The sequence below is a fragment of the Pedobacter psychrodurus genome (assembly GCF_004331735.1).
Lineage (GTDB): Bacteria > Bacteroidota > Bacteroidia > Sphingobacteriales > Sphingobacteriaceae > Pedobacter > Pedobacter psychrodurus.
Genome location: NZ_SJSO01000030.1, coordinates 1 through 57671, shown reverse-complemented (window position 1 = coordinate 57671; position 57671 = coordinate 1). Strand labels below are relative to the sequence as shown.

Here is a 57671-nt window from a genome sequence, read left to right as displayed (position 1 = left end):
GTAGATTTACGCACGGATTTATTTGTTAATGATTGTGTTGTTGTTGAAATAAAAGCAATCTCCAATCTTTTGCCTGTACACCAGGCACAGTTACTAACCTATATGAAACTTCTAAGTGCTCCTCAAGGATTGTTGATCAATTTTTTCACGGATAACATTACCAAAAGTATTATTCCTATGGTTAACGAATACTTCAAAATCTTGCCCGATAGATAAAATTCTTAGGCCTTAATGATCTTCATTTCTTAATGGTAAAAAAACTTATGAAACCATAAATAATCCCATATTCTTTCAATTATTTCCGAATATGCTTTAGAATGTTTCTAAATAAATGTTTTATCGTTGTTTTGTCATATTCGTTTATAAATTAAACGCTTAATTAGATACTTTTGCAAGAAATTTAGATATAAATCCTAATCAAATGAGTGGTTTCGGAAATGCATTTTCTTCATCAATAGGGAAGAAATTCATCATGGGTATTACAGGTTTGTTCCTGATACTTTTTTTAATTGTACACTGCGGTATTAACGCTTTAATTTTTATTAGCGATGGTGGTTTGACATTTAACGTAGGCGCACATTTTATGGCCACTAACTGGATTATCCGGGCTGGCGAGATTGTGTTGTTTATTGGTTTGCTTGCGCACATTTTTCAGGCGTTACGTTTAACGTTGCAAAATCAAAAGGCAAGGCCAGTTAAATATGCCGTAAACGATGGAAAGGCAAACAGTAAATGGTACAGCCGTTCTATGGGTTTACTGGGTACGCTTTTGCTGATCTTCCTGGTCGTTCACCTGAAAGATTTTTGGGTAGTTTCTCGTTTTACAGGAATCCCAACGGTTGATGCCAACGGACATGAAGATCTTTACGCGGTAATGAAAGAAAAATTTCAGGATCCGGTAAGGGTTGTCGTATATGTTTTGGCTATGTTTTCTTTATGCTACCACTTATTGCATGGTTTTGCTTCGGCATTCCAAACATTAGGATGGAACCACTCAAAATATAATGGTATAATTAAAGGTGCTGGCGTTTGGTATTCGGTTATTATATCGATCCTTTTCGCGGCCATGCCGATTGCAGTTTATTTCGGTCTTATTCAATAATTTTTAGCACAAAAGATATGTCAGATATTAATTCAAATATTCCAGAAGGCGAATTAACCAGCAAATGGACAAAATATAAGTCTTCTGTGCCTTTGGTTAACCCATCGAACAAAAGAACTATTGAAGTAATCATTGTAGGTTCGGGTTTAGCAGGTGCTTCGGCAGCGGCTACTTTGGCCGAGATGGGTTACAAAGTTAAATGTTTTTGTTTTCAGGATTCACCACGTAGAGCACACTCAATCGCTGCTCAGGGTGGTATCAATGCAGCAAAAAACTATCAAAATGATGGCGATAGCACTTATCGTTTATTTTACGATACCATTAAAGGTGGCGATTACCGTGCCCGCGAAGCCAATGTGCATCGTTTGGCCGAAGTAAGTGCCAACATTATAGATCAGTGTGTAGCACAAGGAGTGCCTTTGGCCCGCGAATATGGTGGTTTGTTAGATAACCGTTCATTTGGTGGTACACAGGTACAACGTACTTTTTATGCTGCAGGTCAAACTGGTCAACAATTATTATTAGGTGCTTATTCTGCTTTAGAGCGCCAGATTGGTATGGGTAAAGTAGAAATGTATACCCGTCACGAAATGCTTGAGGTTGTTAAAATCGATGGCAAAGCACGTGGTATTATTGCCCGTAACTTAATTACAGGAGAAATCGAGCGTCACTTCGGTCATGCGGTGGTACTAGGAACAGGTGGTTATGGTAACGTATTCTATCTTTCTACCAATGCTATGGGAAGTAATGTTACAGCAGCTTGGAAAGCGCACAAACAAGGTGCTTATTTTGCAAACCCTTGTTATACGCAGATCCACCCAACTTGTATCCCGGTTTCTGGCGATCACCAATCTAAATTAACCCTGATGTCGGAGTCGTTGCGTAATGATGGACGTATCTGGGTACCTAAAAAGAAAGATGATAACCGTAAAGCTTCAGACATTCCTGAAGATGAAAGAGATTATTACTTGGAGCGCCGTTACCCTGCTTTCGGTAACCTTGTTCCCCGTGATGTAGCCTCTCGTGCTGCGAAAGAGCGTTGTGATGCAGGTTATGGAGTTGGTGCTTCTAAATTAGCCGTATACTTGGATTTTAAAGCCAATACAGAACGTTACGGTAAAATCGAAGCTTCTAAAGCGGGTAACCACAATCCTGATAAAGAAACCTGTATGCGTTTAGGTACTGCGGTAATTAAGGAAAAATATGGTAACCTGTTCGATATGTATGCGCAGATTACTGGCGAAAATCCTTACGAAACGCCAATGCGTATCTATCCTGCGGTTCACTATACCATGGGTGGTTTATGGGTTGATTATAACCTAATGACATCTGTACCTGGTTTATACTGTACTGGTGAGGCTAACTTCTCAGATCACGGTGCTAACCGTTTAGGTGCGTCTGCTTTGATGCAAGGTTTGGCTGATGGTTATTTTGTTCTTCCTTACACGATAGGATCTTACTTATCGAAAGAGATTTCAGTAAAAGCTATTCCAACCGATCACCCTGCATTTGCAGAGGCTGAAGAAAGAGCAGTTGGTATTTTAAATACTTTAATCAATATTAAAGGAACCAAGTCGGTAGATCATTTCCACAAACGTTTAGGCCACATTATGTGGGAAAAATGTGGTATGGCCCGTAACGAAAAAGGTTTAAACGAAGCAATTCAAGAAATCAGAGCTTTACGTGCTGAATTCTGGAGCGATGTTCGTGTACCTGGAACGGCTGATGAGTTAAACACCGAACTAGAAAAAGCTGGCCGAGTTGCTGATTTTATCGAACTGGGGGAGTTAATGTGTATTGATGCTTTAAACCGTAACGAAAGTTGTGGTGGTCACTTCCGTGAAGAGTATCAAACAGAAGAAGGTGAAGCACTACGTGATGATGAGAACTATGCTTACGTAGCCGCTTGGGAATTTAAAGAAGGTGTAAACTTCGAACTTCACAAAGAAGAATTGAAGTTTGAAAATATTAAAGTAGCACAAAGAAGTTATAAATAGTGACGCGCACAGCGTTAAGCGTTAAAGCGGTTATTCGCCAAACGCCAAACGCTAACCGCTTACCTAAAACCTCAATATCATGAGTACAGGAAATATGAACTTAACGCTAAAAGTTTGGCGTCAAAAAAATAACAATGCCAAAGGTGCTTTGGTAGATTATAAATTGGCCGATATTTCACCGGATATGTCTTTCTTAGAGATGTTCGATGTATTAAACGAACAATTAATTAACAAAGGTGATGAGCCGGTTGTATTCGACCACGATTGCCGCGAAGGGATTTGCGGAATGTGCTCGATGTTTATCAACGGTCGTCCGCACGGACCAAAAGATTTGGTTACTACCTGTCAGTTGCACATGCGTTCTTTCAAAGATGGCGATACCATTGTTGTTGAGCCTTGGAGAGCTGCAGCTTTTCCGGTAGTGAAAGATTTAACGGTAGATCGTTCTGCATTTGATAGGGTTATTGCTGCTGGTGGTTTTATTTCGGTAAACACAGGTAATGCTCAGGATGCAAACAATTTGCCAATTCCTAAAATGCAGGCAGATGCGGCTTTCGAAGCTGCAGCTTGTATCGGTTGTGGCGCTTGTGTGGCAACTTGTAAAAATGCTTCAGCAATGTTATTCGTGTCGGCTAAGATTTCTCAATTGGCATTGCTGCCACAGGGTCAGCCAGAGCGTTACCGCAGGGTACAAAGCATGGTTGCGCAAATGGATGCTGAAGGTTTTGGTAACTGTACCAATACTGGTGCTTGCGAAGCCGAATGTCCTAAAGGAATCTCTTTAGAAAACATTGCTCGTATGAACCGTGATTTTGCATCTGCAAAATTCATTTCAGAAGAAACTGTTTAAAAAATATACTGTGCACTCAGCTTAACCGCTGGGTTCTTGAGCCTCCACGTTGTGGGGGCTTTTTAGTTTTATCGGAGCTTACGTAGAGATAGCCATCCATTAACCAACCTATGATCGTTATGCTAAGTGTGTATTAATAGTTTAATTCCTGTTAATGAACTAAGAATAATAGTGAATAAATTTTAATGATTTGTTAGCAGGCTGAAGATTAAAACTGATACACATTTAACATTTGCCAGCTGTTTTGAAAACATATGAAACTTGAGATCTTAAAATCGAAACCTTGCACAACAAAGTTGTCTCGAAATAAAAGTTTGCGAAAGTTGCAATAATCTTATGTTTGCATATTAAAATTTTGCATAATTAGAAATTTTATTCTGTAATATTTGCATATACATTAAAGTTTTTCTAAATTTAGTCCTCCGAGACAGGAGAGAAAACATAAAACCCCGGCAATTTTGCTGGGGTTTTGTGCTTGGAGAGAATTAATACAATGGATTTTACTTCATGGCGAAATTAATAGCGATGTTATATTTTACCCTTACAGGCTTTCCATCTATCAAACCCGGATTCCACCTTGGCGACTTGTTTAATACTCTTAGTGCTTCTTTATCTGTTTCTGTTGAAAGGCTTCTGATCACTTGAAGGTCAGTTAAAGCACCATTTTTCTCAACCACAAAAGATGCGAATACCTTGCCTTGAGTTTTGTTTTTCTTTGCTGCTTCTGGATATTTAATTTCATGGCTTAAGTATTTATAGAAATTTGAAATGCCCCCTGGAAACCCCGGTTGTTTTTCAACAGATACAAAATCATAAACTTTATCCGGGTTATTCTGTGCTTTAGCGGAATTATAATACATAGCAATGCCCATTAGGGCTAAAAAGATTAGCTTTCTCATTGTTTTTTATTAAGGTGTCGATTATTTAGTTTTTCTTAGGCGTTGCTTTTGATTTTTTGGTGGTAATAATCACCACGCCGTTTTTCCCCTTATCACCATGTAAGGTTCTTGCAGATGAATCTTTAAGCACTTCTATTGATTCAATAGATTCCCTGTTCAAACTTTTTATCTCTGAAACTTCTTTTCCGTCAATGATATAAAGCGGTTCTGCCTTCTGGTCAAAATCTCTATTCAATAGATACCTTAATGTTGTAGAGGTATTTCCATCAGGAGCACTCGGGCGCACACTAAATCCTGATACTTTTCCTTTTAATTTGGGCTCGCCAATTTTTATTGGAGCGGTTTTAAACCCGTTATCGTTTAAAGAACCATTTTTAGTTTTAACTTCTATTACCCCTGCAAAACCGTTAGCCCCATATTTAGCTGTTGCTGAACTATCTTTTAAGATGCTTACAGACTCAATATTGTTGGGATCAACCTCGTTAAGTGATGATGAACCCCTAATGTACTGTATATTCCCATCAATAACAATCAAGGGTTCTATTGCATTAGTACCATGTACGCCTCTTAGCGTAATTTTACTTGTTTTAGTGCTATCTACTTTTTGTGCAAAACCAGCTTGACTAAAACCCATTATCATGGTAAAGACGATTATTTTTTTCATATTGTGTATTGGTTAGAATTTCCTTTTAAGATCGAAAAAATTAGTGTTTTTGTCTATTGCCAGCTCTTTTGCATCAAGATTTAGGAAAAGGTTATTTTTTGTTTTGCTCGTAATTACAATTGCACCAGCTTTAGCCCTGGGGCCATATAAATCAGTTGCTGCCTGATCTTTTAAAACAGAAATTGATTCGATGTTATTTGGATTTATAGTGTTTATTTGGCTATTGTTTGATAACCTCACGCCATCTAAAATGATCAATGCTTCTTGATTTATACCATCTTTAATAGTGATCCGGTTTGTTGGTATACTACTTGTTTTAGTTTCTTTTGTAGGGTCACTGAGTGTGAAATTAACATTGATATTGTATTTTACCCTCACAGCTAAACCATTCTGGATGCCTGGGTTCCATTTTGGCGATTCTTTTATAACCCTCATAGCTTCTTCATCAGTACCACTTCCTAAACCCCTTGTGATTTGAACATCTGATAAAGAACCATCTTTTTCAACAACAAAGCTGAGAAAAACTTTACCTTGTACATTATATTCCTGTGCCATTTTTGGGTACTTAATGCTGCCACTAAGATATTTATAGAACTTGGTTATACCGCCCGGAAATTCTGGTTGTTTCTCAATCGAAACGAAATCATATACTTTATCTGTAGTTTCAGATTTAATAACTTTGGCTTCTGCTTCAGCGGTTTTAGGAAGATAAGATATGATGTTAATCTTGTTCAGATTTACATATCCACCCGATTTTGGCAATAATTTATTCTTAAACTCTTCTGAAGATTCTGGAATTTTAAAACTTACCGTTAAGGCATATTTGCCATCAGTTACCGTTTTAAATCCTTTATAAGATAAAATTGCTTTCATCACTTCTTCATCGCAGCCTGCCCCTAGTTCTACATTCGATGTAATATTGGTAACTCTGCCGCCTTTTAGATTAAATTTTATCTGCGCATTACCCTGTACCTCATCGCTGCTGGCTGTGCTTGGATATTTAATATTTCTCAATAAAAATTGATAAAATCCTTTCCAGTTTGCATCTGTCTTGCCATCAACTGAAATTTTAGGTGCTACAATTATCTTCCCCGGTGTTGTAACCATGTTTTCAACGATCTCTATTGGCTTTTCTAAAGGGATTTGATCGGTAATGGATATCAGTTTCTCGTTTTTGCGAACGGTGGCCGATGAAAACATAATTAAAAGCGCAAACAAGGGGATAAAAATTCCATACTTCATAATAGCGATCTTTTTAGACCGCTCTTTATGAAGCATGAAAATTCTTTTTTTGATCAATGATTTTTCTAAAAAGCCATTCGTTAAGGCATTTGGCGAAATGCCAAAGGACTTACTAAGCAATAACATGGCATATTCAGCTTTGTCGCCCTGAAATTCGGCAGCAAGTTCATCAGCTAAAAATTCGTGGATATTTTTAATCGCTTTTTTATAAAGATAAATCACTGGATTTAACCAGGTGATAATCCCAATAATTTCGAAAAATAAAATATCAACTGTATGCCACTGTTTGATGTGAGCTTCTTCATGAATATCAATCACATCCATTTGTGGTAATTCCTGGTCAATTACTTTTTTGCCAAAGAAAGAGAAAGCCGAGCCAGCCTTACTAACTGTGATGAGTTTTTTAACTGCCAATAAGTTAAAAACCAATCTACCTAAGAAGAACAAAATACCTGCGCAATAGACATAAACGAATGCATTTCCCCAGTTAAAACCAGTATTATGCTCCGTTACAATTGTTGCTTGTGCTAATACGGCTTCCCAATTAACTGAAGTATAAACCTGTTGCGCCGCCCTCTGCTCCGTTAGCCATTCTAAACGGATAAACGGTATGCATAACGACAAAACGCCCGCAGAGACTAAATAAATGCGGTTTAAAGTGAAGTAGGTCTCCTTATCTAACAGTAATTTGTAAAAACCGAAAAAAACAATTAAGTATAAGTTCACCTGTAATAGGTAGTGGGCAAAACTCATTTTGGCTTATGTTTAATTTTATTAATCATTTTTAAAATTTCATCAACATCACTTAAATCCAGTTTTTCTTCTTTAACGAAGAAAGAGAACATACTCTCTACCGAATTTTCGAAGTAATTGCCTAACAGTTTTTCTGTTGCATGGCGTTTATATTCTTCTCTACTGATTAGAGGATGATATTGGTGGGCTTTACCGAAGGCTTCGTGACCAATAAAACCTTTGGTTTCTAAAATTCTAATAATGGTTGATACCGTATTGTACGCAGGTTTAGGGAGGGGCAGCTCATCAATAACTTCTTTGACGAATGCTTTTTCCAATTGCCATAAAACCTGCATAATCTGTTCTTCGGCTTTGGTTAAATCTTTAATTTCCATAATAGTTAATAATAATAAGGATGATAGCAAATTACTTTGCCTTAACTAAAGTTAAAACTAATTAGTTAGTTATCCAAATTTTATTTAATAAATTATCCGAAAAATTAAAGATATTGAGCTTTTGATCTACTTTAGGATTTTTCTTTGCGAAAAGTAATTGGAATTAAATGTTTATTTTACTTTAGGTCAGTATTTTATGTTGATTTTGCTGTAATGGAGGCTAGATAATGATCAGGTTATTTTTAATGCCATATACCACTAATCCTGTGCGCGATTTAATATTTAGTTTGGCAAAAAGAGATTCCCTATAGTTGTCTACTGTGCGCGGACTAACATACATGAGATCTGCAATTTCCTTATAAGTAAGTTCGGTACTGCAATATTGTAAAAATGTAAGTTCTCTTGCAGAGAATACTGGCTTTTGATCGTCTTTCAATGCTACTAAAAGTCTGCCAGATACCAACTCATTTACATAAAATCCTTTATCTACAATTACTTTAATTGCAGTTAGCAGATCTGATGGTGTTGATTCTTTAAGCATATATCCTCCGGCACCGGCTTTAAGCATCCCAATAATCGCTTTTTCATCCTCAAGCATACTTAACGCCAGTACATGTACATTCGGATGATTGGTTTTAACCCATTTGGTAGCGGCAAAACCGTCCATTACAGGCATATTAATATCCATTAATACGAGTTGAACCTGCTGGTGATTGTTCATTTTGGCCTGGAGATCTAATCCGTTTACCGCCTCAAACGTTATATTTATATCATCAAATTCTTCCAATAGGCTTGCCAATCCGGAACGGAAAAGCGTGTGATCATCAACAATAGCGATAGAAATACTTTGTTCTTGCATACAATTAAGGGTATGGAACTTCTATTGAAATGGAAGTGCCCTCACCTGGTGCCGAATTTAATATTAATTTTCCATTGATCATCTCAATTCTTTTATAAATAGAATTTAGCCCCATCCCCGATTTTTTTGATTTAATTTCTTCAGGGTTAAAACCAACTCCATTTTCTGCAACCCTTAAATGTAAAACATTGCCTGTTAGGTATGAATCGATCTGGATATGGGTTGCCTGGGCATGTTTTATAATGTTATTGATAACTTCCTGTAATAAACGAAGAAGGATCAAGTCTTTGTTCGGCGATGCAATTTGTAGATCAATAAGCTGGTTGTTGATTTTTAATTCATAAGTGCCAGCCTTATTAAGCCAGTTAATTTCTTGATCTATTGCATGGCCAATGCCATTTTCTACCAGTTGCTCTCCATGTAATAGCTTGGCCAACTCCCTTAATTCTTTAATGGATTTGTTAACAAGGGCTAATGAATTGTCGATTTTCTTCTTGGCCTTTTCTCCATCGTTTAAATTTACAGAGTTTAAGGTAAGTGTAGTGAGGCTGAGCAATTGGCCAACATTATCATGTAATTCTGTAGCTATGCTTTGCATCGTCTGATCTTGTACTTCAACCCGGGTCTGAAGTATTTCGGACTCAAATTTTTGCTGCATATTCTGTTTTTCCAGAAAATGGTTCTTTTTATGCCGGTTGTAAGACCTGATATAAAGTAGTAGAAATATTGGCATCAAGAGAAAAACAAATGATGCCAGTAGAATTAAGGACATGTTTTCCGTTGACGAGCTCTGCATATAAATGAATAGGCCCAAAAGCCGTATAGAAAAAAGTTAAGTGTTGTGTAAATAATACCCCGTGTATTGTATTTTCCTAAAAATTTTTGCTGTATAATATCGTCAAAGAAATTAGCAAGTGTGCTGCCAAAATAAAATATTAACGTTCCACCTACCCACCAAAATGCAGGGTGAAATTTTAAATCAATATAATTTTCGTCTTTCAGGAGCAGATAAAAATACAATAAGCCATAAATAACAAAAACTACCGACATTACGCTTATGGTAAAAGCGTTGTACACATTTATGCCATATATGGAGGTGAATGTGATGTAAATTGATATTATTGCTCCATAGGTTGCGATTATCCATTTTTTGATATCAGCATACTGTTTTATAAAAGTATAAAATCCGTAGATAACGTATGATATTTCAAATAAAGTATAAATATTGTACACAAATAAATTTGTACGATAGGTTACAGCACAGTACCTTCCAATAATTTCTGTAGCCATTACTACTACAATGTACCACAAGGTTATCCGCCAAAATGGGCCTTTGTCTTTTGATAAAAAGTATATGGCAAAACCAAGGCAAAGCAGCTCGGCGTACGAGCTGCTTGTTGGTAGGATATACTTTAAAGTCCTGTATATATCAGGAGGAGCGTCTATTTTTCCTGTCATCAAAAGTGATGTTATAACATCAATATACTATTATCATCGCATTGTTGCGGACACAATGAAGATCTGTTTTCAGGATCGGTAGGTTGTTCTTCTCCATCTCCACACCCATAAGCCTTATCTACAAAATAATCAGTGCGGGGTTTGCCGTCGATTAATTTGGTAACCACAAGTAGTAAAGTGTTCATTTCTGCATAAGTTGATGGAATTTTATCACCGTAATCAAGCTTGTTGATCTGATCGATAATATCGCTCGTGTACCTCCCGAAATAGATTCTAATGCCGTCACCGCCAAGTTCAACCATCTTTTTGGTTAATGATGAAATCTGTGCAGCAGGGAACCAGGCTGCCTCGGTATATGTGCCCTTTTCTGTGTTCTGGCTCTTACGAAAGGCCTGCGTCATCTGTTGCGCAATGCTTACTGGGACGGTATTGTTTTTACCATCCTTAGTTAAAAGAACTTTTGTCATAAATTTATTTGGTTTTAACTCAAATATAGATAATAAGTCATAAGCTAATCAACGTTAAAAAATAAATTCTATAACCTCTCAACAAGTCACTAAGTAATACCGTAAAAATACCCTTTAATTTAGGGCGTTTTGCGCTAACGCTGAATTGCGGGGTACCACTACTTTTGGTATACAATAACAGCTCAATAATTTGCGGTTATAAGGTAATAATGCTATCTATCCTAGAAAAACAACTATTTTGAACCTATTTAGAAATAGGTCTACTTAAGGTGAAGATTGATTATAGAAATATTAAACCATTTAATTCTTTCAAAAATGACAAATAATATCCTGCTGCAGGAAAATCATAGTTCGATTAGCGAAAGGGAAGTCGAAATTGTACACCTACTATCAATGGGGTACAATAGTAAAGAAATTGGCGAAATGCTTTTTATCAGCGAGCATACCGTTAATACACACCGAAGAAATATGGTAAGAAAGCTTAATCTTAAAAATTCTTATCAATTAATTGTTTGGGCGTTTAAAGAAAGAATATTATCTCTTTAGAGATTTAAAGTATACCATAACCTCTCATTTTAAACAGCATAGCCTGCTATTTGATACTAAAGTCAAATCAGCAGGCTTTTGTTTGTGGTATGGTATTCTGTAATAACCTTAATTGTTAAATTCTGTTAGCGATTTTAAACGCCAATTACTTTATACTCTTTTTGGTTACGATAAAATATCCAATGATGAAAAGAGCGGAGGCATAAATCAAACTTGTCCATATTTCTTGAGTAAAGATTGGGAAATCTAATGGATCAGTACCTTTTTTTACTTTTGTAATCCTTAATGCCAACGTTGGTAGAGAATAAGGAATAAGATAAGCATATTTCCAGCCAACATTTGCCGTAATAATTCCCATTATGGTTCCAACAAAACCAATTCCCATCGGTTTAAGGAAATCGCTCCATAGCAAACTTAGTATAAACTGTAGCGATAAAATACCTAAAGAAGATAAGAATAATTTAAAATAAGAGGTAATTAAAATATTTGATGGGTTGTATTGATTAAAATTATACTTAGGAACTACTATCTGTAACAAATGGCCAAAGGCGTAGGTGAGTGTGGCAAATAAGAACAGGCAGATAAATATTAACAATACAGCATACAGGTATTTTGCCGCATAAATCGAAAATTTATTTAAGGGCTGGGCAAATAACATTTTCCATGTATCGTTTTTATGTTCGATATTATTGACTGAAAAGGCCATAAATATTACATAGAAAGGCATAATCAATAAACCCATTACACCAAGCGCCGCGCCGCAATACTGTGCCCAAAGTACCATAGGAGGGTAGTGAAATTTGAGGATTTTTTCGGAGCCTGAATAAAAACCAAAGGTGATTAATCCACATATGATAAGCGGTAACAAAATTGCTGCCCAGAAAGCCAGGGTTTTCCTTGATTTATAAAATTCTGATATTAAAGATATGTAAAGCGAGCGCATGTTAGTTTGTTTTAGTAATGTCCAGGAATAAATTTTCGAGATCTTTTCGTTGCTGATAAAGACTGCTTACTGTAAAACCATTTTGGATAAGTAATGTATTTAGTTCTCCGCTTTTTTGAGCTGAAGTAAATGGTATAGTAATTAACTTATCAGTTTTTGTCAAAATTTCATATCCCGACTTTGTTAAAAAGGAACTTGCACTTTCAATATTATCGACTTCGATTTCGAGCATAGGTTTGCTCAGTAAATGAAGTTCATTAATAGTGCCCTGAAATAATAATTGACCTTTATTTATAATGCCAACATGGGTTGCTGTTCTTTCTATTTCTGCCAATAAGTGGCTTGAAACCAATATTGTTTTTTGATGTTTTGTGGCTAAATCGATCATCAGGTTTCGAACCTCAATGATACCATTTGGATCTAAGCCATTGGTTGGCTCATCTAAAAGTAATAATTCTGGGTCTGAAATCAGTGCCTGCGCAATGCCTAGCCGTTGTTTCATACCTAAGGAATATTTATTGGCTTTTTTGTTAGCTGCATCTGCCAAACCTACAAGGGTCAACATTTCATCAGCCTTGGTTCTTTTAATACCCAGTAAGATACAACGGTTAATCAGGTTTTCTTTGCCTGTTAAATGGCCATAAATAGCTGGTTGTTCTACTAAAGCACCTATGCGTTTAAGGGTAGCTATACGGTTACTGTTTATTTCTTTACCAAATATAAAAACCTGGTCAGAAGGCGACTTCAGCAGGTTAAGCAAGATTTTTATCGTGGTTGTTTTTCCAGCTCCATTGGGACCTAAGAAACCATAAATGCTGCCTTTTGGTACTTGTAATGAAAGATCTTTTACAATAACCTGGTTGCCGAAGTTAAAGTTTAAACCTACAGTTTCGATAGCGTAATTACCCATTTTTTCTATTTGAAAATAGCAGTTACTTGTTTCACAATAGAACCAGATGTTTTTGTAGGTTTTACAACTATTTCTGCATCATTCTGATTGGTGTTAACTGTAAGTGTTAAGATAATCATCATAAATACAGGTAATAATAAAAGTAAAAATGGCGATGTGTTTGCTAACTTTTTCATGATCGATAGTTTTATTTGAGCGGTTGTGAAAATGCCATCAGTAATTACTGTTTGATTTTTTAAGTTGATTGCTGATGATGTTTTCATTTTGTTTTCGTTTTGATGATTCAAAGAAACTCAAGAAAAACAACCTGCTAAAATCTATTATACCAAGTGTTCAAGATTCTAGATCAACAGACATTTTTGGCGTTTGTCGATAAAATTTGCCTATTGGGCCGTTGGTAGAAAAAAAATGCCCGTTGGTAGATTGTGTAGGTAAATCGGTAAAACTTTATTTATTTTGGATGCATGAAGTTTATATGCGTTTATTAAACGGATATCGGCTTTATAACCATTTAATATATTTCTAATGAAACAGAGTAAAGGGCCTTTAATATTACATGCTATTTTTTGGACAATTATCTTAATGATTATCGTTGGTGGCAATATATTCGATACCACAAAGCATACGATGAAAGACTATTTTATCAGCTATGTTGTTTATGGTATAATCAATATTTCTATTTTTTACATTAACTATATCTTTTTAATTCCTGCGTTAATAAAAAAGAGAAAAAAATACCTCATCTATGTTTTAGCATTCTTATTGTTAATTGCCGTATCTGTTGTTGCTAAAACCGCCATTGCGGTATTGTACCCTGATGATGTATTGACTACGGTAAGTGCCAAAGGAAAACGAATGGAAATACCTGTTCATAATTTTGTGATCCTGGTTACTTTCCTATCGGGTTTTTTCTTAATCTGTAGCTGCATTATCAAATTTACTATCGATTGGTTTGCAAGTGAAAGGATCCAGCGGAATTTAGAAAGTGAACGCCGCGAAATGGAGCTTCAGTTTTTAAAATCGCAGTTAAACCCCCATTTTCTTTTCAATTCGCTTAATAATATCTATTCCCTGGCTTATCAGAAATCGGACAAAACAGCCGATGCCATTATGAAGCTTTCGGAGATTATGCGCTACATGATTTACGAGAGCAATACGCCAACAGTAGCGCTAAGCAAAGAAGTAGACTATTTAACCAGTTATATCGAACTGCAAAAAATAAGGTTTAAAGATGGTGCCTATATCGAGCTTACCTTAAACGGTGAAATTGATAATCAGAAAATTGTTCCCCTAATGTTGATTTCATTTGTAGAAAATGCATTTAAACATGGTGTGGTAACCGATCCCACAGAACCTGTTAAAATCAATATCATTGCCAACCAGAAGATTTTGCATTTTAGTGTAGTTAATAAAAAGAACCAACAGAATAAAGATGCGCAGGGAGGGGTTGGTTTAACCAATGTAGAACGACGATTACAATTGGTTTATCCTGACAGATATAAATTAAATGTTGTAAATTCGGCTACTCATTATACCTGCGAACTGATGATTGACATATAATCCGATAACCAATTATAAACCAGATATAAAAATCATTAATTAAAATAATAACCAAAAATGAACTTAAACTGTATTGTTGTTGATGATGAGCCTTTAGCGCTTGATATTTTACAGGATTATATTTCGAAAGTGCCTTTTTTAACCATGGTTAAGAGGTGCGAAAACCCTATTGAAGCCTTGCAGATTGTTCAAGGGGGGGGGATTGATCTTGTGTTTTTAGATATTCAAATGCCTGAGCTAACCGGAATCCAGTTTTTAAAAATTGCTGGCAATAAATGCCACTATATATTAACTACCGCTTATCCACAGTACGCCTTAGAAAGTTACGACCTGAATGTTTCGGATTACCTATTAAAGCCAATTGCATTCGACCGTTTTTATAAGGCAGTAGAAAAAGTACATAATCAGGTAAAACCAGTTGAAGCTCCTGCAAGTGTAGCACAGCCGATCGTTACACCTGCACCATTTTCTGGCTCATCAAATCCAGTTCAAGATTATATTTTCGTAAAAACAGAGCATAAGATTCAAAAAATCTATTTGCATAATATTTTATTCATCGAAGGTTTAAAAGATTACATTTCAATTTTTACGAAAGATGAACGTGTAATCACCTTGCAGAGTATGAAAAAAATGGAAGAAGCTTTGCCTCAAAGTCAGTTTATCAGGGTGCACAAATCTTATATTGTTGCTGTTGATAAGATAGAAAGTATCGAGCGTAGCCGCATTACCATCAACCAAAAAATCATCCCTGTTGGCGATACTTACCGCGATGAATTTTTCAGGGTGATCGGGAATAAGAACATTTAGAGCGGTTGGCGCTAAGTGTTTAGGGGTTAGCCATTTCAAACAGCTAGCCTTTTAGTTGCCACAGAGGCTTCGAAAATTAATTAGATTTGTCATCCTGAGAGGTTAGTTTTTAAACTGAAAAATATTCGAGTTGCAATGACAGGTTTTAGCGGTTCGTCATTCCCAACTTGATTGGGAATCGTAATGCAATAAGCTTTAAGATTCCCACCTGCGTGGGAATGACGCTCGATTTTTACAATCTGTCAATGGTAGAGGTTAGTTTTTGATAAAAAACATTGAAGTGGAAATGACATTTACATATCGTAGCGTCATTCCCAACTCGATTGGGAATCGTAATGCCTTGTTAGGGTTTGCCGGTCGCTTTAAGATTCCCGCATGCGCGAGAATGACGGCCTTCCTAAAGAAATCTGTCAATGGTAGCGGAGTCGAAGGATCTTTGAAGCGTAGTAATTGAAGATTATAAAGTCGCGGGCTGTGCCATTGGTTGACCTAAAACTTTCCTGATTTCGTTTTCTACTTCTAATGTAATATCATTTGGTGTTTTTACTCCTGGTTCTATCGGCTTTAAGACAGTCCATTTTAGCGCATTGCCCGCGGTTAGTGGAAACATGCCAAAGCGGACAATTTTCCACGAATTTTCTATAGCTACTGGAACTACCAAAGCATTAGGTACTACTTTTAATATGGTAGCGACCCCTCCAAATTGGAATGTTTTTAATTGACCGTCTTTTGCTCGGGTTCCCTCCGGAAAAATAACAGTGCTCCAATTATTTTCTTTCATTCTACGGCCAAGTTTGATGATTTCGGAAATGGCCTGTTTGTTGTCTTTCCGGTTGATGTTCGCCCCGCCGCCCAGGCGCAGGTTAATGGATATTGATGGAATGCCTTTGGTAAGCTCAATTTTCGAGATAAATTTTGCACTGTGTTTTCTTAAAAACCAAATTAATGAAGGGATATCATACATGCTTTGGTGGTTAGCGGCAAAAATAATGGGCCTGTCTGTCGGTAAATCGTATTCATTCTTAAAGCTGATCGAATTGAATAGAAAGATTTGGCAATAGCTTAGGAAAAAGTTAAGGATATCTACCGAAACTTTATGCGCTTTATAGCCAAAAAACCTAAAACAGATCCATTGGATAGGATGGAAAATGCAAAGCATTAATCCAAAGAAAATATAAAAAACGGGGGTTAAAATGTATCCGAAAAGCTTGCTCATCTGGGTGATTTAATAGGTGGCAAAGATAATAATAAATAATTATCGAGATTATAATTAGGTGTATGGCAGATTGAATAAACTTTAAAGCTTAATGTATTGCTTGATCGTCATTCCGACCGTAGCGGAGGAATCTTAAATATGATTTAATTCATATAAAATGAAAGATTTCTCGACTACGCTGCACTCCGCTCGAAATGACGGAATCTTTAAAGATGATTTTACAATTCACCATTCATCATCATCAGTTTTGCTTTTAAGATTGCAGCAACACTCATCGAATCAGTAATCTCCCCATTTAGAACCATTTGATAGGCTTCATCGAAAGGCAATTTTTTAACCACAAGTTCCTCTGTTTCTTCAGGCATGGAGATGCCTTGAATGAGATCGGTAGCGATGTAGATAATACTTAATTCGTCGCTTACAGAATTAGAAAGATACATTCTTTGGATCTCTTTCCAATTTCGGGCACTCATGCCTGTTTCTTCTAACAATTCACGTCGGGCACTTTCTAGTGGCGCATCATGAAATGGCCCACCACCTTCAGGAATTTCCCAACTGTAAGTGTTAATTGGATATCGGTATTGACCAACCAACCAGGTATTGTAATTTTCATCTAAGGGAAGGATTCCGATAGCGAGATTTTTAAAGTGAACGGTGCCATAAATCCCTTGTCCGCCAGACGGATTAATTACCTGATGTTCGGTTAAACGAATCCAGTTATTGTCGTATTTTACCTCACTCTCTAGCGTTTTCCAAGGGTTGATCTCTTCCATGCTGCAAGATAGCAATATGATTTATCTTACTGGGGTTTTATTGGTGGAGGTGGCGGAGGGATTTTATTTACAGTAATTTTGGTAAACCTATAATTCAAGCTAAAGGTGAAGTTTTGGGTGTTATTGGTCGAATAATTCTCCAGTCTAAAATTCTGACCTTCATTGTAAAAAGTATTGGTTCTGTTTCCTAAAATATCATTTATCGTTACACGGAGATTTAGCCGATTACCAAAAAAGACTTTCCGGGCCGAGAAATTAGAAGTCATAGAACCTTTGTTCCGGCCTTGTGCATTGGTATTATTGGCGTAGTTTAAATTCGATTCGAAGGCTGTTTTAAGTGGTAACTGCATCGATAAACCTATTGCTCCTCTAAAACTCAAGCCATCCCGATTTAGCGAACTATTTAACTGCGATTTATAATTGCTTTGGATCGCGCTAAAATTTCCATTGGCAGATATCTTATTGGTAGGGCGATAGTTTCCAATTAAGATAAGTGACAGCGAATTATTGGTGCCCACATTATCATAAGTGCTTTCAGATCTAGCTGAATTGGAGCCCGGAATTAAGGTAACTGTACGGTACCGCTCTATAACGCCTTGACTGGTTGAATAAGAAAGCCGTGGGTTAAATGACCATTTCTGGCCAAAAGCCCCAAAATTAAGATCAAACTGGTGTGTGTAGGCTGGCGATAGATTAGTATTCCCATAGGAGATATTAAGGGTATCGACATTATTTACCTGTGGGTTCAAGGTATTTTCTCTTGGTCGGTTTATGCGGATGCTATAGGTGGCGCCAATATTATATCGTTTGCGGTAAAACCGATTTAAAGATAGATTAGGGAAAACGCTCAAATAAGGTTTTACATTGTAATTCTGACCAGTTGATAAATCGAAAGCTACATCGGTAAGCTCGGCCCTAACTCCTGTTTTAACGCCCCAACCTACCTTACGGTAGTTATAAGAGGCATAAGCAGCACCAATATTTTCATTGTATAAAAACTGGTTTGATAATTTGTTATTACGCACAAACTGTTGTGTTGCAAAATTGAAATTCTCGATTAGCAGATCATTATCATTCTTCCTATAGTTAAAAGCCAGTCCTGCTTCAATGCGATCGCGTTTGTTGAATATTGGTTTTTCGTAATCTAAGGTTACGTTTAATCCCCTGTTTCCGGTATTGTTATTGTTTTGCTGTAAAGTTGGGGCCGATGTGTTGGGTTGGGCATAAGTAGTGCTATAATCTCTAAAATCGATGCTCTTATTGGTATTGAAATTTAAGCCTAAAGATATTTTACCTCCACTCGTATCGATCTGAAGATCGTAATCAGCATTAAAAACAAAATTATTGCTATTGCCTTTGCCCGTATTATGTTGGTTGCGCAAACGGTTTTCTAACCGTTCTTCGCTTAAATAATGAAGATCGGTCGTAGAATTTGAATTCGAATTATTGAGGTTGTAATTGGTTGATAACCGTAAATTTTGCTTTGGACTAATGGTCCAATCTAAGCCCATTCTAAAATTTCCGCCGTTGTTATGGTTGCGATAAGCCCCATATTGGTCATAATAGAAGGTTGTGTCGGGGAAAAAGTTTTCGCGGAAATTGTGGCTATCACCTTTTCCAACATTGTATCTATAGGCTGCGCTTCCATTTATTGCATAAGATTTTCCCCGGTAAGATGCATTGGCGTTGGTATTGCCGTTGCCTTGCAAGCCGCTCGAAATGCCTACATTACCATTAAACCCAACCTTGAAGCCTTTTTTCATCACAATGTTGATAATGCCTTCGCCATCTCCACTATACTTAGATGGCGGATTGGTCAGCACTTCTATCTTATCAATGGCATCAGAAGGAAGCACGTTTAGCAGATCAGCGATGTTCGAGGTCATGTAGTCAGAAGGTTTACCATCAATAAAAATCCTGGTATTTCTTTTTCCGGCAATGGTTGCATTGCCATCAATATCTACCTGCACCATGGGCACGTTTTTTAACACATCTGTTGCGGTACTGCCTTCGGCTAATAGTGTTGAACCAACATTGTAAGTCACACCGTCGGCTCCAAATTCGATAGGTGGTTTTTGGACAGTAATGGTTACTTCCTGCAAAGAATTTTGATCAGAAGTTAGCTTTAATGCGCCAAGGTTTTTATCGAAATCTTTTTCTGTAATGGCTATTCCATTTACTTTTAATGGGGCATAACCAACAAAACTTACCCTAATACTATAATTTCCTGTTTTTAGATTTTTAATGCTAAAATGGCCATCCTCATCAGTAGCTGATGTAACTATAGGCTGTTCAGATCCATCAAAATAAACAGATATTACGGCCGATGGAATAGATAATCCACCAACTTCTTCCACCACTTTTCCACTGATTACACCTTTTTCTACTGCAAGTGCAACAATAGCGTTGAGTAAAATCAATAACGTAAAGCAAAGCTTAGGTAAAAGTTTTTCCAATTATCTGATTAGTTAAAAAAAAGGTGCTTAGAAATATTTTTCTAAGCACCTTGGTTATTAAAATGATCCCTCATCAGGACGGTTATCCTGCTGATCGTCTTTCTTCTTTTTGGCGCCCGTAAATGTTGTTTTTCCAAATCGGTACGAGAACGTTAGGTTACCCATTGTTCCCTGCATCTGTCGCTCAAAATCAACAATAGTCGCTTTATCTTCGGTTGTCATGCTCCACCTTCTGGTGTTAAATACATCTCTAACATTGAAACTTAAAGATGCTTTTTTGTTCGGGAAATCGTATTTGGCTCCACCATCAATTCCATACATGGCATTACGTTTTCCCTGTGCCATTACCTCTGGTGCACGGTAATCGCCGCGTAATTGTAGTGAAACATCTTTAACAACAGTTAAATTAGCCGTTATATTGGCATTCCAGCTAAATCCACTGCTCGATGCAATATCAAATCTCGCATCTCCGGCAAATTTGGCTTGATATAAGTTTACATTGGTGGTGAAATTTAAAGCTTTAATCAGATCGAAGCGACCAATTAATTCTACCCCACTGTTAATCTGGTTCGATAAGTTTTGAGGGGTTGAAGTAATAATCCCATTAACAGGGGTACTTCTTACCCTTTGAATTACATCATTGGTTTGGCGGAAATACAAACTCGATGTTAAGGTTATTTTTTTCCAGTATTTACTGTATCCCAATTCGAAAGCGTGTACATCCTCAGGTAATAAATTCGGGTTACCACCTCTATAGTTTAAAGGATCGGAAACATCCAAAAATGGGTTAGTATCCCAAGGACGAGGGCGATTCACACGACGGGTATAACTCAATTGAAGCTGATTATCACCTTTTAGTTTTTGTGTTAAGAAAACACTTGGGTATAATCTTTTGTAGTGGATATTTCCTTCGGCAGTAGTTAACACATTATTTGTATAACCTTCTAAATGGGTGTCTAAACGTGCGTCTTCAGCCCTTAAACCCAATTGGTAACCAAAATCTTTAATCTGGTTTTGGTAGTTGAAATAAAGTGCATGAACCTGATCTTTGCTGTCGAAACCATTAATTAACTTGTTGTTACGCACATAAATCTCCGTATTTGTTGGGATCGAATCTGCGTATTGATCGTTATTTCCTAAGCGGATCTGGCTGCGGTATCCAACTTCAATTTTACCCGTTTTACCAACAGGTAGTGCATAATCAGTCTGGATGTTGTAATTGGTATTATTGCCAGTATTAAAAACACGTTGCAAACTTAAGGTTTCATCAATCGGCACACCATTTCTGTTAGTGGTATTGGTGTTATATGTCTGGTCGTTGTTATTTGTTCCGTGCGAATAGCCAAAGTTGAAAGATAACTCTTCTTTAGGTTTTTTAAACTTCTGCACGTAATCTAAATTCAGGTCATAACTTTTTCCGTAACCATCATTATTATTAGTTCTGTTGCTTAATAAAACTGGGGACTGATTTGAACTCAATTGTCTGATATCAAGCAACTCGTTTCGCTCATTTTCTCTCGAGTTAAAACCGCCCGACAAGCTGATTACGCTTTTAGGTGCCAGATAATAATCTAACCCAGCTTTAGCATTGTGCCCCTTATCAGTAGAGGTAGAAACCGTATTCTGATTTGCGAAAGCTGTTGAGCTGGTTGGCGTTTTGTAGGTAATATCCTGAAAACCACCACCCACACGGTTGCCATAGCGATAGCCATAGTTGCCATAAATATTTACTTTACTGTTCTGGAAGCTTAAGTTGGTGTTGGCATTATAGTTATCGCGGTTACCTGCAGTTAGTGCAGCTGAACCATTAAACCCAAGTTTAGTGTTTTTCTTAAGTACAATGTTGATGATCCCTGATTGACCTTCAGCATCGTATTTGGCTGATGGGTTGGTGATTACCTCAACACTTTCGATAGAACTGGCTGGGATTGACTGGAGAATCTGCGCCACATTACCGCCAGCAATTAAAGATGGTTTTCCATCAATTAATACTTTAACGCCTGTAGAGCCACGTAAACTCACATTGCCATCCATATCGGTAGAAACAGAGGGAACATTCTGCAATAAATCGCTGGCTGAGCCACCTTCGCTGATTACGCTCTGATCTACCGCGAAGATCTTTTTGTCTATACCCATTTGCATAGCTTGTTTTTGGCCCGTTACGGTAATTTCGCTTAGCACATTTCCTTTTGCAGGATTCATTTTAATCTCGCCAAAGTTTAACGTGCCAGTGGCAGCCGTAATGGCCACATTATCCCTAACCATGGTTTGGTAACCCACAAAACTTATTTTGAAGGTAAAGGTTCCTGTAGGGATATCGGCCATTACAAAAGCACCGCTTACATCGGTTTGAACAATTTTTGCGTTTTTGGCCGTAGCTTTGTCGATTAAAATTGCTGTAGCAAATGGAATAGTTTCTTGTGTTTTGGCATCTTTAAGTACGCCGGTAATTTTTGCTTTTCCGCTTGTTTGTGCAAAAAGACTAAATGATAAGCTTAAAAGTAAAAGGATAATCTGTATTGTTCTCGATTGTATAAGTCTCATTAAAAAATAAAATTTCGTGTGTTTTTATAAAGGGAGACAAAGTAACGGCAACTTAGTTTAATTAAGGAGCCGTAACTATTTTATTACAGCCATTTTATAGTAATATTTTTGTGGGGTATTCTGCAGTTGGCTTTTGAAATTGGTGACTTTTAGTTTTACAGAAACAATAAAAGAATATTACAATTGAACAATCTGCAAAATGTTACTTTTGCTTATTATGAATAAGATATTAATTGTTGATGATTTACACCCTGCATTTAAAGAGCAGGCTATTGCTATGGGCTATGAGGTTGATGATGAACCACAGATTACCCGTCAACAAACATTAGATAAGATAAAAGATTATACAGGCATTGCTGTTAGAACAAAATTTAGGATCGATGCTGAGCTCTTTGCCGCGGCTCCAAATTTAAAGTTTGTGGCCAGGGCAGGAGCAGGCCTGGATAATATCGATGATAAAATCGCCTTTGAAAGAAATATCGAACTGATTAATGCACCTGAAGGCAATTGTGATGCTGTTGGCGAACATGCCACAGGTTTGCTGTTATCATTGATGAACAACTTCCGCAGGGCCGATATCGAAATCAGAAATGGCGTGTGGGATAGGGAAGGTAACCGTGGTTACGAATTGAAAGGCAAAAAGGTGGGGATTGTTGGTTATGGCTTTATGGGGCAGGGCTTTGCTAAGAAACTGGCGGGTTTCGAGGTTGATGTAATGGCTTACGATAAATACAAAACCGGGTTTTCTGATGCTTTTGCCCGTGAGGTAAGCATGGAAGAAATTGTAAAACACTGTGATGTGCTAAGTTTGCATATTCCCTTAACTGCCGAAACCAAACAAATGGTTGATGACGAATATTTCTTCCATTTTAAAAAGCCGATTTTCTTTATCAATACAGCAAGGGGCGAAATTGTTAACACACAGGCAGTGCTTAATGCGATTAAAAGTGGAAAAATTTTAGGTGCCGGGCTAGATGTACTGCAAACAGAAAAATTTCCGGCTTTGGGTGAGCAGAATTGGTACGATGAACTTAAAAATAACGACAAAGTGATTTTAACTCCACATGTGGGGGGGTGGACCTTCGATTCGTACCGTAAAATTTCTGAGGTTTTGGCCGAGAAGTTAAGCGGGCTTAATTTCTAGTGAGCATAATGCTGACTTATTTTGGTTTTGGAAAGCAAGGGCACTGCTAATAGTTGAGGTTCTGTCCTGCTTTCCATTACTTCCGATGAAACCTGTGAAACATGCAAGCACACAATAAAAAAACAAAAGAATAGTGCTTAAATCGGAATCATTACAATCAGGTTTATATACAGTATGGCTGCACCCTGCAAACCCTAAAATAAACTACTGTTTCTGCCATTTAGCCCCGGGTGAAGCATTACCCCAATGTCATTAAGTTAAGGGGGTAAATAGCAAAAAGATGTCACCCTGAGCGTAGTCGAAGGGCATTTATTTACGACTTATCAATCTCAAGAAGTCTTCTACTACGCTCAGACTGACGACGTGGTGCTTAACTTAATGACATTGAGCATTACCCTGCATCCCGATTTCTCCTATCGTGTGGACACACCTTTATACTATTGGTTTTTAGGCATTTTGCTAACCAACTTTAATAATACACAGGTTTTACCGAAGAGCGCCGCCAATCCCAAGGGCCAGGAAATCAAAAAAACAGATGCAACACAGCCCCTTTACCCCAATCCAAACCTAAAACGCAGTGGTTTTGTGCACGTTTTGCAAAACCTTTTACTAAGCACTTGCTGCACAAAACAAAGTGCCGTTGTTTTTTTGATGTGCACGAGGTTGTGAAAAGGCCCCTTGTTGGATTGACAAAGCATTTTTGCATACTTTTGATGCCTCAAAAGTTTGATGCCCTGCGGCATAGGAGCAGAAAAAATAATTAAATATTTGTGTCCACACGGTAGGATTTTTCGGGAGAAGTGTATAAGCGGAACACGGGAGCCAAGTTGTTTTCTTGCACAGGCAATGCGCTTCAAAAATAAAAGTTAAAAGATATATTAACTAAATACTTTATTAGGTTTGTTGTTGAAAGGTTATGAAACTAGGAATCTTTAGACTCGATAAGTCTAAAATTACCTATAATCTCAATTTTATTTTCTTAAATTGGCTATATAATCTAACCAATTTTATCATGCCGAAAGATCACTTATATTCAACTACAGTTACTTGGACGGGCAATAAAGGCTCGGGTACAATGGATTACCGTTCGTACGATCGCGATTATGTAATTTCGATAAAAGGCAAAGCCGATATTTCAGGATCGTCTGATTCTGCTTTTTTAGGCGATAAATCTAAATATAACCCTGAAGATTTGTTATTGGCATCTATATCAAGCTGCCATATGCTCTGGTATTTACACTTATGCTCTAAAAATGAAATTGTAGTAATCGATTATAAAGATGAGGCCGTGGGTACCATGGAAGAATCGGCCGATGGTAGTGGTAGGTTTAAAGAAGTTACGCTGCACCCGCAGGTTTTAATCGCAGATAAAGCACATTACGAACTGGCAGCATCGCTACATCATGAAGCCAATAAAATGTGTTTTATAGCTAATTCATTAAATTTTCCGGTAAAACATGAGCCTGTTTGTAAGGCGGAGAACGGTTAACAGTTCACAATTTTCAGTTGGCAGTTATATCGAACCGCCAACTGAAAATTACCAACTGAAATAATTATTTTACCTTGTAAATGTTATCCGCTGGAGTAGCATCCACATAAATACCGTTATCCAGACTTATCGAATTTACTTTTTTAGCTGTATTAATTGTTACATTCACCTCTTTTTGGTTTGCTTTCCAAACCGCTGGCGTTTTATGAATCGTTTCAGTTTTTCCATCGGTGTAAGTAACCACAACATCAAAAGGAATGGCAAAGCCACCAACATTTTTAACCGTTACAGTCGATTTTCCTTTTGCTGGTGTAACTTTGGTAATGGCTAAATCAAGATAGTTGTTGGTGAAAAACCAATTTTGGAAAAACCAGTTTAAATTTTGGCCAGAACCTGCATTCATCGAATTAAAATAATCCCATGGAATAGGGTGTTTGCCATTCCAGTTGCTCATGTAGGTATGAAGTGCCTTTTTGAACAGGTCATCTCCTAACATATCTTTCAAGGCCAGATATGATAATGAAGCTTTCCCGTAAGAGTTATTACCATATCCCGAACCCGAAACCTGGTCAGACATCGAAATTACAGGTTGATCTTCTTCTGTAGATTTATCGTTAATGTATTTATTTACCCTGAAGGTTTTGTAAAACTTATCTGCAGCTTCTTTACCATGTTCTGCAATGCCGATTAAATATTCGAACGTTGTGGCCCAACCTTCATCCATATACGCGTAACGGGTTTCGTTAATGCCCATATAAAATGGGAAATAAGTATGTGCTACTTCATGGTCCTGGACCAGTTGTGCAAAAACAGGATCGCCAAATTGAGAATCATTAACCATCATTGGATATTCCATATCAGCAAAACCTTGAAAAGCAATAGTTTTTACATAAGGATAAGGAATGCCCGGCCAATTGTTCGAGAACCAATCTAAAGCATTAAGGTTGTATTTAACCGAGTTTATAAAATCTTTTCCGGTAGTTGGATTGTAAGCAGCCTGTGCACTTGCCCTACGGTTGATCTTTTTATCTACAATTACACTTGCACCATCCCAAACGTAGTGGTTACTCAGGGCAAAAGTAACATCGGTAATGTGCTTTACCGCAAATTTCCAGGTGTTCCAGTCTTTTTGCAGGGTTACTTTGCCATCTTTCATTTCCTGCTCGGTAGCAATGTGGATTATTTCATCACCATTATATGATTTCTTTAAACGGGCAGAAATTTCAGGCTGTAATACTTCATCAGGGTTCAGGAAATCGCCGGTTGCATAAACCACATAATTTTTAGGCGCTTTGATCGAGAATTCGTAATCATTAAAGTCGTTGTAAAACTCGGCTCTATCGGTGTGTGGGATGCGGTCCCAACCGTTATAATCATCAAATACAGAAATGCGTGGGTAGCTATAAGCTACAAAAAATGAGTTTGGATCAATTTGCCCCTCGCGACCGCTTTCTTTTGATAACGGGTAATCCCACTCTATTTTAACCGTAATTTTCGATTTTGGTAATAATGGCTTGTTCAGCTTTACATTGCCAACTGTTCCCCAGTTTTTACTATCTATCTTGTACGTTTCACCATCAACAGAGAAAGAAATGATATTTAAGCCTGTACTCAAAAAATCTTCGCTTACCGCACCGCCTCTTGGTGAGGTTGGCTTGTGCAGGTTGTTTACAAAACGGATCGCCAAAGTTTTTAAAGTATCAGAGCTATTGTTACTGTACAAAATTTCTTCTTTACCGCTCACTACTTTGGTTTCGGCATCAACCTTAATATCCATGTTGTACTTGCCATGGTTTTGCCAATAATTAGCTCCGGGTTTTCCACTCATTGAACGTGTACCCTTAGCGTATGCCGCTTTAATATTTCGGGGCATATAAAGCTCTTGGGCAGATGCCAAATGCCCGCCCAAACATACAAGTATGGCAATAGAGAATAACTTTTTCATTTTTTAAGAATAATTTTAGCTAAATTATAATTAATGATTGAATTCCGAATGTGTGTATGATGGAATGTTACGTTTCTGGTGAGCTTCGCATATAAAACAAAAATATTGATGTAAAAAGATTCTAAAATCTAAAAATCCTTTAAATCTTAATCTTTTATTTGCTTTTGTAATTTTCACATTTTATCTTCGTTATAATTGAAGCAAGACTATGTAGCAAACCAACTATATAGTCTTGTTTGTTTTTTATAGCGTTTGAATAAAATTAATAGAGCAATGACAGAGGTAACATACTACACCCAAGAGGGCTTAGATAAATTAAAAGAGGAAGTTCATTATTTAACTACCACCGGTCGTCAGCTAATATCTAAAGCAATTGCAGAAGCAAGGGATAAAGGTGATTTATCGGAGAATGCAGAATATGATGCTGCTAAAGAGGCACAGGGTTTGCACGAAGCAAAAATTTCAAAATTAAAGAATACATTAGCGAATGCACGTTTAATTGATGAATCTAAAATGGACTTATCAAAGGTGCTTGCATTATCTATCGTTAAAATAAAAAATGTTAAAAACGGTGCTACCATGACCTATCAATTGGTAGCTGAAACAGAAGCTGATTTAAAAACGGGAAAAATTTCTGTTAAATCGCCAATTGCACAAGGGTTGTTAGGTAAATCGGTTGGCGAATTTGCCGAAATCGAAGTGCCGGCAGGTAAAATGCAGTTCGAAGTTTTAGAGATATCGAGATAAGCGGATAGCGTTTGGCGATGAGCGTTTTATTAATCGCTTGCCGCTAAACACTTAACGCTAACCGCCCAGCCCTTACACCTTTAACCCTACACCTTAATGACTATTTTTTCAAAAATCGTTGCAGGCGAAATCAGCGCACATGTTGTTGCCGAAACTGTAGAATATTTAGCGTTTTTAGATGTTCAGCCATTAACGGCAGGACATGTTTTGGTTATTCCGAAAATTGAGACCGATTACATTTTCGATATGGACGAAGATCTGTATGTTGGTTTGTGGATGTTTGCCAAAATTGTATCGAAAGGTGTAAAAATTGCTTTCCCTTGCAAAAAAGTGGGTGTTTCGGTAATTGGACTGGAAGTTCCGCATGCACATATTCATTTAATTCCAATGAATAATGTAAGCGATATGAATTTCAGTAAAGAAAAATTGAAGCCAACGAACGAGGAATTAGCAGAGGCTGCTGAAAAAATTAAACAAGCCTTACTAGAGGTATAAAAAAGGCCGGCTGTGAAAACCATCAGCCGACCATTCTAACCCGCCTAACCCAAATATCGTTATGGCGCTGGAGCAACTGTAGTTGTAGTAGAGACATATGGCCAAACTGTGCCTATACCTCCAACTGTAATACCTTTATTATCCCCTCTTTTTGTATCAGATGCAAAATAGTATAACGGCCATCCTTTATAAGTCAGCTGTTTTTTGCCAATTGTGGCTACAGTAATTACACCGACATCGGCTTTTGTTATAACCGAAGGCAAATTAAGCACTTCAGATTGGTAAACTGGCCAAATCCCTTCTTGTGTAGTACCTTTTGTATAGGTATTTATGCCGTTTTTATCCGGGCCAAAAGCATATAAGGTTCTACCAAACGCATCAGTAAAATATTTGGTATTTCCTGTTCCTTCAATATAGGCACTGGTGTAACTTTTGCCATTTGCACCTATCAATTGTGCATTGGCCAGCATCAAAGAATAATCGGGCTTGGCCACAAACCATATTCCACCAACACCATCGCCCTTAATTTCACCTGCGGCAGCATCACTTGCAAAATAGTATAGTGGATAACCACGGTAAGTGCTTTGTTTACGGCCATCAGCACGGGTAACCTCCCCAACTTCTGCTTTGTTTAATTTAAGATCTGTGCTGGCATCGGCTGAATAATAAAATGGCCAAAGGGTTTCGCAGCCACCTGTACAGGTTGGCGTACCCGCTGCATCCGATGAAAAAAAGTATAGGGTTTTGCCATCTTTGTCCGTTAGTACCGATCCAAATTTTGCATCAGTTGCTAACTGAATTCCCTTATTGTTATTGGTAACGGGTGGAGTTGTAGGTTCGTCTGAACTGTTTTTCTTGCAGGCTGTAAATACCATGGCTATACAAACGATAGCCAATAGATTCTTTTTTAAGTAGATTAGCATAAGATTTTTGTTTTTAGTTTTAACTTTAATAAAATGATATGCCGCTATTACGCCATCAGGTTGTAAATGGTTGCTTGTAGAAACAAGATTCTTAGCCAAACTGAACGAATAATAATTATTTTAAAGAAATATTTTTTTGAGGCAACCTTTTGTAATTTCTTACCGTAATGTGTTTTGAAAGGAGAACTTGTGACCGCTAACCGCGATAGTGAAGATGTAATACAAAAGTATATTCAGGGCTGCATTAGAAATGAAAGGGATAGTCAAAAAGCACTATACAAACATTTCTATAGCTTTGCTATGGGTATTTGTTTGCGTTATGCAAACGATCGGTTAGATGCTGAGGGAATACTGAACGACGGCTTTTTTAAAGCTTTTAAAAATATAACTAAATATGAAACTTCTAAGGCTTTTTTGCCTTGGCTTGGCCGGATCATAACCAATACTGCTATTGATTATTATCGTGCCAATTTAAAATTTGCCGACCATGTGGATATTCTGGATCATGAAAATATTGCCCATACAAATTCTGTGTACGATAAATTGGCCTACCACGATTTGTTAGCATTGGTTCAAAAGCTAAGCCCTGCCTACCGAACGGTTTTTAACCTTTTTGCTATAGATGGCTATAGCCATGAGGAAATTGCCGAAATGCTGGGGGTATCAGTAGGTACATCAAAGTCGAACCTGTTTAAGGCAAGGCAAAAATTACAGGAAATGCTAAGAGCTACAGATGCGAAAACTTACCAGGTAAGGAATTCGGAAGTAGACAGAAACCTTTTACAGGTAAGGTTAAACACAAATATGCAATGAAAGAGGGAAAGGATATAGATAAATTATTTAAGGATGGATTGGAAAATCCAGATCTTCCTTTTAATGATTTAGATTGGGATAATCTGGAAGAGAGATTGCATCCAACACCAAAAAGGAGGATAGTGCCGCTAACTTGGTTAACTGCCGTGGCTGGGATAGCCGCAATGTTACTGGTTGTGTTTTTATTGGTTAAGCCGAATGGCAATCCACCTAAAAACAATCCACTGGTGAAAACAAAAACAAATGAGAATAACAAGCCTTTAAATAATGAAGGTGTTTTAATTGAAAAGCCAACTAACAATGATTCGTCAGCGAACGATAGGGGAGGCAGTTTATTGACAGGTAATAATAAAGGAGACGAAAATAGCAAAGATCAGAAAATAGCTAAAACGGGATTCGTCCACGAAATTTTTCCAAAAGTTATTGAGACAGGTAATCGTATTAATAATAATCTTTTAGCGGATGTGATTTATAATCCAGAAATAAAAGCCGAAACCAAGCTTGTAGAATTTGAAAAACAGAATCTTGTAGCTGATCCTGTTCGAGGCAAAATGCCAAGAATTAAAGACCCAATTTTTAAGAAAAAACCAAGATTTGTGTTGAGTATTCTGGCTGCACCCGATTTAACCAGTGTGCAGAAATCAGGCAAAAGTAGTTTAAGTGGTGGTTTTGGGGTAGAGGCTACGCTTTTCTTAACAAAAAAATTGAGTGTTACTACCGGGGCAGCTTATGCTAAGAAAATCTACGATTCAGATTTTAGCCAATACAATCCTAACACCAATTATGTTTTTAAGGTGAGTCCGGCAAATATTCACGCCAATTGTGATGTAATTGACATTCCAATCAATGTGAACTATAAGGTTTTTAATGGCCGTAGAAATTCGATTTCGGTAAGTACTGGTTTATCCAGTTATTTAATGTTGAAGGAAAAATACAGCTATTCTTATAATGGAGCTTATCAAGGTCCTCAAAGCTTCGAAGTAAGAAACCAGAATCAGCATTATTTAGGTATAGCCAATGTTGGTGTGGAGTTTCAGCACAAAATAAATAATAATTTAAGCATCAGCGCTAAACCTTTTATGAAAGTCCCATTAACCAATATTGGTTATGGAAGCGCTAAGTTATCATCAACAGGCGTGGCCGTTTCAGTAAATATGAATTTGTTCGGGAAAGGAAATTAAGTTTTATAATCTTATTTAATCCAATGATTACTTTTTGCTGTGAGGATGCTGATCGGGCAAAGGTACAAACCCTGTTTCACCAGGAACCTGTTTAAAACTTTGTTCCAGCCATTTAGTTTTGGCTTTCTCAATCAATTCCTTGTTTGATGCAACAAAGTTCCAGTAAATAAAACGTTCTTCAGGAAAAGGCTCTCCCCCGAAAATGTAAACGGTAGTATCTTCGTGCATGGTGAATTCGCACAGTTTGGCATCGTTGGCAATTAAAATTAAACGTGGTTCAAAAATATTCCCATCACTTTCAATTGCGCCTTCTAAAATATAGAGTGCACTTTCGCCGAACAGGTAATCGCCAATGCTTACCTTTTGCCGTTGAGTACTTTTTAACTCTAAAAAATACAGGGGGCTGTAAACAGGTACAGGTGATTTATAACCAAAAGCTTCTCCTGCGATTAATTTAAAACTAACGCCATCTTGCGTCCAGTTTGGAATGTCTGCCTCTTCTACATGGCAAAATTCAGGTTCCATTTGTTCTAAATCTTTAGGTAAGGCTACCCAGATCTGTAAGCCATGGAGCATTTTATCGGTATGGCGAAGGTATTCAGGAGTTCTTTCCGAATGTACAATGCCACTGCCTGAGGTCATCCAGTTAACCTGCCCGGGTTTAATCACAATATCCGAACCCAAACTATCCTTATGTGTAATCTCACCCTCGAACAAAAAGGTTAAGGTAGATAAGCCGATATGCGGATGGGGTGGAACATCGAGATTTTCATGATCGCTCATTGCGGCTGGGCCCATGTGGTCGATAAAAGAAAAGGGGCCAACCATACGTTTCTCTCTGAAAGGCAATAATCTGCCAACCATAAAATTGCCAATATTTGCTGGTCTTTCTTCAATAATGAGTTTAATGTTCGACATGGGCTAATCAATTTTTTGATGACGTGAATTTAAGGAAAAAGGGTGGGATTTAAATTGAAATTCTATTCGTCACGTCATCTCGAGCGAAGTGCAACGGAGTCGAGAAATCTATCTAGATAGATCTCTCCATTTCACTGCGTTTCAGTCGAGATGACGTTCCCACTCTACGGCAAAAAACTCGAATGTCAGATGGTAACATCTGACACCACCAGAAACCAAAAAAGCATCCCTTTCGAGATGCCTTTTCTAAACTTAAAAAGAAAAAATAGGATTATTATACCAATTCTATTAAGGCTTCTTTGCTAAAGCCTTTCAATTCTTCTGTACGGTTATATTTAATTTTTTCTACCCAGTTCGGGTCTGCTAAAAGCGGACGGCCAACTGCTACTAAATCGAAATCGCCGCGATCCATTCTGCGTACCAGTTCGTCTAATGAACTTGGTTGAGAACTCTGACCTGCAAAAGCGCCAAAGAAATCGCCATCTAAACCAACAGAGCCCACTGAGATGGTTGCTTTTCCGGTTACTTTTTTGGCCCAACCTGCAAAATTTAAGTCAGAGCCTTCAAATTCAGGTTCCCAGAAACGGCGTTGCGAACAATGGAAAATATCAATTCCGGCTTCGGCCAATGGCGTTAACCACTGTTCCATTTCCTGCTCGTTTTTAGCCAGTTTAAAATCGTAGGCAGCAGGTTTAAATTGTGATAAGCGGATAATTAGTGCGAAATCTTCGCCAACCCTTTTACGCACTTCTTTAATTACTTCAACGCCAAAACGTGTACGCTCGGCCAAGGTTTTACCGCCATAAATATCGGTACGGTTATTTGTACCGTCCCAAAAAAACTGATCGATCAGGTATTGGTGTGCGCCATGTATTTCAACAGTGTCAAAACCTAAAGCTTTGGCATCTGCAGCAGCCTGGCCAAAAGCAGCAATGGTATCAGCAATAGCGGCATCTGTCATTGGTACTCCGTTTTCGAAACCTGGTTTGTTTAAGCTAGATGGGCCTTCGAAAGGTGTACTTGGTAACCAACCTGAGGCATGATTATCCATAATGCCCTGGTGCCAGATCTGTGGCCCCATTTGACCGCCAGCCTGGTGTACATTTTTAATGACATTCTCCCAACCTGCTAAAGCTTCGGTGCCATAAAAATGTGGAATATTAGGATCTGCAGAAGAGGATGGACGGTTAATTACTGTTCCTTCTGATAGAATTAAACCCACTTCACCAGCTGCTCTCTTTGCGTAATAGCTAGCAACATCGGCTGTTGGCACTCCGCCTGGAGAAAATGACCGCGTCATTGGGGCCATTACTATTCTGTTTTTGATATTTAATGTTTTAAGGCTAAAAGGCCTAAATAAACTATCTGTGTTCATATGTTTCTAAATTATAATTCGGTATTGATAATTTCGCTTAATTTTTCTAAGCCTTCTTTATTGCGTTTGTAATAAGTCCATTGGCCCAGGCGTGTGGAGCTGATTAAATCAGCACGCTGTAAAATAGAGAGGTATTCGGAAATGGTACTTTGAGATAATCCTGCTTTGAGCTGAATCTGACCCACACATACGCCAACATTTTCAAAATCGGCATTTGGCTGATCTGGAAAATTAGTTGCCGGTTCTTTTAGCCAACCTAAAATCTGTAAACGAGTTTTATTAGAAAGTGCTTTGAATATTTCTACTTGATCCATGTCACAAATATATCGACTTTTCCCGATATGCCAATTAAAAGAGTAAAGTTTACAATTGCATGTAAAATGGTGGTTATTGTAGTGGGGGGGGAAAGCGATAATACTTATAGCGAACCTTGTGATAATCAACGATAGATTTCAAAGTTGGGTCGTCATTGCGAGGAGGAACGACGAAGCAATCTTTCCTATTTGCAGAGTTTGCAATAAAGATTGCTTCAGCCGATGAAAAATCAGCCTCGCAATGACGATATGGTGGGAATTTCGATTTGTTATATGTGCACAGCTAATGCTAAAGATTCGTCGCTTCGCTCAGAATGATAAAGATCTATTCAAGGGAAAAAAACGGCTAAAAAAGAACGGGGATAAATCATACCGACCTATCCCCGTCATCTAAATTAACGCTCTCATATATATAAACAACCAAAAAGGTGATTTATTATATTTGATGTAAAATATTTTTTTATTTTTTTGCTGCTGGCTTTTTTGCTGCTGCTTTTGCTTTCTTTTCAACCGCAGGAGTTTCTTCAATCGCTTCAGCTTTTTTCTTTGCAGGTGCTTTTGTTTTTTTAACTTCTACTGCAGGTTCCTCAATTTCTTCAACTTTCTTTTTAGCAGGTGCTTTTGCTTTTTTTACCTCGGCCGGAGCTTCTTCAACTATAGCTTCTTTCTTCTTAGCTGGCGCTTTTGCTTTTTTAACTTCAGTAACAGGAGCTTCAATAATTGGTTCTTCCTTAACCTCTACCGCTTTCGGAGCATGATCTTGTTGCAGGTAGTTTGCCAGGATCTGTCGTAAATATACCTCTGGTTTAGGCATATTGATGATGGTTCCAGGTTCTTTATCCTGAGATTGTTTGATATAAGCTGATTTAATTTTGCCCCAATCTTTAGAGTAAAGTCTGATAAACATCTCTACAAATTGTTCGTCTGTATATTTTTTAGGCAACCTACCCAGCACTGCCTGAATTTTTTCTTCTTTTTTATGTAATACCGCCATCGATTTTATTTTGTACAAAGATAGCCGAATTTTATCATTATCAGTTTTTTGCTTTTTTTCATAAAATAGATGGTGTATGAGATTAAATTTAGTGGGCTAAAGAGAAGTGCTCATTTCTGCTACAGCCGCTTCGGTTCTCCTATTTTTAACCAAGCGTTCGCGATGTTTTAATCCCCAATCCCTTAATTCATCAATTACTCTTTCAAGCGATTCGCTGTACGGGGTAAGTTCGTAAGTTACGGTAACCGGAGTGGTAGAAAATACTTTGCGGATTACAAATTCATTTAATTCCAGGTCTTTAAGCTCTTTCGATAATATTTTGGGCGTAATTTCTCCAAGCGATTTTTGGATCTCATTAAAACGCTGCGGTCCTTCCTGTAAGGAAATAATCAGGGGAAGCTTCCACTTACCATTTAAAACATAGAGTGCGTCTTTTACCGCATTTAAACTTGCCGTACAGGTTTCCTTATTGCGGTGTTCTTTTCTTGGTCCCATGATACAAAGGTATAAGCTTTCGTAAAGGATAGTACTATCCTTTGGGATACTAGTATCTTTTAGATAGTAAAACTGCATAAGTTTGCATCAAAAAAATAATATGAAAACAAAAACAATCAAAATTATTTATTGGATATCAACCGCTTTAGTTTCGTTAATGATGACTTTCTCAGCCTATTCTTATCTCAGCAATGAAACCATTAAGCAGGCTTTTCATCACTTTGGCTTTCCTGATTATTTTAGAATAGAATTAGCCGTTGCCAAAATTTTAGGTGCGGTTTTGCTATTGGTACCGATAAAAGGGCAATGGAAAGAATGGGCATACGCCGGTTTCGCATTTACATTTATTTCGGCATTTATTGCGCATACCGCTTCGGGCGATCCGATCAATAACCGCGTTGGCCCAGTTGTATTTTTAATGGTATTATTGCTATCCTATTTTACCCATCACAAAACGAAGGTGAAGTCTGTTTAAATTGAGGGATGAGAGATTAGATTGCAAGATGGCATAGCTGAGCTAAGGAACCTAAGAGACGGATAAACTTAATCATTATGGACAGAAGGCTTTTTTATCCAACTGCCTGCCCGGATTTTTGGGCAGGCAAACATCAATAGTTACCTTTTCCAGCCTTTTTGCATTTTTTTATAGGCTTTTTTGCTAATTTTTGATTTCTTCTTGGACCTCGATTTCCCTTTCTTCTTTCGGGCATTGATGTTATTTACAAGTGAATTTTTAACACCCAGCTTGTTTTTCTTGCCCTTCTTTTTATCCTTTTTCTTTTTGCTTTTTCTCTTTTCTTTCGCCATAACTTATTTATTATCTATTATTCAACATCAAATTGAGTTGAAAAGTTCTGATAAAGGGAATGAGCTTTTTAACAAAGTAAATTGAGCTTCAAAGCAAAGCTTCACCTCGCAAATCAACCTACCTTTGATTCATAAAATATAGAAAAAATGAAAAAAGTTTGGTTTATAACAGGTAGCGCCCGCGGATTGGGACGCGACTTAACAGCACAAGTATTGGCAAAAGGCGATTTAGTTGCAGCGACAGCAAGAAATACCGATGCCTTAAAAGACTTTGTAGAAAAATATCCTGATCAGATTCTTCCAATTACCTTAGATGTTACAGATTACGATCAGGTTCATTTAGCAGTGGAAACCGCTGTGGCCCATTTTGGCAAAATAGATGTTTTGGTAAATAACGCTGGTTTTGGTATTGTTGGTGCTGCCGAAGCTTTTACAGAAGAGCAAGTACGCAGTCAGTTGGAAACAAATTTATATGCACCGATCGAGATTACCAGGGCGGTATTACCATTTATGCGCAAACAACGATCGGGCAGGATTCTTCAGATCAGTTCAATCGGTGGGCGCGTAGGTAATGCAGGTGTGAGTATTTATCAGGCAGCAAAATTTGGCCTTAGTGGGTTTAGTGAAGCTTTGGCCAAAGAAGTAGTAGATTTAGGTATTTATGTAACCAGTGTAGAGCCAGGTGGTTTCCGTACCGATTGGGCGGGCGCCTCTATGTCTTATGCGCCGCATGTGGAAGGTTACGAAACCACGGTAGGAAAACGTGCAGATTTCTTTCAGAGCGGCAATTTTGTGCCTATGGGCGATCCAGAAAAGGCAGCGAAAGCGATGTTAGATTTGGTAGAAAATCCTGAGCCACCTATACATTTAGTGTTCGGAAGTGAAGCCATTGGAATGCTTAAACATGCCGATGCAGCAAGAGCAATCGAAATGGAAAAATGGATGAAGGTAAGTTTATCAACCGATCATGATGAGGCTGAGAATTTTTTGACTACTGATCTCGGTAAATCTTTTACTAAAAAATAGTTGCATTAATTCTCCAACTTTCATATGTATATTAACCACAGATGCACACAGATAAACACAGATTTTTGTTGTTATCTTATCTGTGTGCATCCTTATTATCTGTGGTTAAAATTGTAAATTTGATCAAATGTCAAATCAAGCCAAACGTCCTAATATCCTATATTCCTGTTATGCCCAAAAAAGTAGCGAGGGCGAACAATTTATCCCTAATCATTCAGTGGGATTAGTTATAGCAGGTACTTCTGAGATTTTTATTGGCAGAGAAAAATTTGTGTTTTCTGACGGCGATTTTAGATTCTTTCGGCGGAATCAATTGGCGCGGTATACAAAATACCCACCAGCAGGCGGAGAATTTAAATCCATCAGCATCAACATTGATCAGGATATTTTGCATAGTATCAGCAAAGAATATGATCTGCACATGCAAAAGCCCAATCACGAGCTTAAAGGTTTAGCATTAGAGGCGAATAGCCTGTTGAAAAATTATATCGATTCGATATGGCCGTATTTAGACGGAAATAACGGGGTTAACCAAGCTTTGGTTGATTTAAAGGTTAAGGAGGTTGTTATGATTTTACTACAGACCAACCCGGTATTAAAAGATGTACTTTTTGATTTTTCAGAGCCCGGAAAAATTGATCTGGAAGCTTATATGAATGCCAATTATAAATTCAATGTAGATATTAACCGTTTTGCTTATTTAACCGGGAGAAGTTTGGCGACGTTTAAAAGAGATTTTGAGAAGACCTTTAATCTTTCGCCCAACCGTTGGTTGCAGAAAAAACGTTTGAACGATGCTTATTATCTCCTAACCGAAAAAGGCTGGAAATCATCCGATGTTTATCTCGAAGTTGGTTTTAAAGACTTGTCACATTTCTCTTTCGCATTTAAGAAAGTTTATGGCACAGCGCCATCAAAGATTGGTGTTTAATTTATTCAGCCTTGGCCTAAAGCAAAAGTTGGAATTGATGATTTAAGGTAAATATATATTCGAGCTTACATCTTTTAGATTTATTTAACATCAAGAAATGAAAATCGGGTCTTTCAAACCTAAGCCCGATTGTACGGATGCCATTTTTATCGACGTATTTTCTTTTCCCAGGTTTTAAAAATGGCAGGAGGGAAAGCGGGGCTACAGGCTGCCACAGAGAACAGCGCCTTTGCTTCCAAAAAAGAATGAATAGCTTATTTTCGATTAATTTTTACTTAAAACATACTAGAACTGTCATTTCGAGCGAAGTGCAGCGCAGTCGAGAACCAGGGGCTAAGCGAAGGTAAATCTGACTCGATAGATCTCTCCATTTCGCTACGCTTCAGTCGAGATGACGATAGATTAAACCTTTTTCGGAGGAAGATCAAAGGCTATCGCCTCATGCTCAAAATGGCCGTTATGTGCGCCATCGCAAAAAGGCTTGTTTTTTGATAAACCACAACGGCAGATCGAAAGTACTTCTCTGCCCTGTAAGCCATAAGTATTTCCGTTTCTATCTACAATTTCGAAATCGCCCTCAATTTTAACAGAGCCGTTATTGTTAATGGTAAGTTTTGTTTTAGACATGTATGTGTTAGTTTAGTGCAAAACTAAAGCATTGAAGTGGTAATTTCTGAACGGTTTTCTATTTAGAAACATTCTCTTCTTGGCCTAAGCCTCTTTTTTGATAACATAGGCAATCATATCTGTCCTGATCTCAAATCCCAGTTTATGGTAGAGTTTAATGGCCCCTTCATTATCGTTTCTAACGTGTAGAAAGGGTATTTCCGAACGGAGCAGTATGCGTTTAATCTGTTCTTGTAAAATCTTAAAGGCATAACCTTTGCCTAAATGATCAGGATGGGTACAAACCGCACTTACTTCGCGATAAGGAGTGGGATGGAATCGGTGCCCGGCCATAGCAGCCAATTTCCCATCACTAAATATGCCTGTGTAATTACTAAGGTGGATGGTTTTGGCCAGAAAAGGTCCTGGTTTGGTTAAGTCTACCAGATCGATCATTTCTTCAACATGCTCCAGATCAAGGTCTGTTATTCCCGTTGCATCTGCTGTTGGCACTTCCTTGCCGCGGAAAATAAACTGGAACATATCGATATGGGTTAGCAATTTCCACTGTGCAGGTATTTCGACAGGTGTTTTTGAGAAAAATACGAAAAGGCTTTTCGCAGGGCTGATTCGATAAAGCGTGTTTAGATTCTCCTGTGAATTATCTTTTAAGCCGGCAAATGCTGTGATATCTTCAAGATAATATTTTACCTTATCAATGCCTTTTGCAATATGGCTATGACCAGATGTTAAGGCATAATAAATTGGATTATCCAATACGTGTTCCATCCAGCAAAGGTATTAAATGCTAAATCAGACGAGGGTAATTTTTATGTGGATAAACTCAATACACATATAACCGAGTAACTATTGGTTCAAAAAAGTTTCCACCAGATGTACTGTAATCTCAATTGTTTTGTCGGTTACATCCGGATTCAGGTTTTCGCCAATCATAGCGCCATGCACCCCAGGTAAAATAACCAGCTGCGTATTTGCAATCAATCTCGACATTTTAACCACATGTTCGGGCTTGATCACATCCTTATCTGCCACCATTAAAAGCGTATCGGAGGTAATTCCCCTCAGATCATCGTCGCTCAGGTCGGTAAAATCGAGCATACGCTGCTTGTCCTTTTCGAACATGGTCTGTAATGCGTTTTGATCTGGATTTACGGCTAAAAAAGCTATTTTAAGCGGCTCTGGCATATGGTCTATGGTTGCATCTCCAAAGCCACTATAAAAGCCATCAATTAAGCCGTCGCGTTGATAATTGGCCGAAATCACGATGATTTTATTCGCCACGACTGGATAGTGTGCTGCTATATGCAAGGTTGTTGTTCCACCGTTACTAAAGCCTAAAAAATTGGCTTTTGTTATTTTTAGCTGGTTTAATAAAGTGGCCATGTCCTTTGCATCCTGTTCAAAAGATTCTGCTTGGTCACGATCGCTGGTACGTCCGTGAGCCTGAAGCTCAACAGCTATAACCTGACCAGATTTTGCCAAAAAAGGAATAAGTCTGCCGAACGTAGATTGAATGGTAGAACCACCGCCATGTATCAGTACCAGTGGGATTTCTCCTTCACCGTAAATTTCATAATACATGTTAATGCCATTTACCTTTTCATGTCCTGCTTTCTTATATGTTTCCATGGGTCTTGGTTTAAATTTTGCCATACAAATCTAAATAAGCTATCGGAAAATAAGGTGCCGATAACAGACAAATTTAGGGTGTTTTGCGCCATTCGGAATATTACTTTTTAAGCTTTTTTACTTTTTTGATGTAGGCGCCTAAAAATTGATCAATGCCCGTTGCTGCATATCCTAATAATCTGGAGTTTTCGCCCAGCTCAGAAGAAACTATCGTTGTTTTTTCTCTAATTTGGGTCATACAATAGGTGTTTATTGCTTGTTGCATGGGTAATGTGATGTACTGTTTGGCCCCGGCAATTTTGCCGCTTAAAATAATGAGTTCAGGGTTGAATAATTGGATAAGGACAGCTATTCCTTTACCCATGTGAGTGCCAACATTGGAGAGCAGCTGGATGGCATATTGATCACCTTTATTTGCGGCTTTAATAATCAAAGCGGGTTCAATTCTTTCTAGCTCTTCGTTAGAAAGGTTATTAAGCATCGAGTTTTTGCCCGATAAAATACCTTCTTTTGCCATTTCTGATAAGGCGTTTCCTGATGCAATGGTTTCGAGGCAGCCATGTTTTCCACAGTAACAAAGTGCGCCATTCTCTACAAAAGGCATGTGACCTAATTCGCCAGAAAAACCACTGGTACCTTGCCTCAGTTTACCATCCATTATAATGCCTAAACCCACGCCCCAGTCCATTAACAATACGAGTACATTTTTTTTGCCTTTAGCCATTCCGTGGGTAAACTCTGCCATTGATGAGCCATTCACATCATTTTGGATCACTACAGGTATATTTAGCATTTTTTCAAATGCGGCAGTTAAAGGAATGTTTTCACCATCACTTAAGAAATAACTGTAATTTTCGCCCTTTTCGGCATCAATTAAGCCGGGCATACCAACACTACAGCCAATAAACTGCTTACGCTGAATGCCTGCCGATTTTAAAATATCCTGAAGGTGTGTATGTAAAATATTGAAAAAATCGGTCCTGCTTTTTGATATGGGTACCATAATAGTTTTAACATCCAGCACAAAATTATAGTTGTTATCAATAATGGCTATTTTAGTATTAAATAATTCAATGTCGATACAGAGAATCAGAATCTTTTTATCCTTTAAACGATAAAGGTCGGGTTTTCGTCCGCCAATAGATAAACCATAACCCTTCTTTTCTACCCAACCTTCATCAATCAAGCCAATCAGAAGTTTCAGAATACTCGGCGTACTCATTTCCATGATCTCGCATAAAGTAGAAACGGAAGAGGCGCCTGAATTAAAAAGATGTTTGATGAGCTTGTGTTTTTGAACCGACTGCTTATCGTTGGTATCTGATGTTAGGTTATTTAATAGATTAAGATTCATGCCATTAATTGTACTATTTTGATAAATATAGATAACTTCTATTAAAAATTTATTAAAGTTTTTTTAATTCGTAAAGAAATCAACGATGTTTTGTCTTTATAATAATTTCTTATTAACATTAACCTTGTAATTTTAATCTAACCAGATCGATAAACCATATGTTTCAGCACCCTAATGCTTTTGGAACCAAACTATCGTATCAGTTTTTTTACAACACCAATAACAAATGAAAACTAAAGAAGAACCACAAAAAGAACAGAACACCAGACGCGATTTTATCAAAAAATCTGCAATTGGCCTGGCAGCATTTACTATTGTTCCAAGATATGTATTGGGCGGGCAAGGATATCTTGCCCCAAGCGATAAATTAACCAAAGCCGTAATAGGTGTTGGGGGAATGGGTAGAGGCCATTTTGGCTACGAGGGTACCCAGGTAGTAGCCATATGTGATGTTGATCAGAACCACCTTAAACAAGCTGCGTCAATGTTAGATAAAGGTGTAAAAACATTTAGTGATTATAGAGAATTGATACAATTGCCTGAAGTAGATATTGTACACATTGCTACCCCGCCACACTGGCATGGTATAATGGCTGTAGATGCTGCCAATGCAGGAAAAGATATTTGGTGCGAAAAACCAATGACCCACACTATAGGCGAAGGAAAACGAGTGGTAGAGGCCGTAAAACAGCATGGCAGAATGTTTAGGTTAAACACCTGGTTTAGGTTTAAAGATACTTTTTATGGAATGGGTACAACTGTAAAACCAATTAAAAAACTGGTTGATAGCGGCATGTTGGGCTGGCCATTAAAAGTAACTGTAAGTAAACATACTGGCTACGACTGGAAATTTTATTGGGTGGGTAAAGATCATTTAGAGCCTCAGCCTGTACCGCCAGAATTAGATTATAATGCATGGTTAGGCCCTGCACCATATAAGCCTTACAATGCACACCGCGTTCACCAAACTTTTAGAGGTTATTGGGATTATGATGGTGGCGGATTAAGTGATATGGGACAGCATTACATCGACCCGATTCAATACTTTTTAGGTAAGGATGATACCAACCCAATTTCTGTAGAGGTTGATGCACCACAACAGCATACCGATGCAGTAGGCATTTGGCGCAGGATTACTTATACCTATGCCGATGGCTGCCAGATTATTTTGGATGGTGAAGGTAAAGATACTAATGTTCCTTATATAGAAGGTCCGAAAGGTAAATTGTATCCAGGGTTTAAATCTGATATCCCTGATCTAGAACGTAAATTGGCGCAATTCCCTGATCCTGATCCGGAGATTGTTGAGTTTTCTGAATCGGTGAGAACAAGAAAGAAATTCGCTTTAAATGAAGAGAACGGACACCGATCATGCAACATTGTAAATATTGGTTTGGCTGCCTTAAGATTGGGAAGATCTTTAAAGTTCGACCCAGTTAAACAAGAATTCGTAGATGATGAGGCTGCTAACAGATTGATTAATCCAGTAATGCGTGCACCATTTTCTATTTAAAACATCCCAAAATACAAACCATCATGAACAAAAAAATATTATTAGTGCTGTTAGCCATTTTAATGCTTTCCGATGCATTATTTACGGTAAAGGCCCTAGCCCAAGATAAAAAAGACGAGAGAACCACCACCACTCGTATTGCCGATTTATTGGCGCAACTACCAGCCAGAAACGCAGCGCAACTAGAACGCAATATGAAAGAAGTTGCCGATTTAGGTGAAGAAGGGTACGTAACCTTAATTAGTGGTTTAACAGCTTCTGCCAAAGGAAATAACGCCCTTATTGAGTATGCAGTAGGTGGTTTTACTGCTTATGCTACCAAAACCGGTCAACAGAACTTAAGAAGTATGGCAATCAGTGCCTATTGCAAATCACTGGCTAAACTATCCGATAAAGAAAACAAAGCATTTATCATCAGTCAGTTCGATCTGGTAGGGAATGATGCTGCGGTAGCTTGTTTAACAGGTTATCTTGCCGACGAACAATTGGCTGACGAAGCATCGAGAGCACTAGCCAAAATTGGTACAACCTCTGCTACAAATGCATTGGTTAGTGGCTTAAGTAAAGCAAATGGTCAGGCCAAAATCTCTATTGTAGAAGCATTGGGGCACACTAATGCTAAAGCAGCTGCCTCAGCTATTGCGCCATTGGCTACTGGAACAGACAAAGCATTAACCAAGGTAAGTTTGTATGCCTTGGCCAATATTGGCGATGCATCTGCTAAACAAATTTTGGTAAAAGCTGCTGAACAAGCAGGTTATAAATACGACCAAACCAATGCGGTTGCGGCTTTATTGGTGTATGCACAGAAAAATGTAGCAACAGATAAAACCGGAGTAGAAACAATAGCTAAAACAATACTAGAAAAAGCAACGGCTGATGATCAGGTAAACGAACGTATTGCGGCCTTAAAATTACTTTCGGCAACACAAACTGATCAACAGGTCTTGTTGGCTGCTATGAACGATAAACAGTTCGAATTTCGTGCGGCTGCGGTTAAATTTGCTGCTGCTGGTGTAAATGACACCAACAATGCAGCCTGGCTAAGCCAGCTAAAAAAGGTTGATGCCCCAACTCAGGTTTCTATTTTAGATATGCTGGGTAATAGCAAGGCAAAATCTGCATTGCCAGTCGTACTTAAATTAATTAAAAGTGACGACCAAGAGGTAAAGCTGGCTGCAATTAACGCTGCCGTAAAACTTGGACAAGAAGAGGTTCTAGACGATTTGTTGAAGTTAATGGGTAAAGGAAATGCAGCAGATATTGCGGGTATTTCTAATGGTATTTTAAGAATAAAGGGTGAAAGTGTAGCCGCTAAAGTTGGCGCTTATATCCCGAAAGCTAAACCAGAAGTTCAGGTTGTTTTGATTAATATTTTAGCTGCCCGTGCAGCAACAAGCCAAACTGAAGTTATTTATGCTGCATTAAACAGTAAACAACCTGAAGTTAGAAAAGCAGCATTTCTTTCATTGCAACATATTGCTGTAGCCGAAAATAAAGCGCAATTATTTGATCTTTTAAATAAAACCACCGATGCCGGCGAACTTACCGCTGTACAAGATGCCATTATTGCATCGGTAAAAGGAACAGCAGATAAAGAGGCACAAACCAATGCCATTCTTCAGCAAATGAGCAGTACCCCAGCTGATAAGAAACTGCTGTTCTATAAGGTGCTGGGCAGCTTAGGCGGTCAGCAATCGTTAAAATCGGTATCAGAAGCATATGCCACAGGCGACGATGCTACCAAAAAAGCTGCAATCGAAGCACTTTCATCATGGTCGGATGCAGGCTCAACCGATGCTCTGATCAGCATTGCGCGTACCACCAGTAATCCAGACTTTTTAAACCAGGCGATTGCGGGTTACTTAACTTTAGTAAGAAATACAAAGTATCCTGCTGAGCAACGTTTACTACTATTGCGCAATGCGATGGCAGTGGCTAAAACCCCGGTACAACAACAGCAGATCCTTAAAGATACCGAACAGGCCAAGTGTTTTAATGCAATTGTATTTGCAGGTCAGTTTTTAGATAATGCTACTTTGCAACAGGCTGCGGCAAACGCGGTGATGAATATTACCATGGCCGGAACTTACAATGGCGATATTGTAAAAGGCTTGTTAAATAAAACCATTGCCGTAATTACCGGAGGCGATGCAGGTTATCAGAAAGAAGGTATGCGTAAGTATATTTCTGAAATGAAAGCTGGTGAAGGCTTTGTTCAGGTTTTTAATGGCAAAGATTTATCTGGTTGGAAAGGACTTGTGGCCGATCCGATCAAAAGATCAAAAATGGATGAAAAAACCTTAGCAGAAGCGCAAACAAAAGCAGATGCTGAAGCAAAGGAAAGCTGGAAAGTGATTAACGGCGAACTGCAGTTTCAAAGTCATGGCAATAACCTTGCTACCGTTAAAAAATATGGCGATTTTGAAATGCTGGTAGACTGGAAAATCATCGACGATAAAAAAGGAGAAGGCGATGCAGGTATTTATCTGCGCGGTACGCCACAGGTACAGATCTGGGACCTTGCCCGTACAAAAGTTGGTGCTCAAGTAGGTTCTGGGGGCTTGTACAACAATCAAACGAACGAAAGTAAACCGCTTAAAGTAGCAGATAACAAGTTAGATGAGTGGAATACATTCAGAATCTTAATGAAAGGCGACCGTGTTACTGTTTATCTGAACGGACAATTGGTTACCGACAATGTAATCTTAGAAAATTATTGGAACAGAAGTTTGCCGATCTTTGCAGAAGAGCAAATCGAACTGCAGGCGCATGGATCGCCGGTAGCTTACCGCGATATCTACATCAAAGAAATACCTCGTCCAAAACCTTTTGAGTTGAGTGCACAAGAGAAAAAAGAAGGGTATAAAGTTTTGTTCGATGGAACCAATATGCATAGCTGGACAGGTAATACTACCGATTATGTTATTGAAGATGGAAACATCGCCATCAGGCCAAAACCAGGTAAAGGATCAGGTGGTAATTTATTCACCAAGGATGAATTCAGCGATTTTGTTTACCGTTTCGAATTTCAATTAACCCCTGGTGCAAACAACGGTTTAGGAATTAGAGCGCCTTTAGAAGGCGATGCAGCTTATGCGGGTATGGAATTACAGATATTGGATAATGATGCCCCAATTTATAAAGATCTAAAAGTGTACCAGTACCATGGTTCGGTTTATGGCACTATCCCTGCCAAAAGAGGTTTTTTAAAACCAACGGGTGAGTGGAACTACGAAGAGGTAATTGCCAAAGGATCGAAAATCAAAGTAATTCTTAATGGTACCGTAATTTTAGATGGCGATATTGAGCCGTTTAAGAAAAATGGTACTCCCGATCATCAGGAGCACCCAGGTTTACTACGTGAAAGCGGACACATCGGTTTTCTGGGCCATGGTTCTCCAGTGCAGTTCCGCAACATCAGGATTAAAGATTTGAGCGAGAAAGCGCCAGCTCAAAAAGAAACCGATACAAAAGCTGCAACTAAAAAGAAATAAATATAATTTAGCATTATAAGATCCCAAATAATGATAGAAGATAAGGCAAATTCGAAAACCGAAAATTCGAGAAGAAACTTTATTAAAACAACAGCACTAGCCGCCGCTGGATTTATGATCGTACCCCGCCATGTATTGGGTGGGCCAGGCTTTCTGGCGCCAAGCGATCGTTTACAATTGGCTGGAATAGGTGCAGGTGGAAAAGGAGAAAGCGATATTGCCAGTATTGTGAGGGGCGGTAAAACTGATGTTGCATTTTTATGCGATGTAGATGATAGAAGAGCGGCAAATTCATTAAAAAACTTCCCAAAGGCAAAATATTATAAAGATTACCGTGAGTTATTGGATAAGGAAGGCAAAAATATTGATGCTGTAACCGTATCCACACCCGATCATACCCACGCGCAAATTGCCATGGCAGCCATGCAACTAGGTAAACACGTATATGTTCAAAAACCTTTAACGCACGATATTTATGAAGCCAGGATGCTAACCGAAGCTGCAAATCGCTATAAAGTGGTAACGCAGATGGGTAATCAAGGTGCTTCAGGAGATGGTGTAAGAAGACTTCAGGAATGGTACGATGCAGGCAGGATAGGTAAAGTTCATACCGTTTACTGTTGGACCAACCGACCGGTATGGCCACAGGGAATTTCGTGGCCAACAGGAAAAGCCGAAATACCAAAAGAACTCGATTGGGACCTGTGGTTGGGCAGTGCTCCATATAAAGAATATGTAAATAAACTGGTTCCCTTTAACTGGAGGGGATGGTGGGATTACGGCACTGGTGCCATTGGCGATATGGGCTGCCACTTAGTAGAGCCCCCTTTTAGGGTGTTAGGCCTGGATACCCCGATCAGCGTAGAATGCAGTGTAGGCAGTGTATATGTAGATGAATTTAAACGTGCCTATTTACCAGAAAGCTGCCCGCCATCAAGCCATGTCATTTTAACTTTTGCCAAAACGCCAAAAACCAAACACGAGGTTCAGGTGCATTGGATGGACGGGGGCATTAAGCCAGAGCGTCCGGAAGAATTAGGACCTAATGAAAGTTTCGGCGATAATGGTGTACTTTTTATCGGTACAAAAGGTAAAATGATCTGCGAAACTTATGGTAAAAACCCGAGGTTACTGCCACTCTCGCGCAACGAATCAGATAAAACTAAAATCACTATTCCACGTATTGTTAACCAGGAAGAAGGCCATTATACTCGATTTGCTGAAGCTGCAATTGCCGGTTATGGGAAAATAGAACTGAGTTCGCCATTTGAAATTGCCGGGCCGCTTACCGAAACTTTATTGATTGCCAATCTGGCCATTAGAGGAACAGATGTACAGCGCAGAGATGCAGCAGGTAAAATCAGTTACCCGGGCAGGGATATTAAAATGCTTTGGGATAAGGTAAACATGAAGGTGACCAATTTTGACGAAGTAAACCAGTTTGTGAAACGCGAATACCGAAAAGGTTGGAGCCTGGACGTTTAATAATTAAGGTAGGAGGTCGAAATTACGTCAAAATGAGTGATGAAGGTTTTTTGAAAAGCAATCTACTATTTCATTTTATTGTTAGTCCTGTGTTGTGCTGTAGCTCCGTGAAAAACGGAGGCTGCCGCTTCACCCAGGTTTAAAAACTTTTGGTGGTTCTTCTATTAACGTGAGTTCTGGGGCTTAATTTCGTCATTGCGAACTGAAGAAAGGGCTTTGCGCAGGAGTGAAGCAATCTTTTTTGATAATAAGTACATGATAGATTGCTTTACCGATGAATCGGTACAGGCTGGCTCGCTCATACCCAGCCTCGCAATGACGGAATATTTCGCAACAATTTGATATCAGATATAAACACCCAAAACTTACGTTCTATTAACGTTATTGTTTTCAACCTTAGAACATTACAGCTTTAATAAATGACAGGAAATAAGAATTTAAAGGTATTAGTAGTAGGCTGTGGCAATATGGGTGCTTCCCATGCCACAGCCTATCACACCTTAGCAGGTTTTGAAATATGTGGCTTAGTTTCAACTGGGAAAAGCAAAGAAATCCTCAATCAAAAATTAGGTGGGCGATATGATGTTTATACTGATTTTTACGAGGCACTTGAAATAACCAAACCAGATGCCGTTTGCATTTCTACTTATCCCGATACACACGAAGCTTATGCCATAAAATCTTTCGAAAGTGGTTGCCATGTGTTTATCGAAAAACCATTAGCCGATAGCGTAGCAGGTGCAATAAAAGTGGCAGAAGCAGCAAAAAAAGCAAACAAAAAGTTATTGGTAGGATATATCCTCCGCTACCATCCATCATGGGAGAAATTTACTGAGCTGGCTCAGGAAATGGGAAAACCTTTGGTGATGCGCATGAACCTGAACCAACAGAGTCATGGGCCTAAATGGACGGTACACCGTAACCTGATGAAAAGTTTAAGCCCTATTGTAGACTGTGCCGTACATTATATCGATATCATGTGCCAGATGACACGATCAAAACCTGTACAGGTAAGTGCAATTGGTGCCAGGCTTACTGACGAGATCCCTGAATGGAATTACAATTATGGGCAGCTGCAGATCCGTTTCGAAGATGGTTCTGTCGGTTGGTATGAAGCGGGCTGGGGCCCAATGGTGAGCGATAATGCTTTTTTTATTAAAGATGTTTTTGGCCCGAAGGGATCAGTATCAATCATGGCTAAAAAAGCAGGTGCAGCCGGAAACTCTGATCATATTGATTCGCATACCAAAACCGAATCGATTAAAATACATCATGCCGATTTAGATGCTCATGATGAATTCAGCAAGGCCGATGAATGGATAGACCTTACCGATGAACCCGATCACCAGGAACTGTGCAACCGTGAACAAAGATATTTCTTAAAAGCCATTACCGAAGATATAGATTTAACCGATGCCACTGAAGATGCTGTAAACAGCCTGAGGATTGCTTTTGCCTGTGATGAATCGGTGAAGACTGGTGAAATAATCCGGTTATAATAAAAATTCTTTCTCATCGTTTCTCCCTGCCTGATGCAGGCAGGGGGAAATCTTTGAATTAGATTCTAAAGAAAAGTCGTCATTGCGAGGCACGAAGCAATCTTAAAGCGAACGCTAGTAGCAACAGTTGTAAGATTGCTTCGTCGGCTGAAAAAGCCTTCTCGCAATGACGATTTCTCGCCTGCTACAACGCACTAAAATCCTCATATAGTCATTGATTTTCATTTTATTACGAAATAAAATGTGTATAAGTATTTGATTTACAAAATCTTAAAACCAACTAGATTTTGATAATTTGCCAATATCCTAACCTTAGCCATTGGACCAAAGAGAAAAGGCTGACATCACCCAGACGTTGATGCTGTTGAAGAAGTATTAAAACAAAAATCACTCAAAACGAGTGGAAATTATTTTATGTTAGTTTATATTATGCCAAGTATCTCCAGCATGTTGAATATCATTAAACTAGCTTGTCGAATTCTCGCTTTGCCTTCAATAATTCCAATTCAATACTGTCATTCTTAGGATAAAGCACCTCTTCAGGCATAGGCGGAAAATGTTTATCCCAAAATTTGCCATCGGTGTTATCTAATTTAAATTTCGCCACCATTCTGTTAGCAAGATCATCGCCTTGTGTCTTTGTCGGAACAATCGGATATTTCCCAACTAAAAAACCTTCTTGGTATCTTGGCCTTAAAGAATCTGTCTGCAAAACATTTTGAAGTTTGATTAGAACTATCCCTAAGTCGGAATAGTATGATATACTCTGATTGGGATAAGGAAGGCCAAAAACATATAGATAGCCACTACTAGAATTCCTTAAAGCAAATGTCGCAGCTACCCTAAGAGATTGAGTAATATCGATTAATGGTGTTGGGAGAATATCATAATGCTGAAAGAGTGCATAATAGTATTCTTTGAAATACCGCCTTTTTTTGCCTTCCACAAGTTTGATCATTTGTTCCAACCGATCATACCTTTCAATGATTTGGTTTTTTTTAATAGAATACTTCGTTTTCCCATCAGAATTCTTTTCGGGTCGACATATTGTTGGGTATATTGTTGATTTTGCAACTCGATCTTTGAAATATTCAGCTGTATTATTTTTGTAGTCGTCCAACTGCCCCCTGTAGAACATCTCAAAATTCTTATTGTTAATGGTAACAATTGCAACTTCATCAATAAGTTCTCTAAACGAACTAACCATGTATCCTTCACTAGCTCTTACACGATTTACTGTTGCATCAAGACGTTCCCATTTCAATTCATCCTCAAATGTAAAATTCCAGCTACCATCTTTTCTATCAACTGAGACTTTCTTATGTTTTTTCTGAAATGGAGTATAAAGTTTTCCTTCTATTTTTTGCATTTTGTTAGGTCTAATTAATTAATCTCTAGATTCCTTTAGTGGTCCTCCATTTTCGGCTTCGCATTCAACTGTGTACCATCTATTTTCAGGTATTCTGCGAAATCCGGTAATATTAAATTCATCATTTAAGATATCAACGGCATTGGAACAAGGGGCAGCATGATAAGTCTTACCATCTAAGAAAAACCTGTACATAGCTACCTTGTCTGGTTTTAGAAATTTGTCTACAGCAGTTGTAGTTAAGACAATGTTTAAACCATTTGTCTCTGTCATTGCACTTGGATAGATTAAACCATGAATATCTTTTTTTAGCTTCTCCTTATAATAGTAACGCATGGCGTAAAACATTGCAGTAAGAATATAATATTCATTTTTTGTTGGTGTCCTATTTCCACTCATTTCGGAAAAATACGTTAAAAATTCAAGCACAAAGTCCGATGCATATTTATTCAAGCATGCTTTGATGTTGTTTAGGTATTCGTCTGTCTGAAGTTTCAGTTCAGCATTTGCCTTCAGATGGTCTTCGTCAAAGCAAAAATTGATTACGTAGAATGGCGATTTTATCTTCCATCTGCTAATCGTAAAGTCTGTTAACTGCACTGGATGATTTTGATCTGTCAGCCCTTTGCATGTTTCGAGACATGCGGTTAGACTTGGATTAATTGGGATGTTTTCAAAAGGTAGCGAAGCATAAAATACAGCTTGTTTCGGTTGATTAAATCTCCCCGCTTCAATCAAATCTGGTCTTTCCTTATTGTAAGAAATGTCTCCTATGTTTTTATAAAGCTTGTTTTTTATTTTATTGTGCCGTGCTCTAAAAAAAGGCATTTCATAGGAATTAATATGTGGAGCGAGGAGAGGAATCAATTCAAATACCTTATAGAAAGCGGTTATAGCCTGATTGAAACTCTCATCACTAACAGTTATTTTGGTTAGGTCTTTTAGTACGTTAAATTGATCATTAAGATAATCAAGGTTTGACTCGATGTTCGCAATCAATTCCTTATTGTTCGCGAATGTCTGAAAATCAGCTTCCATTATTTTTTATTTTCTTCGTAAAAAAGTCAAACGCTGCTTTTAATTTATCAACCAAACCTCTGTCAGCTTCAAGTAAGCGACCAATGATTTCCATTTTACCATCTTGTTTTAAAAAGGGAGTCTTTTGGCTTTCTGGTATCATTTTGGACTGCAAATAAAAGCTGTAGACAAATCCATCAATCAAAATGTTCAGCACATCACTGTTTACTCCCCCAGTCATATAAGGCTGTAATATTAACTTGCCAACAATCTGGCCAGTTCTATCTTTAAGAACTTGAACTAAGCAACCAAAATCATCATAATCTAGGGGGTTTTCATTATGAAGTGCCGTTCTTAGCTGCTCTACAAATTTAGCATCGATTTCAGGCGTATGATATGATTCTGAAATAATTACACGCCATAGTAAACTCATCAAAAATATTTTAAATTCTTTATAGCTAAATCCTTCATATTCGTAGAGAAAGTAGATACCATCGGCTGAGACACTTGACTTTGCTATGTATGCCTTATTTCTATTTCTTTTAGCGTAGATGGTCTCTGCGGCGTAATCTTCATATTTGCTGAATTTTCCTTCGCACTCCTCGCACAATAAACGCTCACGTACACCTTTTTGAAGAATCTTTGAAGATGATTGACCATCGTTATCCAAAACAACATTTAAGCTATAGAAACGTTTTGGATTTTCATCATAAACGTTTTGATACATAAATTCAGGAATAATATGTGATTGCTTAAGTTCACTTTCATTGAGGCAAAGCTTACAGGTTCCGGTCATTTTAGTTGTCGGTTGAATTTGTATCTAATTTATGTATTTTATTTTTTGGAAGTCCTGAGATTTTATTGAAGATTGGGTATGGATAATTTAGAGAATTACTATAACAGAAAAATAAATCTGTTTTACTAATGCATTTAGAAACAAAGAAGTCATACCCCATCAAGTGATAAAAGCTTGCGACAACATAATTTACTTGCTGTTTCAGAGAGATTTTGACAGTTCTATCATTGATATTGCTGATTCTTCAGGTATGACATTTAAATATTCTTTTCATCTTAATTTGTTTTGGTGTTAGACTATAGTAAGAAAAAAGTGGGTCATTATAAGCCTAAAAAATTCGTAAGATTCAGTTCTATTTAACCTTAAATCTTAATGAAATGGAAAAGAAAAGACATGCACTACGCAAACAGAAAAGCAAAAAGGTAATTTTAAAGGAAAAAGAAGATAAATTCCTAGATCTGGTCGCCGAGATAATCGTTAATATAATTATGGATGATGAAGAAACCGATAACGAGATGGATGAAAGTGTTCTAAATCCCTTACCTAACCTTGATGGGAGTTTAGAACACAACGAAAGCAGTGTAAATTACTTAAAATCAAACTCTTATTGATAATCTTAGCAGAAATTGATTCTATCATTAAAACACAAAACCCGCTAACAATCAATATGTTAGCGGGTTTAAGTAGCCCGTAGGGGAATCGAACCCCTGTTTCCAGAATGAAAATCTGGCGTCCTCACCCCTAGACGAACGGGCCATTAATCTGAGTTTTGACTTTGGAGTATTTAGTTTGGAGAAACTCCTAACTTAACACTCTCAACTCCCAACTTCTTGGTAGCGGGGACACGACTCGAACGTGCGACCTTCGGGTTATGAGCCCGACGAGCTACCAACTGCTCCACCCCGCACTCTCATGTATTTTTAAGGGAAATACCAACCTTCAATTTTACAGTGTTGAAACTGATAAAAAAAACCGCTCAGCTCTTGTAGCGGTTTCGTAGCCCGTAGGGGAATCGAACCCCTGTTTCCAGAATGAAAATCTGGCGTCCTCACCCCTAGACGAACGGGCCATTAATCTGAGTTTTGACTTTGGAATATTTAGTTTGGAGAAACTCCCAACTTAACACTCTCAACTCCCAACTTCTTGGTAGCGGGGACACGACTCGAACGTGCGACCTTCGGGTTATGAGCCCGACGAGCTACCAACTGCTCCACCCCGCACTCTATACAACTCGTTTTTTCGTTGAATTAAATCCTTAACTCTGTTTCCGAATTGGAATGCAAAGATATAATTCGTTTCTTTGTGCTGCAAATTTTTTTTAAAAAATATTTTAATGGCGCATAAAGCAGGTTTTGTTAGTATAATAGGTAAACCAAATGTAGGTAAATCTACCCTCATGAATGTGCTTGTAGGCGAGCGACTTAGCATTATAACTCCTAAGGCACAAACCACAAGACACCGCATTTTAGGGATCGTAAATGAAGAAGAATATCAGATCGTTTTCTCTGATACTCCGGGTATAATTAAGCCAAAATACAGTTTACAAGAGAGTATGATGAGCTTTGTGAACGGATCTTTGACCGATGCCGACGTACTTTTATTCGTAACCGACATTAATGAAGCACACGATGAAGAGGACGTTTTAGAGAAAATTCTGAACCGTAATATTCCTACAATTGTACTCATTAATAAAATTGATAAGGCATTACAAGAACAGGTTGATGAGAAGATTGCTTACTGGCAGGAGAAGTTAAATCCGGTTGCTATTTATGCAATTTCGGCTTTACATAAACACAATGTCGACGGATTATTGGACCGCGTGCTGGAAATGTTGCCAGAACATCCACCATATTACGACAAAGAAGATTTAACGGATCGCTCAGAACGTTTCTTCGTTTCGGAGATTATCCGCGAAAAAATCTTCCTTAATTATCAAAAAGAAATTCCTTACAGCACCGAGGTAATTGTAAAGAGTTTTAAAGAAGAAGAACTGAAAAACGGGAAAGGTGCGATGATCAGGATTACTGCAGAAATTGTGGTAGAACGCGATTCGCAAAAGAACATTTTAATCGGTACTGCAGGGAGCATGTTGAAGAAAGTTGGTACTGAGGCGCGTTTAGAAATCGAGAAATTTTTAGACAGCAAAGTTTTCTTAGAAATGTTTGTTAAGGTAATCCCCGACTGGAGAAGTAAAAAGAATTACCTAAAAAGCTTTGGTTACGATAATTAATTTCGATTTTTATTAGATAGAATTAATAAGGATGAAAATAAGATTAACGTTTCTCTTGCTGTTAATGGGTACAGCGGTTTTTGCACAGGAATCAAACAATGGTAAAAAATTGTGGGCAAAATCTATCCTGAATGAAAAAGCGCCAGAACTGGTGGTCGAAAAATGGATTTCAAAACAGCCTGATACCAAAGGGAAGTTTGTCCTGATTGATTTTTGGGCAACCTGGTGCGGACCATGCCGCGCATATATTCCTACCTTAAACGATCTCCAAAAGAAATATGCCGATAAAATTGTCATTATTGGGGTTTCTGATGAGGCAGCAGAAAAAGTAGAAGCTTTTAGTAATCCTAAAATCAACTATTTTGAAGCCATCGACACGAAGGGGACAGTAAAAGATTCGCTTCAGGTTAAAGGCATTCCGCATGCTATTCTTATCGATCCGAAAGGAATTGTAAGATGGGAAGGTTTTCCTTTGTTGGAGGGAAATCAATTAACCGAAGAAGTAATAAAAGGACTTTTAGAAAAGTATAAAAATTAATATTAATAGAGGTTACGAAAAATAACCGTACCTTTGCAGCCCGAAATAGATCGGTTAGTAGTTGATAGTCAATGGCTGATAGCCAAAATAGTTTAGGCAGCTTGCTTAAACATCACGACCGTTAACTATAAGCCATTAACTATCAATAGAACACCCATGAGTAATATTATAGCCATCGTAGGCAGGCCAAACGTAGGCAAAAGTACCCTTTTTAATAGATTAACCGAAAGCCGTAAGGCGATTGTAGATGATATAAGCGGCGTAACCCGCGATAGGCACTATGGCGTAGGCGAGTGGACAGACAGGCAATTTACCGTAATCGATACTGGTGGTTATGTAGCCAATTCAGAAGATGTTTACGAAGCTGCAATTCGCGAGCAGGTAATGATCGCGATCGAAGAAGCCAGTGTATTAATCTTTATGGTTGATGTAACTACAGGTATCACCGATTTAGACGACGACATCGCCCAAGTACTGCGCAGAAGTAATAAACCCGTTTATGTTTGTGCAAATAAAGTAGACAATACCGCTTTATATAACGAAATCCATACCTTTTATGGCTTCGGATTAGGCGAAGTATATGCATTATCATCAATGACGGGTTCTGGAACAGGAGAGTTGTTAGATGAGGTTGTTAAGAACTTCGAAGACATTCCTGAAGAAGAAAACCAATTGCCTAAAATTACCATCGCAGGTCGTCCGAATGTGGGTAAATCTTCTTTGGTTAATGCACTGATTGGTAAGGAACGTAATATCGTTACTGCAAATGCAGGTACAACCCGCGATTCGATCAAAATCCATTATAACCAGTTCGGTCATGAGTTTATGCTGATCGATACTGCCGGATTACGTAAAAAAACCAAGGTTAAAGAAAACTTAGAGTTTTATTCGGTAATGCGTACCATTAAAGCCTTAGAAGAAGCTGATGTTGTGGTGTTAATGATCGATGCCGTAGAAGGAATCGAAAGCCAGGATATTAATATTTTCCACCTGGCTGAGAAGAACAAAAAAGGTATTGTAATTCTGGTTAACAAATGGGATTTAATTGAAAAAAATACCCAAACCATGAAAGCTTTCGAAGAGCAGATTCATGAGCGTATCCGCCCGTTTACCGATGTGCCAATTGTATTTACTTCGGTATTAAACAAGCAACGTATCTTCAAAGCAATTGAAGCTGCTTTGGAAGTTTATAAAAACCGTAGTAAGAAAATTCCTACATCTAAATTAAATGATGTCATGTTGCCGTTGATCGAGAAATTCCCACCACCAGCATTAAAAGGAAAACACATTAAGATAAAATATATCACACAAATTAATGCCACTTCGCCAATGTTTGCCTTTTTCTGCAACTTGCCACAGTACATTAAAGATCCGTATAAACGTTTCATCGAGAATAAATTGAGAGAAAACTTCGATTTTTCTGGTGCACCAATCCAGATTTATTTCAGACAGAAATAAGTGGAGGTTGAAGGTTTAGGGTATAAGGCTTAAGGTCAAATGCCTAATAATATTATTAAAAACAGGGTTGCATTCATAGCGAAAGCAGCCCTGTTTTTGTTTATGCTATTCATGTCATTCTGAACGCAGTGAAGAATCTGTATGGTGTTTACATTGTACTTTAATGAATTTACTACCCTCGCATCGAGGCTATTTAGGTTCGGCATTTCATAGCTTAGGGATTATTCATTGGTTGTTAGGAGTTTTAATGGTATTCATGCTTGCTTCAAGGTCTTCACTGCGTTCAGAATGACAGACTCAATGGAATCGTCGTCATCTCGACCGGAGCAACGCGAAGTGGAGAGTGGAATTGCAATAGTCTACTAGAGATTTTTTGTTGTCATATTATTATTTTTATTGAGAAGCATTACTTTAGATTTTTTTCTTTTTTAAGCTGCGATTTTAGGGTTTATTGAGCTGTTTGCAAACTCTAATGGCGATAAGTACCCCAAAAAAGAGTGTCTTCTTTTTCTATTATACCATACCTCTATATATTCAAAAATGGCTAAACTGGCCTTCGATCTTGTTTTATATATCTGCTGGTATATCATTTCTGTTTTTATAGTTTTAAAGAAACTCTCTGCAACTGCGTTATCCCAACAG

At 38.1% G+C, this 57671-nt stretch carries 55 protein-coding genes and 4 tRNA genes (1 of these 59 running past the window's edge); 24 read left to right on the top strand and 35 right to left on the bottom strand.

Annotated features, from left to right (window positions below; translation table 11 throughout):
* The 4 genes from EZ456_RS23155 to EZ456_RS23140 form a co-directional block, all read left to right on the top strand.
* Positions 1 to 216, top strand: the 3' portion of a protein-coding gene (locus tag EZ456_RS23155) for a GxxExxY protein (RefSeq protein ID WP_131534287.1). Its footprint begins 192 nt before the window's first position; the window shows 216 of its 408 coding nt (coding positions 193-408); its start codon lies off the left edge, out of view; its stop codon occupies positions 214 to 216.
* Between the two features lie 205 nt (positions 217 to 421).
* Positions 422 to 1102, top strand: coding sequence for a succinate dehydrogenase cytochrome b subunit (locus EZ456_RS23150; protein ID WP_131534285.1), 681 nt, complete (start codon positions 422 to 424; stop codon positions 1100 to 1102).
* A gap of 17 nt (positions 1103 to 1119) precedes the next feature.
* Positions 1120 to 3099, top strand: a complete 1980-nt coding sequence (locus EZ456_RS23145; protein WP_131534283.1) for a fumarate reductase/succinate dehydrogenase flavoprotein subunit — start codon at positions 1120 to 1122, stop codon at positions 3097 to 3099.
* Positions 3100 to 3178: 79 nt separating this feature from the next.
* On the top strand, positions 3179 to 3949 hold the full coding sequence (locus tag EZ456_RS23140; protein WP_131534281.1) for a succinate dehydrogenase/fumarate reductase iron-sulfur subunit: 771 nt from the start codon (positions 3179 to 3181) through the stop codon (positions 3947 to 3949).
* Positions 3950 to 4449: 500 nt separating this feature from the next.
* Here EZ456_RS23140 and EZ456_RS23135 read toward each other — a convergent pair whose 3' ends face one another.
* The 8 genes from EZ456_RS23135 to EZ456_RS23100 all read right to left on the bottom strand — a co-directional run bounded on the left by EZ456_RS23135 (position 4450) and on the right by EZ456_RS23100 (position 10665).
* Positions 4450 to 4848: an energy transducer TonB gene (locus EZ456_RS23135; protein ID WP_131534279.1), complete on the bottom strand. Its 399-nt coding sequence runs from the start codon at positions 4846 to 4848 to the stop codon at positions 4450 to 4452.
* Between the two features lie 25 nt (positions 4849 to 4873).
* The gene (locus tag EZ456_RS23130; protein WP_131534277.1) at positions 4874 to 5512 is read right to left on the bottom strand and encodes a TonB-dependent receptor plug domain-containing protein; all 639 of its coding nucleotides are present in this window, start codon (positions 5510 to 5512) and stop codon (positions 4874 to 4876) included.
* Positions 5513 to 5524: 12 nt separating this feature from the next.
* Positions 5525 to 7507, bottom strand: a complete 1983-nt coding sequence (locus EZ456_RS23125; protein WP_131534276.1) for a M56 family metallopeptidase — start codon at positions 7505 to 7507, stop codon at positions 5525 to 5527.
* Entirely contained in the window at positions 7504 to 7881 is a 378-nt protein-coding gene (locus tag EZ456_RS23120) for a BlaI/MecI/CopY family transcriptional regulator (protein ID WP_029280636.1), read from the bottom strand. Before EZ456_RS23120 ends, EZ456_RS23125 begins: the two co-directional genes overlap by 4 nt.
* 220 nt (positions 7882 to 8101) lie before the next feature.
* On the bottom strand, positions 8102 to 8740 hold the full coding sequence (locus EZ456_RS23115) for a response regulator transcription factor (protein ID WP_131534274.1): 639 nt from the start codon (positions 8738 to 8740) through the stop codon (positions 8102 to 8104).
* Positions 8741 to 8744: 4 nt separating this feature from the next.
* The gene (locus tag EZ456_RS23110) at positions 8745 to 9398 is read right to left on the bottom strand and encodes a sensor histidine kinase (RefSeq protein ID WP_165501398.1); all 654 of its coding nucleotides are present in this window, start codon (positions 9396 to 9398) and stop codon (positions 8745 to 8747) included.
* Positions 9399 to 9502: 104 nt separating this feature from the next.
* The gene (locus tag EZ456_RS23105) at positions 9503 to 10198 is read right to left on the bottom strand and encodes a hypothetical protein (RefSeq protein ID WP_131534270.1); all 696 of its coding nucleotides are present in this window, start codon (positions 10196 to 10198) and stop codon (positions 9503 to 9505) included.
* 11 nt (positions 10199 to 10209) lie between these two features.
* On the bottom strand, positions 10210 to 10665 hold the full coding sequence (locus EZ456_RS23100; RefSeq protein ID WP_131534268.1) for a hypothetical protein: 456 nt from the start codon (positions 10663 to 10665) through the stop codon (positions 10210 to 10212).
* Positions 10666 to 10980: 315 nt separating this feature from the next.
* Here EZ456_RS23100 and EZ456_RS23095 point away from each other — a divergent pair, with 315 nt between their 5' ends.
* Complete coding sequence (locus EZ456_RS23095) at positions 10981 to 11211, top strand: response regulator transcription factor (RefSeq protein WP_131534266.1); 231 nt, start codon at positions 10981 to 10983, stop codon at positions 11209 to 11211.
* A 145-nt stretch (positions 11212 to 11356) separates the two neighbouring features.
* Here the strand turns inward: EZ456_RS23095 and EZ456_RS23090 are convergent, their stop codons facing one another.
* The 3 genes from EZ456_RS23090 to EZ456_RS23080 are packed head-to-tail and all read right to left on the bottom strand — an operon-like array spanning position 11357 to position 13327.
* Entirely contained in the window at positions 11357 to 12154 is a 798-nt protein-coding gene (locus EZ456_RS23090; protein WP_131534264.1) for an ABC transporter permease, read from the bottom strand.
* Position 12155: 1 nt separating this feature from the next.
* On the bottom strand, positions 12156 to 13064 hold the full coding sequence (locus tag EZ456_RS23085; protein WP_131534262.1) for an ABC transporter ATP-binding protein: 909 nt from the start codon (positions 13062 to 13064) through the stop codon (positions 12156 to 12158).
* Positions 13065 to 13069: 5 nt separating this feature from the next.
* On the bottom strand, positions 13070 to 13327 hold the full coding sequence (locus EZ456_RS23080; protein WP_131534260.1) for a hypothetical protein: 258 nt from the start codon (positions 13325 to 13327) through the stop codon (positions 13070 to 13072).
* A gap of 262 nt (positions 13328 to 13589) precedes the next feature.
* Between EZ456_RS23080 and EZ456_RS23075 the strand changes: the two genes are divergently transcribed.
* Positions 13590 to 14624, top strand: a complete 1035-nt coding sequence (locus EZ456_RS23075; protein ID WP_165501397.1) for a sensor histidine kinase — start codon at positions 13590 to 13592, stop codon at positions 14622 to 14624.
* 57 nt (positions 14625 to 14681) lie between these two features.
* Positions 14682 to 15431: a LytR/AlgR family response regulator transcription factor gene (locus tag EZ456_RS23070; protein ID WP_131534258.1), complete on the top strand. Its 750-nt coding sequence runs from the start codon at positions 14682 to 14684 to the stop codon at positions 15429 to 15431.
* A 457-nt stretch (positions 15432 to 15888) separates the two neighbouring features.
* Here EZ456_RS23070 and EZ456_RS23065 read toward each other — a convergent pair whose 3' ends face one another.
* From EZ456_RS23065 to EZ456_RS23050, 4 genes are all read right to left on the bottom strand, one after another.
* Positions 15889 to 16647 carry a lysophospholipid acyltransferase family protein gene (locus tag EZ456_RS23065; protein WP_131534256.1) on the bottom strand — a complete coding sequence of 253 codons (759 nt, stop codon included), beginning with the start codon at positions 16645 to 16647 and terminating at the stop codon, positions 15889 to 15891.
* 218 nt (positions 16648 to 16865) lie between these two features.
* Positions 16866 to 17420 (bottom strand): NUDIX domain-containing protein, encoded by a 555-nt coding sequence (locus tag EZ456_RS23060; RefSeq protein WP_131534254.1) that lies wholly within the window; start codon positions 17418 to 17420, stop codon positions 16866 to 16868.
* Between the two features lie 26 nt (positions 17421 to 17446).
* Entirely contained in the window at positions 17447 to 19876 is a 2430-nt protein-coding gene (locus tag EZ456_RS23055) for an outer membrane beta-barrel protein (RefSeq protein ID WP_131534252.1), read from the bottom strand.
* A gap of 57 nt (positions 19877 to 19933) precedes the next feature.
* Positions 19934 to 22420, bottom strand: coding sequence for an outer membrane beta-barrel family protein (locus tag EZ456_RS23050; RefSeq protein ID WP_131534250.1), 2487 nt, complete (start codon positions 22418 to 22420; stop codon positions 19934 to 19936).
* A 217-nt stretch (positions 22421 to 22637) separates the two neighbouring features.
* Here EZ456_RS23050 and EZ456_RS23045 point away from each other — a divergent pair, with 217 nt between their 5' ends.
* Positions 22638 to 23564, top strand: a complete 927-nt coding sequence (locus EZ456_RS23045) for an NAD(P)-dependent oxidoreductase (protein ID WP_131534248.1) — start codon at positions 22638 to 22640, stop codon at positions 23562 to 23564.
* A gap of 916 nt (positions 23565 to 24480) precedes the next feature.
* Positions 24481 to 25053, top strand: a complete 573-nt coding sequence (locus tag EZ456_RS23040; protein ID WP_317130015.1) for an OsmC family protein — start codon at positions 24481 to 24483, stop codon at positions 25051 to 25053.
* 64 nt (positions 25054 to 25117) lie between these two features.
* Here EZ456_RS23040 and EZ456_RS23035 read toward each other — a convergent pair whose 3' ends face one another.
* Complete coding sequence (locus EZ456_RS23035) at positions 25118 to 26998, bottom strand: M1 family metallopeptidase (RefSeq protein ID WP_131534244.1); 1881 nt, start codon at positions 26996 to 26998, stop codon at positions 25118 to 25120.
* A gap of 273 nt (positions 26999 to 27271) precedes the next feature.
* On the opposite strand from EZ456_RS23035, the gene greA reads away from it, so the two are divergent.
* Positions 27272 to 27745, top strand: a complete 474-nt coding sequence (greA, locus tag EZ456_RS23030; protein WP_025146397.1) for a transcription elongation factor GreA — start codon at positions 27272 to 27274, stop codon at positions 27743 to 27745.
* Positions 27746 to 27841: 96 nt separating this feature from the next.
* Positions 27842 to 28240, top strand: a complete 399-nt coding sequence (locus EZ456_RS23025) for an HIT family protein (RefSeq protein ID WP_131534242.1) — start codon at positions 27842 to 27844, stop codon at positions 28238 to 28240.
* A 59-nt stretch (positions 28241 to 28299) separates the two neighbouring features.
* Here EZ456_RS23025 and EZ456_RS23020 read toward each other — a convergent pair whose 3' ends face one another.
* The gene (locus EZ456_RS23020; protein ID WP_131534240.1) at positions 28300 to 29163 is read right to left on the bottom strand and encodes a hypothetical protein; all 864 of its coding nucleotides are present in this window, start codon (positions 29161 to 29163) and stop codon (positions 28300 to 28302) included.
* Positions 29164 to 29337: 174 nt separating this feature from the next.
* On the opposite strand from EZ456_RS23020, the gene EZ456_RS23015 reads away from it, so the two are divergent.
* Positions 29338 to 29976, top strand: coding sequence for an RNA polymerase sigma factor (locus EZ456_RS23015; protein WP_225876604.1), 639 nt, complete (start codon positions 29338 to 29340; stop codon positions 29974 to 29976).
* A complete protein-coding gene (locus EZ456_RS23010; protein WP_131534238.1) occupies positions 29973 to 31157 on the top strand; it encodes a hypothetical protein in 1185 nt (394 codons plus the stop codon). The genes EZ456_RS23015 and EZ456_RS23010 overlap by 4 nt, the downstream gene beginning before the upstream one ends.
* Positions 31158 to 31184: 27 nt before the next feature.
* Here the strand turns inward: EZ456_RS23010 and EZ456_RS23005 are convergent, their stop codons facing one another.
* The 5 genes from EZ456_RS23005 to EZ456_RS22985 all read right to left on the bottom strand — a co-directional run bounded on the left by EZ456_RS23005 (position 31185) and on the right by EZ456_RS22985 (position 35253).
* Complete coding sequence (locus EZ456_RS23005) at positions 31185 to 32075, bottom strand: pirin family protein (protein WP_131534236.1); 891 nt, start codon at positions 32073 to 32075, stop codon at positions 31185 to 31187.
* Between the two features lie 274 nt (positions 32076 to 32349).
* Positions 32350 to 33450, bottom strand: a complete 1101-nt coding sequence (locus tag EZ456_RS23000; protein WP_131534234.1) for an NADH:flavin oxidoreductase — start codon at positions 33448 to 33450, stop codon at positions 32350 to 32352.
* An 11-nt stretch (positions 33451 to 33461) separates the two neighbouring features.
* A complete protein-coding gene (locus EZ456_RS22995) occupies positions 33462 to 33764 on the bottom strand; it encodes an ArsR/SmtB family transcription factor (RefSeq protein ID WP_131534232.1) in 303 nt (100 codons plus the stop codon).
* Positions 33765 to 34224: 460 nt separating this feature from the next.
* Complete coding sequence (locus EZ456_RS25460; RefSeq protein ID WP_205945158.1) at positions 34225 to 34758, bottom strand: hypothetical protein; 534 nt, start codon at positions 34756 to 34758, stop codon at positions 34225 to 34227.
* A gap of 96 nt (positions 34759 to 34854) precedes the next feature.
* Positions 34855 to 35253, bottom strand: coding sequence for a winged helix-turn-helix transcriptional regulator (locus EZ456_RS22985; protein WP_131534230.1), 399 nt, complete (start codon positions 35251 to 35253; stop codon positions 34855 to 34857).
* 100 nt (positions 35254 to 35353) lie between these two features.
* Here EZ456_RS22985 and EZ456_RS22980 point away from each other — a divergent pair, with 100 nt between their 5' ends.
* Positions 35354 to 35728 (top strand): DoxX family protein, encoded by a 375-nt coding sequence (locus EZ456_RS22980; protein WP_131534228.1) that lies wholly within the window; start codon positions 35354 to 35356, stop codon positions 35726 to 35728.
* Positions 35729 to 35868: 140 nt separating this feature from the next.
* Here the strand turns inward: EZ456_RS22980 and EZ456_RS22975 are convergent, their stop codons facing one another.
* A complete protein-coding gene (locus tag EZ456_RS22975) occupies positions 35869 to 36060 on the bottom strand; it encodes a hypothetical protein (RefSeq protein WP_131534226.1) in 192 nt (63 codons plus the stop codon).
* A gap of 147 nt (positions 36061 to 36207) precedes the next feature.
* On the opposite strand from EZ456_RS22975, the gene EZ456_RS22970 reads away from it, so the two are divergent.
* Both EZ456_RS22970 and EZ456_RS22965 read left to right on the top strand, forming a co-directional pair.
* Positions 36208 to 37086 carry an oxidoreductase gene (locus EZ456_RS22970; RefSeq protein WP_131534224.1) on the top strand — a complete coding sequence of 293 codons (879 nt, stop codon included), beginning with the start codon at positions 36208 to 36210 and terminating at the stop codon, positions 37084 to 37086.
* A 127-nt stretch (positions 37087 to 37213) separates the two neighbouring features.
* Positions 37214 to 38017 carry a helix-turn-helix domain-containing protein gene (locus EZ456_RS22965; protein ID WP_131534222.1) on the top strand — a complete coding sequence of 268 codons (804 nt, stop codon included), beginning with the start codon at positions 37214 to 37216 and terminating at the stop codon, positions 38015 to 38017.
* A 402-nt stretch (positions 38018 to 38419) separates the two neighbouring features.
* On the opposite strand, the gene EZ456_RS22960 is transcribed toward EZ456_RS22965, so the two are convergent.
* The 4 genes from EZ456_RS22960 to EZ456_RS22945 all read right to left on the bottom strand — a co-directional run bounded on the left by EZ456_RS22960 (position 38420) and on the right by EZ456_RS22945 (position 41627).
* Complete coding sequence (locus EZ456_RS22960; protein WP_086548824.1) at positions 38420 to 38644, bottom strand: CDGSH iron-sulfur domain-containing protein; 225 nt, start codon at positions 38642 to 38644, stop codon at positions 38420 to 38422.
* Between the two features lie 84 nt (positions 38645 to 38728).
* A complete protein-coding gene (locus tag EZ456_RS22955; RefSeq protein WP_131534220.1) occupies positions 38729 to 39412 on the bottom strand; it encodes a GNAT family N-acetyltransferase in 684 nt (227 codons plus the stop codon).
* Positions 39413 to 39490: 78 nt separating this feature from the next.
* Entirely contained in the window at positions 39491 to 40273 is a 783-nt protein-coding gene (locus tag EZ456_RS22950; protein WP_165501396.1) for an alpha/beta fold hydrolase, read from the bottom strand.
* A 100-nt stretch (positions 40274 to 40373) separates the two neighbouring features.
* Positions 40374 to 41627, bottom strand: coding sequence for an ROK family protein (locus tag EZ456_RS22945; RefSeq protein ID WP_131534216.1), 1254 nt, complete (start codon positions 41625 to 41627; stop codon positions 40374 to 40376).
* Between the two features lie 226 nt (positions 41628 to 41853).
* Here EZ456_RS22945 and EZ456_RS22940 point away from each other — a divergent pair, with 226 nt between their 5' ends.
* From EZ456_RS22940 to EZ456_RS22925, 4 genes are all read left to right on the top strand, one after another.
* A complete protein-coding gene (locus tag EZ456_RS22940; RefSeq protein WP_131534214.1) occupies positions 41854 to 43140 on the top strand; it encodes a Gfo/Idh/MocA family oxidoreductase in 1287 nt (428 codons plus the stop codon).
* Between the two features lie 23 nt (positions 43141 to 43163).
* A complete protein-coding gene (locus EZ456_RS22935) occupies positions 43164 to 46637 on the top strand; it encodes a DUF1080 domain-containing protein (protein WP_131534212.1) in 3474 nt (1157 codons plus the stop codon).
* 30 nt (positions 46638 to 46667) lie between these two features.
* Positions 46668 to 48122: a Gfo/Idh/MocA family protein gene (locus tag EZ456_RS22930; RefSeq protein ID WP_131534210.1), complete on the top strand. Its 1455-nt coding sequence runs from the start codon at positions 46668 to 46670 to the stop codon at positions 48120 to 48122.
* A gap of 419 nt (positions 48123 to 48541) precedes the next feature.
* Entirely contained in the window at positions 48542 to 49621 is a 1080-nt protein-coding gene (locus EZ456_RS22925; RefSeq protein WP_131534208.1) for a Gfo/Idh/MocA family protein, read from the top strand.
* A 460-nt stretch (positions 49622 to 50081) separates the two neighbouring features.
* Here the strand turns inward: EZ456_RS22925 and EZ456_RS22920 are convergent, their stop codons facing one another.
* Genes EZ456_RS22920 through EZ456_RS22910 form a run of 3 tightly spaced genes read right to left on the bottom strand, consistent with a single transcriptional unit; the run spans position 50082 to position 52803 of the window.
* Positions 50082 to 50990, bottom strand: coding sequence for an FRG domain-containing protein (locus EZ456_RS22920; protein WP_131534206.1), 909 nt, complete (start codon positions 50988 to 50990; stop codon positions 50082 to 50084).
* An 18-nt stretch (positions 50991 to 51008) separates the two neighbouring features.
* Positions 51009 to 52028, bottom strand: coding sequence for a hypothetical protein (locus EZ456_RS22915; RefSeq protein ID WP_131534204.1), 1020 nt, complete (start codon positions 52026 to 52028; stop codon positions 51009 to 51011).
* On the bottom strand, positions 52018 to 52803 hold the full coding sequence (locus EZ456_RS22910; RefSeq protein WP_131534202.1) for a hypothetical protein: 786 nt from the start codon (positions 52801 to 52803) through the stop codon (positions 52018 to 52020). Before EZ456_RS22910 ends, EZ456_RS22915 begins: the two co-directional genes overlap by 11 nt.
* Positions 52804 to 53180: 377 nt before the next feature.
* Between EZ456_RS22910 and EZ456_RS22905 the strand changes: the two genes are divergently transcribed.
* Positions 53181 to 53414, top strand: a complete 234-nt coding sequence (locus tag EZ456_RS22905) for a hypothetical protein (RefSeq protein WP_131534200.1) — start codon at positions 53181 to 53183, stop codon at positions 53412 to 53414.
* A gap of 73 nt (positions 53415 to 53487) precedes the next feature.
* Here EZ456_RS22905 and EZ456_RS22900 read toward each other — a convergent pair.
* The 4 genes from EZ456_RS22900 to EZ456_RS22885 form a co-directional block, all read right to left on the bottom strand.
* Positions 53488 to 53559, bottom strand: a tRNA-Glu gene (locus EZ456_RS22900).
* Between the two features lie 75 nt (positions 53560 to 53634).
* Positions 53635 to 53710, bottom strand: a tRNA-Met gene (locus EZ456_RS22895).
* Positions 53711 to 53800: 90 nt separating this feature from the next.
* Positions 53801 to 53872: transfer RNA gene (locus EZ456_RS22890), tRNA-Glu, on the bottom strand.
* A gap of 75 nt (positions 53873 to 53947) precedes the next feature.
* Positions 53948 to 54023 (bottom strand) — tRNA-Met (locus tag EZ456_RS22885).
* Positions 54024 to 54136: 113 nt separating this feature from the next.
* Between EZ456_RS22885 and era the strand changes: the two genes are divergently transcribed.
* The 3 genes from era (at position 54137) to der (ending at position 57029) form a co-directional block, all read left to right on the top strand.
* Positions 54137 to 55033 carry a GTPase Era gene (era, locus tag EZ456_RS22880; RefSeq protein WP_131534198.1) on the top strand — a complete coding sequence of 299 codons (897 nt, stop codon included), beginning with the start codon at positions 54137 to 54139 and terminating at the stop codon, positions 55031 to 55033.
* 31 nt (positions 55034 to 55064) lie between these two features.
* On the top strand, positions 55065 to 55571 hold the full coding sequence (locus EZ456_RS22875; protein ID WP_131534196.1) for a TlpA family protein disulfide reductase: 507 nt from the start codon (positions 55065 to 55067) through the stop codon (positions 55569 to 55571).
* Positions 55572 to 55727: 156 nt separating this feature from the next.
* A complete protein-coding gene (gene der, locus EZ456_RS22870) occupies positions 55728 to 57029 on the top strand; it encodes a ribosome biogenesis GTPase Der (RefSeq protein WP_131534193.1) in 1302 nt (433 codons plus the stop codon).
* A gap of 428 nt (positions 57030 to 57457) precedes the next feature.
* Here der and EZ456_RS22865 read toward each other — a convergent pair.
* Positions 57458 to 57671 (bottom strand): IS3 family transposase (locus EZ456_RS22865; RefSeq protein WP_165501389.1); only part of this gene is annotated, 214 nt, incomplete at its 5' end.

Bases quoted from the DNA above. Each gene is read 5' to 3' on its own strand.
- EZ456_RS22875 (WP_131534196.1), top strand. From the start codon at position 55,065: ATGAAAATAAGATTAACGTTTCTCTTGCTGTTAATGGGTACAGCGGTT.
- EZ456_RS23090 (WP_131534264.1), bottom strand. From the start codon at position 12,154: ATGCGCTCGCTTTACATATCTTTAATATCAGAATTTTATAAATCAAGG.
- EZ456_RS23120 (WP_029280636.1), bottom strand. From the start codon at position 7,881: ATGGAAATTAAAGATTTAACCAAAGCCGAAGAACAGATTATGCAGGTT.
- EZ456_RS22985 (WP_131534230.1), bottom strand. From the start codon at position 35,253: ATGGGACCAAGAAAAGAACACCGCAATAAGGAAACCTGTACGGCAAGT.
- EZ456_RS23085 (WP_131534262.1), bottom strand. From the start codon at position 13,064: ATGGGTAATTACGCTATCGAAACTGTAGGTTTAAACTTTAACTTCGGC.
- EZ456_RS23045 (WP_131534248.1), top strand. From the start codon at position 22,638: ATGAATAAGATATTAATTGTTGATGATTTACACCCTGCATTTAAAGAG.
- EZ456_RS22925 (WP_131534208.1), top strand. From the start codon at position 48,542: ATGACAGGAAATAAGAATTTAAAGGTATTAGTAGTAGGCTGTGGCAAT.
- EZ456_RS22940 (WP_131534214.1), top strand. From the start codon at position 41,854: ATGAAAACTAAAGAAGAACCACAAAAAGAACAGAACACCAGACGCGAT.
- EZ456_RS23100 (WP_131534268.1), bottom strand. From the start codon at position 10,665: ATGACAAAAGTTCTTTTAACTAAGGATGGTAAAAACAATACCGTCCCA.
- EZ456_RS22930 (WP_131534210.1), top strand. From the start codon at position 46,668: ATGATAGAAGATAAGGCAAATTCGAAAACCGAAAATTCGAGAAGAAAC.
- EZ456_RS22915 (WP_131534204.1), bottom strand. From the start codon at position 52,028: ATGGAAGCTGATTTTCAGACATTCGCGAACAATAAGGAATTGATTGCG.
- era (WP_131534198.1), top strand. From the start codon at position 54,137: ATGGCGCATAAAGCAGGTTTTGTTAGTATAATAGGTAAACCAAATGTA.
- EZ456_RS22905 (WP_131534200.1), top strand. From the start codon at position 53,181: ATGGAAAAGAAAAGACATGCACTACGCAAACAGAAAAGCAAAAAGGTA.
- EZ456_RS22910 (WP_131534202.1), bottom strand. From the start codon at position 52,803: ATGACCGGAACCTGTAAGCTTTGCCTCAATGAAAGTGAACTTAAGCAA.
- EZ456_RS23000 (WP_131534234.1), bottom strand. From the start codon at position 33,450: ATGAACACAGATAGTTTATTTAGGCCTTTTAGCCTTAAAACATTAAAT.
- EZ456_RS22955 (WP_131534220.1), bottom strand. From the start codon at position 39,412: ATGGAACACGTATTGGATAATCCAATTTATTATGCCTTAACATCTGGT.
- EZ456_RS22980 (WP_131534228.1), top strand. From the start codon at position 35,354: ATGAAAACAAAAACAATCAAAATTATTTATTGGATATCAACCGCTTTA.
- EZ456_RS23130 (WP_131534277.1), bottom strand. From the start codon at position 5,512: ATGAAAAAAATAATCGTCTTTACCATGATAATGGGTTTTAGTCAAGCT.
- EZ456_RS22950 (WP_165501396.1), bottom strand. From the start codon at position 40,273: ATGGAAACATATAAGAAAGCAGGACATGAAAAGGTAAATGGCATTAAC.
- EZ456_RS22960 (WP_086548824.1), bottom strand. From the start codon at position 38,644: ATGTCTAAAACAAAACTTACCATTAACAATAACGGCTCTGTTAAAATT.
- EZ456_RS23020 (WP_131534240.1), bottom strand. From the start codon at position 29,163: ATGCTAATCTACTTAAAAAAGAATCTATTGGCTATCGTTTGTATAGCC.
- EZ456_RS22975 (WP_131534226.1), bottom strand. From the start codon at position 36,060: ATGGCGAAAGAAAAGAGAAAAAGCAAAAAGAAAAAGGATAAAAAGAAG.
- EZ456_RS22965 (WP_131534222.1), top strand. From the start codon at position 37,214: ATGTCAAATCAAGCCAAACGTCCTAATATCCTATATTCCTGTTATGCC.
- EZ456_RS22970 (WP_131534224.1), top strand. From the start codon at position 36,208: ATGAAAAAAGTTTGGTTTATAACAGGTAGCGCCCGCGGATTGGGACGC.
- EZ456_RS23060 (WP_131534254.1), bottom strand. From the start codon at position 17,420: ATGGAAGAGATCAACCCTTGGAAAACGCTAGAGAGTGAGGTAAAATAC.
- EZ456_RS25460 (WP_205945158.1), bottom strand. From the start codon at position 34,758: ATGGCGGTATTACATAAAAAAGAAGAAAAAATTCAGGCAGTGCTGGGT.
- EZ456_RS23065 (WP_131534256.1), bottom strand. From the start codon at position 16,647: ATGAGCAAGCTTTTCGGATACATTTTAACCCCCGTTTTTTATATTTTC.
- EZ456_RS23025 (WP_131534242.1), top strand. From the start codon at position 27,842: ATGACTATTTTTTCAAAAATCGTTGCAGGCGAAATCAGCGCACATGTT.
- EZ456_RS23150 (WP_131534285.1), top strand. From the start codon at position 422: ATGAGTGGTTTCGGAAATGCATTTTCTTCATCAATAGGGAAGAAATTC.
- EZ456_RS23050 (WP_131534250.1), bottom strand. From the start codon at position 22,420: ATGAGACTTATACAATCGAGAACAATACAGATTATCCTTTTACTTTTA.
- EZ456_RS23140 (WP_131534281.1), top strand. From the start codon at position 3,179: ATGAGTACAGGAAATATGAACTTAACGCTAAAAGTTTGGCGTCAAAAA.
- der (WP_131534193.1), top strand. From the start codon at position 55,728: ATGAGTAATATTATAGCCATCGTAGGCAGGCCAAACGTAGGCAAAAGT.
- EZ456_RS23145 (WP_131534283.1), top strand. From the start codon at position 1,120: ATGTCAGATATTAATTCAAATATTCCAGAAGGCGAATTAACCAGCAAA.
- EZ456_RS23035 (WP_131534244.1), bottom strand. From the start codon at position 26,998: ATGAAAAAGTTATTCTCTATTGCCATACTTGTATGTTTGGGCGGGCAT.
- EZ456_RS23005 (WP_131534236.1), bottom strand. From the start codon at position 32,075: ATGTCGAACATTAAACTCATTATTGAAGAAAGACCAGCAAATATTGGC.
- EZ456_RS23010 (WP_131534238.1), top strand. From the start codon at position 29,973: ATGAAAGAGGGAAAGGATATAGATAAATTATTTAAGGATGGATTGGAA.
- EZ456_RS23080 (WP_131534260.1), bottom strand. From the start codon at position 13,327: ATGAAAACATCATCAGCAATCAACTTAAAAAATCAAACAGTAATTACT.
- EZ456_RS22920 (WP_131534206.1), bottom strand. From the start codon at position 50,990: ATGCAAAAAATAGAAGGAAAACTTTATACTCCATTTCAGAAAAAACAT.
- EZ456_RS23135 (WP_131534279.1), bottom strand. From the start codon at position 4,848: ATGAGAAAGCTAATCTTTTTAGCCCTAATGGGCATTGCTATGTATTAT.
- EZ456_RS23095 (WP_131534266.1), top strand. From the start codon at position 10,981: ATGACAAATAATATCCTGCTGCAGGAAAATCATAGTTCGATTAGCGAA.
- EZ456_RS23110 (WP_165501398.1), bottom strand. From the start codon at position 9,398: ATGCAGCAAAAATTTGAGTCCGAAATACTTCAGACCCGGGTTGAAGTA.
- EZ456_RS23115 (WP_131534274.1), bottom strand. From the start codon at position 8,740: ATGCAAGAACAAAGTATTTCTATCGCTATTGTTGATGATCACACGCTT.
- EZ456_RS23040 (WP_317130015.1), top strand. From the start codon at position 24,481: ATGAAACTAGGAATCTTTAGACTCGATAAGTCTAAAATTACCTATAAT.
- EZ456_RS23125 (WP_131534276.1), bottom strand. From the start codon at position 7,507: ATGAGTTTTGCCCACTACCTATTACAGGTGAACTTATACTTAATTGTT.
- EZ456_RS22935 (WP_131534212.1), top strand. From the start codon at position 43,164: ATGAACAAAAAAATATTATTAGTGCTGTTAGCCATTTTAATGCTTTCC.
- EZ456_RS23105 (WP_131534270.1), bottom strand. From the start codon at position 10,198: ATGACAGGAAAAATAGACGCTCCTCCTGATATATACAGGACTTTAAAG.
- EZ456_RS23075 (WP_165501397.1), top strand. From the start codon at position 13,590: ATGAAACAGAGTAAAGGGCCTTTAATATTACATGCTATTTTTTGGACA.
- greA (WP_025146397.1), top strand. From the start codon at position 27,272: ATGACAGAGGTAACATACTACACCCAAGAGGGCTTAGATAAATTAAAA.
- EZ456_RS23070 (WP_131534258.1), top strand. From the start codon at position 14,682: ATGAACTTAAACTGTATTGTTGTTGATGATGAGCCTTTAGCGCTTGAT.
- EZ456_RS22945 (WP_131534216.1), bottom strand. From the start codon at position 41,627: ATGAATCTTAATCTATTAAATAACCTAACATCAGATACCAACGATAAG.
- EZ456_RS22995 (WP_131534232.1), bottom strand. From the start codon at position 33,764: ATGGATCAAGTAGAAATATTCAAAGCACTTTCTAATAAAACTCGTTTA.